This is a genomic window from Chlorobium ferrooxidans DSM 13031, from assembly GCF_000168715.1.
In the GTDB taxonomy this organism is placed as follows: domain Bacteria; phylum Bacteroidota; class Chlorobiia; order Chlorobiales; family Chlorobiaceae; genus Chlorobium; species Chlorobium ferrooxidans.
On the sequence record NZ_AASE01000016.1, the window covers coordinates 1 to 57,671 of the forward strand.

At 50.9% G+C, this 57,671-nt stretch carries 50 protein-coding genes, 2 tRNA genes and 2 pseudogenes (1 of these 54 running past the window's edge); 31 read left to right on the forward strand and 23 right to left on the reverse strand.

Going from position 1 to position 57,671, the window contains the following annotated elements:
- The 4 genes from CFERDRAFT_RS08110 to pyrF all read right to left on the reverse strand — a co-directional run.
- Window positions 1-465: ferritin-like domain-containing protein (locus tag CFERDRAFT_RS08110; RefSeq protein WP_006366734.1), on the reverse strand; the 465-nt coding region annotated here is incomplete at its 3' end.
- Between the two features lie 43 nt (window positions 466-508).
- Window positions 509-1,450 (reverse strand): TIGR01777 family oxidoreductase, encoded by a 942-nt coding sequence (locus CFERDRAFT_RS08115; protein WP_006366735.1) that lies wholly within the window; start codon window positions 1,448-1,450, stop codon window positions 509-511.
- 176 nt (window positions 1,451-1,626) lie between these two features.
- Window positions 1,627-3,471 (reverse strand): glutamine--fructose-6-phosphate transaminase (isomerizing), encoded by a 1,845-nt coding sequence (gene glmS, locus CFERDRAFT_RS08120; RefSeq protein WP_006366736.1) that lies wholly within the window; start codon window positions 3,469-3,471, stop codon window positions 1,627-1,629.
- A gap of 120 nt (window positions 3,472-3,591) precedes the next feature.
- Window positions 3,592-4,428, reverse strand: a complete 837-nt coding sequence (gene pyrF, locus CFERDRAFT_RS08125; RefSeq protein ID WP_006366737.1) for an orotidine-5'-phosphate decarboxylase — start codon at window positions 4,426-4,428, stop codon at window positions 3,592-3,594.
- Window positions 4,429-4,683: 255 nt separating this feature from the next.
- Here pyrF and ftsH point away from each other — a divergent pair, with 255 nt between their 5' ends.
- Window positions 4,684-6,789 carry an ATP-dependent zinc metalloprotease FtsH gene (gene ftsH / locus CFERDRAFT_RS08130; RefSeq protein WP_006366738.1) on the forward strand — a complete coding sequence of 702 codons (2,106 nt, stop codon included), beginning with the start codon at window positions 4,684-4,686 and terminating at the stop codon, window positions 6,787-6,789.
- 24 nt (window positions 6,790-6,813) lie between these two features.
- Entirely contained in the window at window positions 6,814-7,077 is a 264-nt protein-coding gene (locus tag CFERDRAFT_RS08135; protein WP_232209786.1) for an acylphosphatase, read from the forward strand.
- A 69-nt stretch (window positions 7,078-7,146) separates the two neighbouring features.
- On the opposite strand, the gene CFERDRAFT_RS08140 is transcribed toward CFERDRAFT_RS08135, so the two are convergent.
- Window positions 7,147-7,220 (reverse strand) — tRNA-Val (locus CFERDRAFT_RS08140).
- Between the two features lie 253 nt (window positions 7,221-7,473).
- On the opposite strand from CFERDRAFT_RS08140, the gene CFERDRAFT_RS08145 reads away from it, so the two are divergent.
- From CFERDRAFT_RS08145 to CFERDRAFT_RS08165, 5 genes are all read left to right on the forward strand, one after another.
- Window positions 7,474-8,622, forward strand: a complete 1,149-nt coding sequence (locus CFERDRAFT_RS08145) for a 1-deoxy-D-xylulose-5-phosphate reductoisomerase (protein ID WP_006366739.1) — start codon at window positions 7,474-7,476, stop codon at window positions 8,620-8,622.
- A gap of 80 nt (window positions 8,623-8,702) precedes the next feature.
- The gene (rseP, locus tag CFERDRAFT_RS08150; protein ID WP_006366740.1) at window positions 8,703-10,064 is read left to right on the forward strand and encodes an RIP metalloprotease RseP; all 1,362 of its coding nucleotides are present in this window, start codon (window positions 8,703-8,705) and stop codon (window positions 10,062-10,064) included.
- 18 nt (window positions 10,065-10,082) lie between these two features.
- A complete protein-coding gene (gene prfA / locus CFERDRAFT_RS08155; RefSeq protein WP_006366741.1) occupies window positions 10,083-11,156 on the forward strand; it encodes a peptide chain release factor 1 in 1,074 nt (357 codons plus the stop codon).
- A gap of 118 nt (window positions 11,157-11,274) precedes the next feature.
- A complete protein-coding gene (locus CFERDRAFT_RS08160; RefSeq protein ID WP_006366742.1) occupies window positions 11,275-11,886 on the forward strand; it encodes a DUF1997 domain-containing protein in 612 nt (203 codons plus the stop codon).
- Window positions 11,887-11,901: 15 nt separating this feature from the next.
- Complete coding sequence (locus tag CFERDRAFT_RS08165; protein ID WP_006366743.1) at window positions 11,902-12,417, forward strand: nitroreductase family protein; 516 nt, start codon at window positions 11,902-11,904, stop codon at window positions 12,415-12,417.
- 85 nt (window positions 12,418-12,502) lie between these two features.
- Here CFERDRAFT_RS08165 and CFERDRAFT_RS08170 read toward each other — a convergent pair whose 3' ends face one another.
- From CFERDRAFT_RS08170 to CFERDRAFT_RS08195, 6 genes are all read right to left on the reverse strand, one after another.
- On the reverse strand, window positions 12,503-13,366 hold the full coding sequence (locus CFERDRAFT_RS08170) for a CPBP family intramembrane glutamic endopeptidase (RefSeq protein WP_006366745.1): 864 nt from the start codon (window positions 13,364-13,366) through the stop codon (window positions 12,503-12,505).
- A 25-nt stretch (window positions 13,367-13,391) separates the two neighbouring features.
- Window positions 13,392-13,877, reverse strand: a complete 486-nt coding sequence (locus CFERDRAFT_RS08175; protein ID WP_006366746.1) for a GyrI-like domain-containing protein — start codon at window positions 13,875-13,877, stop codon at window positions 13,392-13,394.
- 54 nt (window positions 13,878-13,931) lie between these two features.
- Window positions 13,932-14,378 (reverse strand): phage tail protein, encoded by a 447-nt coding sequence (locus CFERDRAFT_RS08180; protein WP_006366747.1) that lies wholly within the window; start codon window positions 14,376-14,378, stop codon window positions 13,932-13,934.
- A gap of 82 nt (window positions 14,379-14,460) precedes the next feature.
- The gene (locus tag CFERDRAFT_RS08185; protein ID WP_006366785.1) at window positions 14,461-15,546 is read right to left on the reverse strand and encodes an SIR2 family protein; all 1,086 of its coding nucleotides are present in this window, start codon (window positions 15,544-15,546) and stop codon (window positions 14,461-14,463) included.
- A gap of 344 nt (window positions 15,547-15,890) precedes the next feature.
- The gene (locus tag CFERDRAFT_RS11750) at window positions 15,891-17,093 is read right to left on the reverse strand and encodes a radical SAM protein (protein ID WP_006366748.1); all 1,203 of its coding nucleotides are present in this window, start codon (window positions 17,091-17,093) and stop codon (window positions 15,891-15,893) included.
- 40 nt (window positions 17,094-17,133) lie between these two features.
- Window positions 17,134-17,367 carry a hypothetical protein gene (locus tag CFERDRAFT_RS08195; RefSeq protein ID WP_040433524.1) on the reverse strand — a complete coding sequence of 78 codons (234 nt, stop codon included), beginning with the start codon at window positions 17,365-17,367 and terminating at the stop codon, window positions 17,134-17,136.
- A gap of 326 nt (window positions 17,368-17,693) precedes the next feature.
- Between CFERDRAFT_RS08195 and CFERDRAFT_RS08200 the strand changes: the two genes are divergently transcribed.
- The 5 genes and pseudogenes from CFERDRAFT_RS08200 (at window position 17,694) to CFERDRAFT_RS08220 (ending at window position 22,955) form a co-directional block, all read left to right on the forward strand.
- The gene (locus tag CFERDRAFT_RS08200; protein WP_006366749.1) at window positions 17,694-19,295 is read left to right on the forward strand and encodes a thiamine pyrophosphate-dependent enzyme; all 1,602 of its coding nucleotides are present in this window, start codon (window positions 17,694-17,696) and stop codon (window positions 19,293-19,295) included.
- Window positions 19,296-19,302: 7 nt separating this feature from the next.
- Window positions 19,303-19,885, forward strand: a pseudogene (locus tag CFERDRAFT_RS08205) (indolepyruvate oxidoreductase subunit beta).
- Window positions 19,886-19,890: 5 nt separating this feature from the next.
- Window positions 19,891-21,192, forward strand: a pseudogene (locus CFERDRAFT_RS08210) (phenylacetate--CoA ligase family protein).
- A 15-nt stretch (window positions 21,193-21,207) separates the two neighbouring features.
- Window positions 21,208-21,636, forward strand: a complete 429-nt coding sequence (locus tag CFERDRAFT_RS08215; RefSeq protein ID WP_006366752.1) for an ACT domain-containing protein — start codon at window positions 21,208-21,210, stop codon at window positions 21,634-21,636.
- Between the two features lie 119 nt (window positions 21,637-21,755).
- Window positions 21,756-22,955 (forward strand): aminotransferase-like domain-containing protein, encoded by a 1,200-nt coding sequence (locus CFERDRAFT_RS08220; RefSeq protein ID WP_006366753.1) that lies wholly within the window; start codon window positions 21,756-21,758, stop codon window positions 22,953-22,955.
- 161 nt (window positions 22,956-23,116) lie between these two features.
- Here the strand turns inward: CFERDRAFT_RS08220 and CFERDRAFT_RS08225 are convergent, their stop codons facing one another.
- Window positions 23,117-25,219: a sigma-54-dependent Fis family transcriptional regulator gene (locus CFERDRAFT_RS08225; RefSeq protein WP_006366754.1), complete on the reverse strand. Its 2,103-nt coding sequence runs from the start codon at window positions 25,217-25,219 to the stop codon at window positions 23,117-23,119.
- Between the two features lie 295 nt (window positions 25,220-25,514).
- On the opposite strand from CFERDRAFT_RS08225, the gene CFERDRAFT_RS08230 reads away from it, so the two are divergent.
- From CFERDRAFT_RS08230 to CFERDRAFT_RS08245, 4 genes are read left to right on the forward strand one after another with little or no spacing between them, the layout of a single operon-like run.
- Window positions 25,515-26,840, forward strand: a complete 1,326-nt coding sequence (locus CFERDRAFT_RS08230) for a TolC family protein (protein WP_006366755.1) — start codon at window positions 25,515-25,517, stop codon at window positions 26,838-26,840.
- A gap of 1 nt (window position 26,841) precedes the next feature.
- Complete coding sequence (locus tag CFERDRAFT_RS08235) at window positions 26,842-27,273, forward strand: universal stress protein (protein ID WP_006366756.1); 432 nt, start codon at window positions 26,842-26,844, stop codon at window positions 27,271-27,273.
- A complete protein-coding gene (locus CFERDRAFT_RS08240; RefSeq protein WP_006366757.1) occupies window positions 27,260-28,258 on the forward strand; it encodes an HlyD family secretion protein in 999 nt (332 codons plus the stop codon). Before CFERDRAFT_RS08235 ends, CFERDRAFT_RS08240 begins: the two co-directional genes overlap by 14 nt.
- Window positions 28,255-29,850, forward strand: a complete 1,596-nt coding sequence (locus CFERDRAFT_RS08245; protein WP_006366758.1) for a DHA2 family efflux MFS transporter permease subunit — start codon at window positions 28,255-28,257, stop codon at window positions 29,848-29,850. The genes CFERDRAFT_RS08240 and CFERDRAFT_RS08245 overlap by 4 nt, the downstream gene beginning before the upstream one ends.
- A gap of 17 nt (window positions 29,851-29,867) precedes the next feature.
- Here CFERDRAFT_RS08245 and CFERDRAFT_RS08250 read toward each other — a convergent pair whose 3' ends face one another.
- Window positions 29,868-31,190, reverse strand: a complete 1,323-nt coding sequence (locus CFERDRAFT_RS08250) for an MFS transporter (protein ID WP_006366759.1) — start codon at window positions 31,188-31,190, stop codon at window positions 29,868-29,870.
- Window positions 31,191-31,531: 341 nt separating this feature from the next.
- Between CFERDRAFT_RS08250 and CFERDRAFT_RS08260 the strand changes: the two genes are divergently transcribed.
- The gene (locus CFERDRAFT_RS08260) at window positions 31,532-32,077 is read left to right on the forward strand and encodes an acetate uptake transporter family protein (protein ID WP_006366760.1); all 546 of its coding nucleotides are present in this window, start codon (window positions 31,532-31,534) and stop codon (window positions 32,075-32,077) included.
- A 321-nt stretch (window positions 32,078-32,398) separates the two neighbouring features.
- The gene (locus CFERDRAFT_RS08265; protein ID WP_006366761.1) at window positions 32,399-32,611 is read left to right on the forward strand and encodes a dodecin; all 213 of its coding nucleotides are present in this window, start codon (window positions 32,399-32,401) and stop codon (window positions 32,609-32,611) included.
- A 79-nt stretch (window positions 32,612-32,690) separates the two neighbouring features.
- Here the strand turns inward: CFERDRAFT_RS08265 and CFERDRAFT_RS08270 are convergent, their stop codons facing one another.
- Window positions 32,691-34,553, reverse strand: a complete 1,863-nt coding sequence (locus tag CFERDRAFT_RS08270) for a phosphoenolpyruvate carboxykinase (GTP) (protein ID WP_040433527.1) — start codon at window positions 34,551-34,553, stop codon at window positions 32,691-32,693.
- Window positions 34,554-34,694: 141 nt separating this feature from the next.
- Complete coding sequence (locus tag CFERDRAFT_RS08275) at window positions 34,695-35,258, reverse strand: TlpA family protein disulfide reductase (RefSeq protein ID WP_156778041.1); 564 nt, start codon at window positions 35,256-35,258, stop codon at window positions 34,695-34,697.
- 155 nt (window positions 35,259-35,413) lie between these two features.
- On the opposite strand from CFERDRAFT_RS08275, the gene CFERDRAFT_RS08280 reads away from it, so the two are divergent.
- From CFERDRAFT_RS08280 to CFERDRAFT_RS08320, 9 genes are all read left to right on the forward strand, one after another.
- Window positions 35,414-35,486: transfer RNA gene (locus tag CFERDRAFT_RS08280), tRNA-Thr, on the forward strand.
- 122 nt (window positions 35,487-35,608) lie between these two features.
- Window positions 35,609-36,997, forward strand: coding sequence for a F0F1 ATP synthase subunit beta (atpD, locus tag CFERDRAFT_RS08285; RefSeq protein WP_006366764.1), 1,389 nt, complete (start codon window positions 35,609-35,611; stop codon window positions 36,995-36,997).
- A gap of 14 nt (window positions 36,998-37,011) precedes the next feature.
- A complete protein-coding gene (atpC, locus tag CFERDRAFT_RS08290; protein ID WP_006366765.1) occupies window positions 37,012-37,278 on the forward strand; it encodes an ATP synthase F1 subunit epsilon in 267 nt (88 codons plus the stop codon).
- 131 nt (window positions 37,279-37,409) lie between these two features.
- Window positions 37,410-38,357, forward strand: a complete 948-nt coding sequence (locus CFERDRAFT_RS08295; RefSeq protein WP_006366766.1) for a S66 peptidase family protein — start codon at window positions 37,410-37,412, stop codon at window positions 38,355-38,357.
- Between the two features lie 78 nt (window positions 38,358-38,435).
- Entirely contained in the window at window positions 38,436-38,741 is a 306-nt protein-coding gene (locus tag CFERDRAFT_RS08300; protein WP_408605309.1) for an ATP-dependent Clp protease adaptor ClpS, read from the forward strand.
- A 303-nt stretch (window positions 38,742-39,044) separates the two neighbouring features.
- On the forward strand, window positions 39,045-39,674 hold the full coding sequence (locus tag CFERDRAFT_RS08305) for a four helix bundle suffix domain-containing protein (protein ID WP_006366787.1): 630 nt from the start codon (window positions 39,045-39,047) through the stop codon (window positions 39,672-39,674).
- Window positions 39,675-39,942: 268 nt separating this feature from the next.
- Window positions 39,943-41,412 carry a glycine--tRNA ligase gene (locus tag CFERDRAFT_RS08310; protein WP_006366768.1) on the forward strand — a complete coding sequence of 490 codons (1,470 nt, stop codon included), beginning with the start codon at window positions 39,943-39,945 and terminating at the stop codon, window positions 41,410-41,412.
- 26 nt (window positions 41,413-41,438) lie between these two features.
- Window positions 41,439-42,581, forward strand: a complete 1,143-nt coding sequence (locus CFERDRAFT_RS08315) for a geranylgeranyl diphosphate reductase (RefSeq protein WP_006366769.1) — start codon at window positions 41,439-41,441, stop codon at window positions 42,579-42,581.
- Window positions 42,581-43,267 (forward strand): DUF3593 domain-containing protein, encoded by a 687-nt coding sequence (locus tag CFERDRAFT_RS08320; RefSeq protein ID WP_006366771.1) that lies wholly within the window; start codon window positions 42,581-42,583, stop codon window positions 43,265-43,267. Before CFERDRAFT_RS08315 ends, CFERDRAFT_RS08320 begins: the two co-directional genes overlap by 1 nt.
- On the opposite strand, the gene CFERDRAFT_RS08325 is transcribed toward CFERDRAFT_RS08320, so the two are convergent.
- Genes CFERDRAFT_RS08325 through CFERDRAFT_RS08335 form a run of 4 tightly spaced genes read right to left on the reverse strand, consistent with a single transcriptional unit; the run spans window position 43,258 to window position 47,472 of the window.
- Complete coding sequence (locus tag CFERDRAFT_RS08325; protein ID WP_006366770.1) at window positions 43,258-44,637, reverse strand: S41 family peptidase; 1,380 nt, start codon at window positions 44,635-44,637, stop codon at window positions 43,258-43,260. The two genes, CFERDRAFT_RS08320 and CFERDRAFT_RS08325, sit on opposite strands and share 10 nt — an antisense overlap.
- Window positions 44,638-44,649: 12 nt before the next feature.
- Window positions 44,650-44,982 (reverse strand): S41 family peptidase, encoded by a 333-nt coding sequence (locus CFERDRAFT_RS11755; protein ID WP_006366772.1) that lies wholly within the window; start codon window positions 44,980-44,982, stop codon window positions 44,650-44,652.
- A 3-nt stretch (window positions 44,983-44,985) separates the two neighbouring features.
- Complete coding sequence (locus CFERDRAFT_RS08330) at window positions 44,986-45,849, reverse strand: 2,3,4,5-tetrahydropyridine-2,6-dicarboxylate N-succinyltransferase (protein WP_006366773.1); 864 nt, start codon at window positions 45,847-45,849, stop codon at window positions 44,986-44,988.
- 15 nt (window positions 45,850-45,864) lie between these two features.
- The gene (locus CFERDRAFT_RS08335) at window positions 45,865-47,472 is read right to left on the reverse strand and encodes an Rne/Rng family ribonuclease (RefSeq protein WP_006366774.1); all 1,608 of its coding nucleotides are present in this window, start codon (window positions 47,470-47,472) and stop codon (window positions 45,865-45,867) included.
- A gap of 542 nt (window positions 47,473-48,014) precedes the next feature.
- Here CFERDRAFT_RS08335 and CFERDRAFT_RS08345 point away from each other — a divergent pair.
- The 3 genes from CFERDRAFT_RS08345 (at window position 48,015) to gyrB (ending at window position 51,113) form a co-directional block, all read left to right on the forward strand.
- Entirely contained in the window at window positions 48,015-48,635 is a 621-nt protein-coding gene (locus CFERDRAFT_RS08345) for a ribonuclease HII (RefSeq protein WP_040433532.1), read from the forward strand.
- An 8-nt stretch (window positions 48,636-48,643) separates the two neighbouring features.
- Window positions 48,644-49,024: a YraN family protein gene (locus CFERDRAFT_RS08350; RefSeq protein WP_040433533.1), complete on the forward strand. Its 381-nt coding sequence runs from the start codon at window positions 48,644-48,646 to the stop codon at window positions 49,022-49,024.
- A 139-nt stretch (window positions 49,025-49,163) separates the two neighbouring features.
- A complete protein-coding gene (gene gyrB / locus CFERDRAFT_RS08355; RefSeq protein WP_006366778.1) occupies window positions 49,164-51,113 on the forward strand; it encodes a DNA topoisomerase (ATP-hydrolyzing) subunit B in 1,950 nt (649 codons plus the stop codon).
- On the opposite strand, the gene CFERDRAFT_RS08360 is transcribed toward gyrB, so the two are convergent.
- The 4 genes from CFERDRAFT_RS08360 to CFERDRAFT_RS08375 all read right to left on the reverse strand — a co-directional run bounded on the left by CFERDRAFT_RS08360 (window position 51,102) and on the right by CFERDRAFT_RS08375 (window position 55,748).
- Window positions 51,102-52,418, reverse strand: coding sequence for a peptidylprolyl isomerase (locus CFERDRAFT_RS08360; RefSeq protein ID WP_006366777.1), 1,317 nt, complete (start codon window positions 52,416-52,418; stop codon window positions 51,102-51,104). The two genes, gyrB and CFERDRAFT_RS08360, sit on opposite strands and share 12 nt — an antisense overlap.
- Window positions 52,419-52,511: 93 nt before the next feature.
- Complete coding sequence (gene secF / locus CFERDRAFT_RS08365; RefSeq protein ID WP_006366779.1) at window positions 52,512-53,447, reverse strand: protein translocase subunit SecF; 936 nt, start codon at window positions 53,445-53,447, stop codon at window positions 52,512-52,514.
- A 19-nt stretch (window positions 53,448-53,466) separates the two neighbouring features.
- On the reverse strand, window positions 53,467-55,380 hold the full coding sequence (gene secD, locus CFERDRAFT_RS08370; RefSeq protein WP_006366780.1) for a protein translocase subunit SecD: 1,914 nt from the start codon (window positions 55,378-55,380) through the stop codon (window positions 53,467-53,469).
- Between the two features lie 146 nt (window positions 55,381-55,526).
- A complete protein-coding gene (locus CFERDRAFT_RS08375; protein ID WP_040433537.1) occupies window positions 55,527-55,748 on the reverse strand; it encodes a hypothetical protein in 222 nt (73 codons plus the stop codon).
- Window positions 55,749-56,067: 319 nt separating this feature from the next.
- On the opposite strand from CFERDRAFT_RS08375, the gene mnmG reads away from it, so the two are divergent.
- Window positions 56,068-57,671, forward strand: the 5' portion of a protein-coding gene (gene mnmG / locus CFERDRAFT_RS08380; RefSeq protein ID WP_006366781.1) for a tRNA uridine-5-carboxymethylaminomethyl(34) synthesis enzyme MnmG. It continues 262 nt past the right edge of the window; only the first 1,604 of its 1,866 coding nucleotides appear in the window; its start codon is at window positions 56,068-56,070; the stop codon falls past the right edge of the window.

Here is a 57,671-nt window from a genome sequence, read left to right on the forward strand (position 1 = left end):
AAGAAGCGCCTGTAAATCCTCTTCATGCTCCACCTCATCCTGGAGAATCTGTACGGCAAGGTTATAGGTAACGGGATCCTTGAGCCCTATTTCACTGATAATGCTGTTATAGACATTGATGGCACACTGCTCTCCCGAAATATTCTGTTCAAGAATCTTTTTTACAAAGGGATCATCCGGCACGGCATATCCACAGTTTGCAAAGGTAAACCAATCGCGCGGCGAGGCAATGGGTGTTCCTCCAAGCTGAATAATCCTTGCTGTAATCATATCGGCATGCCGGAGTTCATCGGCAGCATGCAGAACCAGCTCGGAAATCACGGCATCTTTCATCGGCCCCTGCACTATCTTGGATCCAACCCAGTACTGGTAATAGGCCAGCCACTCATCAGCAAATGCCTTGTTAAGCAGCTCAAGAACACGGGGAAGATGCTCCCCTACAATTTCCCGTCCTCTGGTCCCCATGGCATACTCCTGTTTTTTTGTTTAGAACCATATCCTGATACCACTATTTCTGATTGTCAATCAGCTCTCTCAGCGCGGCGGAGAGGCTGGTATAGCTGAAAGCAAAACCATGGTCCAGCAGAAAACCGGGTTTGACTTTCTGGCCTTTTACGGCGTACTCAGCCCCCTCTCCAAGAAGAAGCTGGACCGCAAACTTCGGTACAGGGAAAAGGGATGGCTTGCCGAGAACCGCTCCGAGCTGAGCAGCAAACTCTTTCATGGTAACAGGTTCAGGGTTGACTGCGTTAATCGCTCCCCTGTATGCAGGGTTATCAAGTGCTTCAATAATGCAATTGATCTCATCATCAATGTGAATCCAGGAAATGCACTGGAGGCCGGAACCTACAGGCCCGCCAAGAAACCAGGAGAACGGGGTTATCATCTTCTGCAGCATCCCCCCTTTTGTCGAAAGGACTATTCCGGTTCTCAACAGCACAAGACGCACTCCTGTTTTTTCAGCAGCGAGCGCCTCCTTTTCCCAGTCAATACAGATTTTAGCAAGAAAATCACTGCCCTGGGGAGCAGATTCAAACAAATCGGAAGAATCGGCGCATCGCTCAAATGAACCATAGTAACCAATAGCCGTTGCGGAAATAAAAACCCCCGGTTTTTCCTCAGCACCGGCAATCGCCGAAACAATGTGGCGGGTACCTGAAATTCTGGAATTATAACACTCCTTCTTGTGCTCGTCACTCCAGCGGCTTTCAAGAAGCGGCTTTCCTGCAAGATGAATCACACCTTTGGCGCCGCTGATAAAGCCGGTCCACGCACCATCCGCCATATCCGAGTCCCACCTTACATATCCGGCAGCACCGGGAATTTTTTGTTCAGCAGTGTCAGGCGAGCGGACAAACAGAACAACCTTCTCTCCCCGCTCAATCAACTTCCGAGCAAGTTCAACACCGATCACTCCGGTAGCTCCGGTAATAACAATATGACCCTGCATACCTCCGTCCAGTTAAATGATTAGAATTGCACTCCCTTAGCAGTATTGGAACGGGCAACGACCGATAATAATTCCCGAACAGGGATCGGATAAAAACAAGAAAGCCGGGAGCAGGGGGCCACCCTTCCCGGCTTTCTACCGTTAACCACCTGCTCTCCTGTTATAAAGGAGCATTCTTACTCCACGGTAACCGATTTGGCGAGGTTTCTCGGTCGGTCAACATTGCAGCCGCGAAGTGTAGCGATATGATAGGCAAGCAGCTGCAGAGGAATCACCGTCAGGAGCGGCGTAATCGGGCCTGAGGCCTGGGGAATATAGATAACATGCTCGGCCAGACGGGCAACCTCCTTGTCCCCCTCGCTGGCAATAGCGATGACCCTTCCTTTACGGCTGCGGACCTCTTCGATATTGCTCAAAATTTTTGCATAGGTACTGTCGCGGGTGGCAATGAAAATTACCGGCATATCCTCGTCAATCAGGGCGATCGGCCCGTGTTTCATCTCTGCGGCAGGGTAGCCTTCCGCATGGATATACGAAATCTCCTTGAGTTTGAGTGCCCCTTCAAGAGCAACAGGGAAGTTATAGCCGCGCCCGAGATAGAGAAAGTTCTTTGCATCCTTGAACCGTTCAGCGATATCCCTGATCTGACCGTCAAGATTGAGAATTCTGTCTGCCTTTGCCGGCAGGTCGGCCAACTCTGTGAGGTTAAGAATAATCTCATCGTGGGAGATGGTCCGTCCTTTGCTGAGCGCCATGGCAAGCATATAGAGCATGATAACCTGGGCAGTAAACGCTTTGGTCGAGGCGACACCGACCTCCGGGCCGGCATGTGTGTACATACCGCAAAGGGTTTCACGGGCAATGGTGGAGCCGACAACGTTGCATATTCCCATAACGAGAGCACCTTTCTCCTTTGCCGTACGCAAAGCCGCCAGCGTATCGGCAGTTTCACCCGACTGGGAGATAACGATCACAACATCATCTTTACCGACAATAGGATTACGGTACCTGAACTCCGAGGCATAATCCACCTCAACAGGAATCCGGGCAAACTCCTCAATAAGGTACTCACCGATCAGACCTGCATGCCAGCTCGTACCGCAGGCGCATATTACAATACGTTTGGCCTGTTTGAGGCGGTCGAGATAATCCTCAATTCCGCCAAGACAGACTCGTCCCTCCTCAAGACGAACACGCCCTCTCATCACATCATGCATGACGCTCGGCTGCTCAAAGATCTCCTTGAGCATGAAATGTTCGAAACCGCCTTTCTCTATCTTTTCCAGGGAAAAATCAAGTTCGGTAACCAGCTTTTCCTGTTCGACATTCTCGATGGTCTTGACCGAATAACCCTCCTTGGTCACCACGGCAAGCTCGCCGTCAGAGAGGTAAACGACCTTATTGGTATGCTCGACGATAGGTGCCGCATCGGAAGCAATAAAAAACTCCCCTTCGCCGATACCGATCACCAGAGGACTTCCCTTGCGTGCAACAACAATTCTGTCGGGCTCACGCGATGAGATCACACAGAGACCGTAGGCTCCGTCAACATGACGAAGCGCCGTGCGGGTCGCTGACTCAAGATCAAGGGATGCATCTTTTTTCCACAACCAGTCGATAAGATGAACAAGCACCTCTGAATCCGTATCGCTGATAAACAGATAACCCTCGGAGATGAGCTCCTGCTTGAGGGCTGAGTAATTTTCGATAATACCGTTATGAATAACGGCAATATCCCCGGCAGCATTCAAATGGGGATGTGCATTGCGATCACTCGGATCACCATGGGTCGCCCAACGGGTATGGCCTATACCAATCGTCGCGCCCGGCATCTTTTCCCTGAGCTTGGCAGTATCTGTTTCCAGACCGCTGACGTTGCCCTTCTGCTTCATAACTGAAATGGTGCCGTTCAGGAGGGCGATTCCCGCCGAATCATAACCACGATATTCAAGTCTTTTCAAGCCCTTCAAAAGTACAGGCGCAGCTTCCTGCCAGCCTATATAACCAACAATTCCACACATAATACTCTGTTTTTAACTCTCTTTTGTACCCGCAATAAGAATCGGAGATGAACGTTGCGGCCTTTTCTCCTAATTAGAACAAAACAATATAAAATGATTCCGGTTCAAACGCATCGCCGCCTATAAAACACGCCGCATCCCATCGTAAATCTTCTTCGCTTCTTCAGCGACAGCGAGTTCATAGTCGTCAATGGATAAAAACAACCCCGATCCTGAAACTTCGGGATAGATGAGCGCACGGCTGACGTTGATAAGCGCACTTTGGCGATCGGCATCAACACCAAGATCCACCGCTTCTTCAAGAGATCCACCCTGGGCTCCAACTCCGGGAATAAGAAAAAAAAGACCCGGTGCTTCACGGCGAATCTCTCCAAGCTGCGAGCTTTTTGTCGCCCCCACAACAACACCGGCATTTGCATTTCTGCTCCAGGAGGCAACTTTACCAAGAACAGACCGGTAGAGCGGAGTGCCATCCTGCATCAACTTCTCTTCAAAATCAGCAGACCCCTCATTTGAGGTAAGGCAAAGAACAAAAACCAGCTTCTCCTCATAGGAAAAAAAAGGCTCAAGGGAGTCAAACCCCATGTACGGGGCTACCGTGACCGCATCAAAAGGCCAGTGTTCAAAAAATGCCCGGGCGTACTTTCTGCTGGTATTGCCGATATCAGCACGCTTGGCATCGGCAATAGTCATAATGGCATCAGGAATAGAGCCGAGCGTGTTTTCCATATCCTGCAAGCCTGCAATACCCCTTGCTTCGTAAAAAGCGGTATTGATCTTGTAGGCGACGGCTACATCACTGGTTGCCCTTATAATAGCACGATTAAACTCAAGAACCGGATTTGCGTAGGCCGAAAAAAGTTCGGGGATTTTATCAGGATCGCTGTCCAGCCCGACACACAGAAGAGATTTCAACGATGATATCCTGCGGTTTGCCTTATCCCGAACTGAACTCATAAACTCCCTCTCTCACGTTTTGTAATAATCCGGAACGCTCCTTCCTCGGCAGAAAAAACTGCATGGAATGAAGATATCCGGGTATGAAACCCGCGCCTGTAATGAAACTTATAGCCGCAGGAATACATTTTATGAGTTGTAATATATAATATGTTTTCTTGCGATATGCTTCATTAAATGAAAGAATCCCGTAAATTAAAGGCCATTAATACCCTGAGAAGCAAGGCCTGTCATTATAACCATGATTGTTGATTGATGTCAAAAAAAACGAGTAGACCTTCAAATCCCTATAAAAACGAACCGGAAAGCAACCTGCCGCGGCCGAAATTCTCGATAATGTACTATGTGGTTGTTATTGTTCTTCTCATCGGAATTCAGCTTGCCTTTTTCTGGTCAGGCTCCACACAGGAAATACCTTACAGCACGTTCCGCAAACTTATCGCTGAAAACAAGATTGAATCGGTCAAGATAGCGCCGGAAAGAATATATGTCAAGCTCAAACCGGGTTCGGTTACCGGTGTTGCAGTCAAGGAGCCGAAAAAAGAGGGGCCGGGGATCCTGCCCCAGTCATCTTCAAAGCCGGATGAGATTTTCGTTAATCCGGTACGCGATGACGGCCTGATTGAGCTGCTCGAAAGCAAGGGAATCAAATACCAGGGTTTGCCAAGCAGCACATGGATCAGCGAACTGCTGCAATGGATTCTCCCATTCGCCCTGCTTCTCGGCATCTACTTTTTTGTATTCCGTCGTATGGGCGGGCCGGGCTCACAGTTCATGAATATCAGCAAAAACAAGGCTGCACTTTATGAAAACCTGGATGAGCATACCCGCATAACATTCAAGGATGTAGCCGGACTTGATGAGGCAAAAGCCGAAGTCATGGAGGTAGTCGATTTCCTCAAGGATCCGAAAAAGTATACCACGCTCGGCGGCAAGCTGCCGAAAGGGGTGCTGCTTGTGGGCCCTCCCGGTACCGGAAAAACACTTCTTGCCAAGGCTGTAGCCGGAGAGGCCGATGTACCGTTTTTCAGCATCAGCGGCTCGGATTTTGTTGAGATGTTTGTCGGTGTCGGTGCCGCAAGAGTCCGCGATCTTTTCAAGCAGGCCAAGGAGAAAGCCCCCTGTATCATCTTTATTGATGAAATTGACGCTGTGGGCCGCAGCCGGGGCAAAGGTGCCATGATGGGTGCCAATGACGAGAGGGAGAACACCCTCAACCAGCTTCTGGTCGAAATGGACGGATTTGCAACCGACAAGGGGGTAATCCTGATGGCTGCAACCAACCGGCCTGACGTGCTCGATTCCGCCCTGCTCCGGCCCGGCCGTTTTGACCGTCAGATCATGGTCGATAAACCGGATCTGAAAGGACGTATCGATATTTTCAAGGTGCACACCAAAAAGCTTTCACTCTCTGCAGATGTCAATCTGAAGGCACTCGCCTCGCAGACTCCGGGATTTGCCGGTGCGGAAATTGCCAATGCTGCAAACGAAGCTGCCCTGCTTGCCTCACGCCGAAACAAGCAGAGCATTGAAATGAAAGATTTTGAAGATGCCATCGAACGGGTTGTCGCCGGACTTGAGAAAAAGAACAAGGTGATCAACCCGCGTGAAAAGCAGATCGTAGCCTATCATGAAGCGGGCCATGCCATTGTCGGCTGGATGATGCCGGAAAACGATCCGGTGCAGAAAATATCCATCGTTCCGCGAGGAATGAGCGCACTCGGCTATACCATGAATATCCCGCTTGAAGATCGTTATCTCATGACGAAAAACGAGCTTCTTGCTCGAATATGCAGTCTTCTCGGAGGGCGCATTGCCGAACAGATCATTTTCAATGAAATCTCGACCGGAGCGCAGAATGACCTTGAAAAAGTCACCAGTATAGCCTACAACATGGTGATGGTTTACGGTATGAGTGACAAGCTCGGCAACCTCTCCTTCTTTGAGAGCAACAACCCCTACTACGGCAGCCCCGGCATCGACAAAAAGTACGGTGAAGAGACCGCACGGCTTATCGACAGGGAGGTCATGGCTATCGTCGAAGAGTCCCGTATCAAAGTCACCGAACTCCTGACCCGGAACCGCGAAAAACTTGAAAAGCTCGCTTCTGAACTGCTGCTTAAGGAGATGCTGCAGTACAGTCAGATTGAGGAGATTCTCGGGAAACGACCGGAGGGACTTTTTCCTGTTCATCTCGAAGAGGAGCCACTCCCGGACATTGATGAAGAGAGCGCTGAAACAGCAACCGATCCGAAAGAATCGCCTGCAAATGGTTCTGCGCCTCTCAGCGATACCGAGCAGGCTGAACTTGAAGCCGCTGTTGCACGACTCAAAGAGGCTCGAAACATACCTGAAAACTGAGCATTCGGGTTTATGCAGAAAAGGATGCATTTGACCGTGTCCGGTCTTGTACAGGGTGTAGGGTTCCGAATGTTCATTGACCGGGTTGCCAATGAGCTGCATCTGGATGGGTGGGTAAAAAACAGGCCCGACGGCACCGTTGAAATCGAGGCTCAGGGAGCAGAGGAAACGCTTGATGAGCTGTTCAGAAGGGCAGAAAAAGGGCCATCCCGAGCCCGGGTCACGGGAATAAAACGAATGGAGATGGCGCCGGACCACTCGTTTTGCGGCTTTACCGTTTTAATGTAACCGATCTGAATAAATGGCAATAAAAAAGGCAGGGGATCTCCTGCCTTTTTTATCATGTAGTGATGTGTGTGGGTCCCGAGGGATTCGAACCCCCGACCTACTGGGTGTAAACCAGCCGCTCTAACCAACTGAGCTAGGAACCCGTGAAAGGCCATAAGTATAGTATAAATTCCCCGGAAGAACAAATAGAAAAATCACTCAAAGCAAGCTCTCCATTCCGGCAATTTGTATGCCTTCACGAAAAAGCATAAATTCAGGCCAACCAAGTTATTACTCAAGGGTCCCCCTGTTTATTATCATGCATCCTGACATGCTCGGGAGCATGAAGCAATCGACGTGCAGAACAAATAAATTGCAGGACCAGCATAAAGCGGCAACCTTTTTTTCTACATCATTATGCGATCAATAGCCATTCTCGGCTCTACCGGCTCCATCGGTGTCAGTACCCTTGATGTTGTAAGGCAGCACCCGGATAAATTCAACGTAACCGGCCTTGCTGCTGGCCGGGATATCACTCTGCTTGCTGAACAGATCAGGGAGTTCAGACCTGAAGCGGTTTCCGTCAGGGATGAAGAGTCCATAGCAAAACTGCATGCCCTTCTGGGGGAGTACAAGCCGGCTATTTTGTCAGGAAGTGAAGGGGCTTCAGCCATTGCCTCCGCAGACGGACCGGATATGGTAGTCTCGGCTATTGTCGGTGCAGCAGGCCTGCTGCCTACGGTAAGCGCCATAAAGGCCGGAAAACATATCGCTCTGGCCAACAAGGAGACGCTCGTGGTTGCAGGGCAGCTGGTATCTGATCTTGTAAAAAAACATAAGGTACAGCTTCTGCCCGTCGACAGTGAGCACTCAGCCATTTTCCAGTCGCTTGAAGGTCACCGCACCGAGGATGTCGAACGCATCATTCTGACCGCTTCAGGGGGACCGTTCCGGAATACATCAGCTGAAGAGCTGAAAAACGTCGGCCTCGAACAGGCCCTGAAACATCCCCAGTGGAGCATGGGAGCAAAGATCACCATTGACTCCGCAACCATGATGAACAAAGGCCTTGAGGTGATTGAAGCTCACTGGCTCTTTAACATGCCTGCGGAAAAGATCGGTGTTGTGGTTCATCCCCAGAGTATCATTCACTCTATGGTTGAATATATAGATGGTTGCGTCATTGCCCAGTTGGGGGCACCCGATATGCGCGCTCCGATTGCCTATGCCCTGTCATACCCGGAAAGGTGCATAAGCGGCATCCAGAAACTGGACCTGATAAAAATCGGAACCCTGACGTTTGAGGAGCCCGATATGGTTCGATTCCCGGCTCTTCGACTCGCATTTGACGCACTGAAAGCCGGCCGGACCTACCCGGCAGTGCTGAATGCAGCGAATGAGATTGCCGTAGCCGCATTTCTTGACAAGAAAATCGCTTTTGTCGATATTGCCGCCACGGTCGAAAAAACCATGCAGGCCCACGATGCATTCACTCCGGTCGAACTTGACGAGTACCTGATGGCTGACCGCTGGGCCAGGGATACGGCAACCAAATTTATCTCATAACCGAGCAAACCAACAAGAGCTCCGGATTTCGCCCATAAACGATGGGCAGATGGTGCGCGCTCTTGAAACGAAGGATACCTATGGACATTCTGAGTACGGCATTTTTTTTCATTCTCGCCATCTTCATTCTGGTAACGGCCCATGAACTCGGCCATTTTCTGACGGCGAAACTCTTCGGCATGCGGGTCGACAAATTCTACATCGGATTCGATTTTTTCGATATGCGGCTCTGGAAAAAGAAGATCGGTGAGACCGAATACGGAGTAGGCGTGTTCCCTCTCGGCGGCTATGTCAAGATTGCCGGTATGGTCGATGAAAGCCTCGATACAAACTTTCAGAACACAAAGCCGGAACCATGGGAGTTCCGTGCCAAACCGGCCTGGCAGCGTCTGATTGTGCTTGCAGGCGGAGTAGCCATGAACATGATTCTTGCTACCCTCATCTTTATCGGCCTTACCCTTGTTCTCGGTGAATCAAGAACAAGCATCAAGAGCCCGGCTTTCGTTGAGAAGGGCTCGGTTTTTGAAACGATGGGGATGAAAACCGGCGACCGGTTTGTTCTTGTGAACGGCAAATCCCTGCCAAGCTGGGAGGAGGTGCTTGATCCTGAACTGCTGACCGCCCGAACACTCGCCTATACGATTGATCGCGACGGGAAAAACATCACGATCAATGCGCCGTCGAACATCATGTCGCGCATCAACGATCAGCAGGGGCTCGGCATACGACCAACCATCCCGCCGGTCATTGATGAAGCGCTGGCGCAGCAGCCTGCCAGTCTGGCAGGAATAAAATCCGGAGGACTCATTACCGCCATCAATGGATTACCGGTAACAGACTGGACCGAAGTTGTCGGAATCATCTCCGCAAATGCCTCCAAACCTATCAGCATTACCTGGTACTATATGGCGTCTGTGCAGGGCAGAGAGATCAGTGCTGAAAAACTCCGCACTGAAGGCCGCGCATTTGTAACCACTGTTGTACCGAGCAAAGCCGGAAAAATAGGTATTTCACTCAAACAGACAATTGCCGGCGAACGGAGAAAACTCGGTGTCGGGGGCTCGATACTCAGCGGTATCAACCAGAGCTGGAAAATGAGCGTCATGACCGTCCAGGGATTTGCAAAAATTTTCTCCGGAGAGGAGGATTTCCGCAAATCTGTAGGAGGCCCCATCAAGATTGCCAAAATCGCCAGCAGAAGCGCTGAACAGGGCCCGGTCAGCTTCCTCTATTTTCTCTCAATGCTCTCGATCTCGCTTGCAATCATCAACATTCTGCCGGTTCCTGCGCTTGACGGCGGCCAGTTTGTGCTCAATGCCGTGGAAGGGATTATTGGACGGGAATTACCTTTCGAGGCAAAGATGCGTATCCAGCAGATCGGCATGGCACTTTTGCTGGCACTCTTTGCATTCATTCTCATCAACGATATTTTCAATCCCTGAGCCTGACAGCCCGACCCGATGCTTGATAAACTGCAATCCATAAAAGAAAAACATCTCGATCTTGAACAGTTGCTGGCTGATCCGAATGCTGCAACTGATCAGGCCCGATTCAGAAAACTCAACAAGGAGTACAGCGACCTCCGGGAGATCGTGCAGGCCTATGATGCCTACGGCCAGGCAAAAACAGAGCTTGATCAATCGAAAAAGCTGCTCGACAGCGAAAGCGATCCGGAGATGCGGGAGCTTGTCCAGGCGGAAATCAGCGAACTCCAGAAAAAACTGCCGGAACTTGAGCAGCATCTGAAGGTTCTGCTTCTGCCGAAGGATGAAGCAGATTCACGTAACGTTATCGTCGAAATCAGGGCCGGTACCGGTGGTGAGGAGGCTGCACTGTTTGCGGCTGATATCCTGAGAATGTATCAGCGCTATGCCGAAAAACAGGGTTGGAAATGTGAGGTGCTGCACTACAATGAAAGCTCCATGCCGGGAGGATTCCGCGAAATCACGCTCGAAGTGAGCGGCCACGATGTCTACGGCACCATGAAATACGAAAGCGGAGTGCACCGGGTGCAGCGCGTCCCCGACACGGAGACGCAGGGGCGTATCCATACCTCGGCCGTTAGCGTTGCTGTACTGCCGGAGGCCGAAGAGGTCGATGTAGAGATCCGAAGGGAGGATCTCCGTTTCGATACCTACAGAAGCGGGGGGAAAGGAGGTCAGAACGTCAACAAGGTGGAGACCGCAGTCCGGATCACGCATATGCCGACCGGTATTGTCTCTGCCTGCCAGGAGGAGCGCTCCCAGCTCCAGAACAAGGAGCGGGCCATGAAAATGCTCCGCACGAAACTCTACGACATCCTGCTTGCCGAGCAGGTACAGCAACGGGCCGACCTTCGCCGCTCAATGGTCACAACCGGTGACCGAAGCGCCAAGATCCGCACCTACAACTATCCTCAATCACGTGTAACCGATCACCGGATAGGATTTACCAGCCATGCGCTTCCGCAGATTCTGCAGGGTGAAATTCAGGACATTATCGATGCCCTCAAAATGCATGACCAGGCCGAACGACTGAAAGCTGAACTCCTCTGAGCAATCAGCAATGCAGCGAATATAGATTTTCATCTCAACTGTTTGTATTTTTCCGGATGCTTCCCGGCAGCAACAGCAGCAGCACTCTGAACCAAACAAAACCTGTGGGACTCTGACAATGGAAATGGATGCAACTGGAATCAGCAAAGGCAACTGGATTTTTTACGGGGATTTTGACCGGACAGCCACCTATCTTTCCGACCAGAAAAAAATACTCGGCTTCAACCCTTTCTGCCACAGCGTTGAGCATACCGATATTGAAAATGTCTACCGATGGCATTTCCGTGTTACCGACCCCCAGAACAACCCCTTCGATGTCATCTTTTATGTCGAACAGACCGATGAACTGCTCGTAGAGCTTCCGGACAATATGGAGTGCACTGACCCGGACAATCTGACCGATGAAGTGATCTCGCGCTATACGGTCGGAAGAAAGGTCCGCTGGAAGCACTACCCTATGCCGAAGCAGGCTGATGATCCCGAGAACTACCTCTTCGTGGGCAAAGCTTCCGGAATGCTTGATATGCATCGCCAGGAGGGCAATAAAACCAGAGTTCACTTTGAATTGAAGATTGATGTCCGCTTTCTGCTCTACCCTGCATTCCGGATCATCCCGAAAAAAATCACCCGCTCCATGATCAACGCAGGAATGTCCATGATTATGCAGACCTCCACAAACCGGATATTCAGCGCCATATCAAAAGACTTTGTAAAAATCGTGCATCTATAAGGAGGAGAACGGCCAATGGACTTTTATGACCTCGTTACCCGGCGCAGCAGTATCCGAAGCTTTGACGGCAATAAAGCCATTCCCGAAGAGGTACTCCGCAGAATTCTCAACGCCGGAAGAGTGGCTCCCTCGGCTAAAAACCTTCAGCCTTGGCGCTTTCTTGTGGTAAGATCACCGGAACTGCTTAAAAAAATCTACCCGGCCTATCCCCGCGACTGGATCCAGAGCGCCCCCGCACTGCTCATTGTTACCGGCAGGCGCGATCAGGCATGGGTGCGCAGCAGGGACGGTTACAACTCCCTCGAAACCGATCTCACCATTGCGATGGATCACCTGATCCTTGCCGCCGCATGGGAAGGTATCGGCACCTGCTGGATTGCCGCCTTTGACCCCGAAATCCTTCATGACGCGCTCCAGCTGGATGCAAGTGACGAGATCTTTGCCTTCACCCCACTCGGCTACCCCGCACCGGATACGGCACCCATGCCGAAAAACCGCAAAGCGCTGGACGAGATTGTTGAGTTTCTTTGAAAAATTGCCTGAAACTATCAGCACAACTCTTCAATCGACTCTTCATCTTCCATAACGCCTATAGGTACTATAAGTCCCATAAGACCTATAGACGCTCTCCCTTTCCCTTTCTGAACCGGTACAGACCAAACCCTACAGCGCAGTTCAGCACAATGCTGACAATGGAGCCCGGAGCCGGCGATACAACAATATCCGCACCGGGAGCTATACGGATAAAGTCATGAAGCAGCAGCGGGTTTCCGACCGCGTTGCTGACCGTATGCAGAAGCAGCAAAGGCCATACTGAGCCGGTCAAGAGCCTGATCTCCCCGTAAACCAGTGACATGGCGATAACCCCGGCAAAGAGCATGAAAAAAAAGAGCATTGGCCCCTGTGAGCTATAGGCCGTAAAGGAGGCCCGGTCCAGAAAGAAGAGGTAGTAGGGAATATGCCATGCCGCCCAGACCACGCCCACCAGAAGATGCCCGGCCAGATCATGCACTCCCAGCGAAGAGAGCCTCGGAGCGAGATAGCCGCGCCAGGCAAACTCCTCAAAAATATTCTTGACAAATGAAGGGGCGAGAGTAACCAGAAAAAGATGCAGGAAAACAGCTGCTCCGGCTGAAGAAAGATCCGGTAACGTGGTCAGCCCGGTAACCATACCGATACAGAGAATAAGTGCAGCAGAAAGGGGAAACAGCACAAGAGCCAGAAAATACCATACAGCTCGCTGCTTCAGCTCCGGCCAGAAACCGAAATCCTTCCAGCCGTCACCGCCAAACCTTCGCAGAAGCAGTGCGGTCAAAAGCGGAGCAGCAATCCAGAGGAGCTGGCCCACCCCTTCCGACCCTACGGGAGTTCCCGATACCACATTCAGCCCCCGGCCGATCCACCCGATTGATAGTGCGATAAATGCAAAAATCCACAGATTGCGGATTGTGGATCTCTTGCTTTGCCTGCCGGTATTCATGTTTCAGATTTTGAAGGCAAAAAGGTTAAGCGTCCGGAGCTCCTGCGTTCGAAATGGCTATCCATATCTCGACATCTCCCGAACCGGTGCGGGTATCGAATCGCTGATCATAAACCTCAAAATCGGGCTTATTCGCCGACCGGTAACCACCGTTCGGAAACCATTCGTGCAGGATGCGCTCCCAGGTTGTCCTGATGGTCGAAATTTGACCGCTATGGCCGAAAACAGCATACTCCTCTTCCAGAATGCGCATTCTGCCAAGTTCAGAAGGAAGTCCGGCAAACGAGTCAACCTCGACACCGCACAGATATTCGATGCCGCCGGCATCATGACCGCACATCACCCCGTAAAATGCTGAACCGGTTTGACCGGGTATCCGCCCAAGAGCGCGGAACGCCTCCCACTGTTCAGGGATGCTCCGTGAAGATTCCGTGTAAAGGTGATAGCACCTCAACCCGCCAAGAAGCATCGGGCGACCATGCGCAAAACGGATGGGCTTAATCTTCGGCATCACCAATATCCTGTGGCGCGTTTATTAGTGATGCCGATACATGTATTAACATAATCATTCAATGATTACTCCCTCATGGGCCAGCTCGATACTCTCGATCGCAACTTCGTTTCCTGTGGCCTTAAGGCCGGGGGATGAGATCTTCACCGGCCATGCGTTGCTCATCTTCCAGACCATAACCGGCTCTCCCTGCTCATCAAGCAAGGTGATGGTGACTGCTTTACGCTTGATCGTGTTCGTTTTGCTATCATCAAACCAGCTCAAAAGGCTGCGCTTACCCCTGAATACCCCGTTTTTCAGGATCACATGACCTCGACGGATACCGGGCATCTTGATCGTGGCAAAGGTGGATGTGATGGGAGGTTTTTCGCCCTGCCTGTATGCGATGGGCTCTGCCTCCATGTCAAGGCCGGTGACCTCCTGAAAGGAAAGATTTACAGCATCAAACGTCACCAGAAAGTTAAATCCATTGTACGAATGCCTTGAACTGTCATCTGCCATAGTGTTGCTAAATCAATACTTTAAATATCTACCAACTTATTCAGGCGTGTTTCAAATTCTAATTCGTTGACCATTGATAGAATTAATAAGGCGGAAACATACTGTTAACTGCATCTAATACTCTAAGCGAACTATTCTGATCAAATCCTGAATTGATATGTATAGTATTATGTGTAGGATGAGAAAAACCGAGTTTAATTTTCTCTATTGGATCAATAACAATAACGGGTGCATCATCTCTAATATATCTGTCACATAAATCGTTGATATACTCATCTCGAAATGCAAACCCTATGAAAACAATTGCAATACTCCGTTCAAGTGACTTTGCGAAATGTGCGTGAAATGCCTGAAACAATGCTTCATCAGGTCGTCCTTTGAAGCCCGGATAAATAATAGCGTGCTTATTGTGACTACCCTTATAGAAAGGATCACCAATATGAATTTTCTTCCCATTTCGGGACCAGTTTACCGATCCATGCAGTTTAGTTAATAGATTATTATTTGATTCTTTAGCCCATAGATCTGTGTCCAGCGTTCTATTGATTTTACCTCGCCATCCCGTATCAATATTTCTTAAATCGCTCTTATTCAGCTTTGAAAGAGCAGTCTCAATTATCAAATCATAATTAGTCGTAACAATCTCTATATTTTCTATATTTTCATCAAATGTCAGAAGTCGCTCAAGAAATGGTATCCACGTTTTTTCAAGTCGGATACTATTTGGTTCTTCTGAATAAAATCTATAAACTTGTTCATTAATGCTATCCATAAGCTCACGGATCATGCTTAAAGCCGCGTTAGATTGGCTTTTAAATAACTGCAGATTATGATTTTCCATCTTGGTTATTTTGGATAACCTATGGTCGGTTAACATCCATCCTGGCAATTTTCCTTGGTCACATGCCACAGAACAAAACTTATCGAACTCTTGAAGATGCCAAAGGACCTGTTCAATGTCAATACTCACTGTTTCGTTCTGATTTTTCAGGAAATTGAGCAATTCATTAAACAATAAGTTCTCCTTGATCTCTATTGGCAACTGCTCAAAGAACTCAACCGTTGTCGGATATATTTTTGGATCAACCGCTTTTGAAGCACCTGCACCGGCAAAAACAACTACAGTTCTATCATTCATATCATCTGAAGTAAATTCATTTTTTTTCATAACATTATTATTTCTTTTAGAAGTCAGAAGCGAATAAACGCATCACAATTAAATGTAATAAAAAGCAAAGGAAGCTGTGTTATATCGCAAGTAAACCTTAGCGTATTTCTTGGGGAATTTATTGGATTTTTGTAACCCGTCCTAAGCAGGACCGCTTCTCGTAGAAAAAATTATCAGCCGCTATGAACTGTTACGATGGTTAGGCATATAATAGAAACGAATACACCCTTAACGATCAGGAGACATGCTGGTAGCGGAGACTGTACTCATAACGGTTTATCTGAAGATGGATTTCAGAAAAAAGGATCTCTCTGCCCCGCATGGCCAAAACCTGGATGCATCCGTCACCTGCCAAAAAGCCGGTCATGGAGCGGGCGGGTAAACTGTTCAATAAATAGGGCGGTATCGATCTGCCGCTGAAGCAGCGCGATCTCCTCTTCACCAAGAGAGAGCATCTCACCTGTTTTTTTTATCCGGCACACATCATTAAAAAGCAGCAACGCTGACGCCCGGAGCTGAAGCTGAAGAAATTCGCAGTGATAGGTGGTTTTATGGTTTGCGTCGCCATAGTGCTCAAAATTATAGGCGCGGCATTCAGGACAAAGCGGCAGAAGCGGACAGGCTGCGCATGTTTCGGGCTTCAGTTTCTTGCGTGAAAGATCAAAAAAAGCCTCCGATCCGTCCCGGGAAAAAGGGATTGCCCGTTCACAGGTGTATTGCTTGCCATCGGTACCGATGGTTGCCATATTTTTACCGATACCGCACAGATAGGATTCAAGGAAGTGGTAGTTTTCAGGAAGCGGCAGGCTTGCCTCAAGCGGAATAAGAAGTGTTGTTCGTGGAATGGCCGGATTGTCGGAATAGTAACGCACCAGCGTGTCAAGCTCCCTGCCGAAGGATTGCAGATATGCGTGACGGCTTGCCTCACCACCCCATACATCCTCAAAAACCAGGTTCGCCTGGCAAGTGAATCCCAGATTATCAAGAAACATGATCCCTTCTGCACAATGCCGAATAGAGGCGGGTCCGATGGTCATTTTCACAGGAACCCCGTAACGCTTTATAAACTCAAGATGCGGTTCAAGCAGAGCATAGGAATCAGAACGGTTGGCGTTATGCATCTCCGGTGTGCCGTCAAGACTTACAGCAAGCGAGACATCGGGGTTTTCAAGCAGCCAGTTCCTGATATCCTCATTCAGGAGGGTCCCGTTGGTTGTAATACCGAAAACAAGCTTTGAGGGATCCCGTGCTGTTTTGAGCCAGTAGGCACGGGCGGTCTTGGTGAGTTGTTTGATCTTCTCAAACTCAAGCAGCGGTTCTCCACCGAAAAACCGTATCGACGTATCGGTCGAAGGATCGATGCCGTCAATGATGGCAAAAAGAGTCTCCAATGCCCTTTCGACATCAAGATCACCGCCCTCACGACCCTTCTTCTGATAGCAATAGGCGCACTTGAGGTTGCAGCGCTCTGTCATGATAATGTGAACAAGAAAACGGCGTTCCTCTTGCTGCACTTTAAGCCATGTAGAATTACTCAGTGCGGCCATCAGCTGTCCCGGTGATCGGAATCTATGGGAAACAGCAAACCTATCGCCCGCTACCCGCGGTGCACCATCCACATGAAGCACTCCCCGGACCCTGAATCGGCCATGTTGGAACCTTTTGCAGACCAAGCTCTGCTTTTATACCCCTCACCCTATCAAGTACATCCTGATCAGCGGAAAGTGTCGATTCAAGTTCAAGCGATTCGGCATGAATTTCCTTAAGTTCGGCAAATACCTTTTCTGCTTTCGCCTGCAGTTCTTCTGCACGTTTATTCATACAGCACCTCCTGCGGTTATAAGAAGTTTGATTGCGGTACAGAACACCTATGCGCCGAAGCTGCGCATAGCTTAAGTATACCATATCCGGCACTTATGAACAAATACGGCCCATTCAAAACCGGGAGGACACGTCATAAGACCAGGCAATATCCCGGAGAAGGTCTTCGGCATGCTCCGCCATAAATGAAAAGCGCTTTTTCAGGATTTGACACCAGAAGAACATCTCCACATTGCTGCATTTCAGAAGCCATCATGATTTTCTCTTTTCCATCTCTTCAGAACGAAAAATTTCTGATCTTCGATGATAATCCGTAAGTTTGCTGCATGAAAAAAGAACTCTTACTGGGTGCTGAAGCTATTGCTCTCGGTGCTCTTGACGGCGGAATATCCGGCGTCTACGCCTACCCCGGAACCCCTTCGACCGAAATCACCGAATACATCCAGAAGAACAGCCATCAAAGGAAAGAGCCGGTGCGCTCTGCCTGGTCTGCGAACGAAAAAACCGCCTATGAAGCGGCTCTCGGTATGTCCTATGCAGGCAAACGGAGTCTGGTCTGCATGAAGCATGTCGGCCTTAATGTTGCCGCCGATGCCTTTATCAACTCGGCCATTACCGGGGTAAATGGCGGACTCGTTGTTGCCGTAGCTGACGACCCGTCGATGCACTCCTCGCAAAACGAGCAGGACAGCCGGGTTTATGGAAAATTCGCCATGCTGCCGGTGCTTGAACCGGCCTCTCAGCAGGAACTTTACGATGCTACACGAGAGGCTTTTGATCTTTCGGAGTCCTTCAGACTTCCGGTACTGCTCCGGCTTACGACAAGGCTTGCGCATTCACGCGCAGGAGTCGAAGAGCGGGAGGTGCGCCCGCAGAACAGACTCAACGCCATCCATGCTCCTGAACGCTTTGTCCTGATGCCGCATAATGCCCGCCGTCAGTATAACCACCTGCTCGGCATGCAGAACAAGCTTGACGCCTATTCAGAGCAGTCATGGCTGAACCGCCTGATTCCCGGAACGGGCTCAACAGGCGTTCTTGCCTTCGGTATTGCATTCAACTATGTCATGGAGGTTCGGCAGGCTTACGGTATGGAGTTCCCTGTTCTCAAAACCGGCTGCTATCCGATGCCGAGAAAAGCGATCGAGGATCTCTTCTGCCGCTGCGAAACAGTGCTTGTTGCCGAGGAGGGTTACCCGGTCTACGAAGAGCTGCTGAGAGGCTATTTCGGCGGCAGGAATATCAGGGGACGCCTCGACGGAACACTCCCGAGGGCGGGAGAGCTCAACGCCGACAGCGTAGCCAAAGCTCTCGGAATTGCTCCGAAAAAGCTCATACCGGTGCCTGAGATTGTGGCAAACCGTCCCCCGGCACTCTGCAAGGGGTGCGGGCACCGTGACCTTTATGAAGCACTCAACACGGTGATGAGCACCTGTAGTGAGCGCCATGTATTTTCAGATATCGGCTGCTATACACTCGGAGCGCTCCCGCCTTTCAATTCGATCAGCACCTGTGTCGATATGGGCGCATCGATCACCATGGCCAAGGGTGCGGCAGACGCAGGGCTCCGACCGGCGGTAGCGGTAATCGGTGACTCCACCTTCACGCACTCCGGCATGACCGGACTGCTCGACGCGGTCAACGACCAGGCACCGATCACGGTTATCATCGCTGATAACGACACTACGGCCATGACCGGCGGCCAGAACTCGTCAGCAACAGGCTCGAAACTGCATGCAATCTGCCGGGGAATCGGCGTTGATGAACAGCATATCAGAACCATTATTCCGCTGAAATCCCAACTTGAAGAGAACATCGCCATCCTCAGGGAGGAGATTGCATGGGATGGCGTGTCGGTCGTGCTGGCATACAGGGAGTGTATTGAAGCAGCTGCCCGAAAAAAACGTAACCGGAAAGGAACGCCTTAACAAAACCATGCAGATCAACATTATTCTTGCCGGAGTCGGAGGTCAGGGAATACTGAGCATCGCTGCCGTAATCGATCACGCGGCCCTGCGGGGCGGTCTCACGGTCCGGCAGGCTGAGGTGCACGGTATGAGCCAGCGAGGAGGTGCGGTGCAGTCACATCTCCGCATTTCCGATACGGAGATCTACTCCGATCTTATTGCCGGGGGGAACCGCCGACCTGATCCTTTCGGTAGAGCCGCTTGAGGCGCTCCGCTACCTCCCCTGGCTTGCCCCGCACGGGCGGGTGGTAACCGCGACAGAACCCTTTGTCAATATGGCAGCCTATCCGGCTATGGATGAGATTCTCGCCGAGCTTGACCGGACTAACCGACCGGTGCTGATCAACGCCGCAGAACTTGCCCGCCAGATAGGCAACACAAGAGTATCCAACATGGTCATGCTTGGAGCGGCATCACCGTTTATCGGCATTGCTTCAGAAGAGATAGAGAGCTCCATAGAGCGGCTCTTTCAGGCAAAAGGAGCTGATATTGTAGCCATGAATATCAGGGCATTCAGAAAAGGAGAGGAAGTATCACAAACTCAAGCATGAGCGACATGATCTGGAACAAGCAGTATGAGTGCATGGAGCGCGAAGCGCTTCTGAAACTTCAGGGAGAGCGGGTAAAATTGATGGTTAACGGGTCTACGACACCGTCCCTTTCTACCGAAAAAAACTTCAGGAAGAGGGAATCCAACCCGCGTGACATCAACACCATTGATGATCTGAAAAAACTCCCCTTTACCACCAAGCAGGACCTGCGTGACAACTACCCCTTCGGTCTTTTTACCCTGCCCCAGACCGACATCGTCCGGCTGCACGCATCAAGCGGTACTACCGGCAAATCAACCGTTGTCGGATACTCCCAAAACGACATTCAGATGTGGAGTGAAGTGGTTGCCCGCTCACTCACCATGGCAGGCGTAACCAACTCCGACATCATTCAGATTGCCTACGGGTACGGGCTCTTTACCGGTGGACTCGGCCTCCATTACGGCGCAGAGAAGGTTGGAGCCTCGGTCATTCCGATCTCCGGCGGTAACACAAAAAAACAGCTTCAGCTCATGGAGGACTTCGGCTCTACGGTCCTCGCCTGTACGCCATCCTACGCCGCATACCTCGGCGAAGCCCTTGCTGAAGAGAAAATTGACCGCCGCAACATCAAGCTCAAAGCTGGAGTTTTCGGCGCCGAGCCATGGACCGAAGGGATGCGCTCACAAATCGAGCAGCTTCTCGGCATCAAGGCCTATGATATTTACGGGTTGAGTGAAATTATCGGCCCCGGCGTCTCGATGGAGTGCCACTGCCAGAAGGGCATGCATGTATTTGAAGATCACTTCATTCCGGAAATCATCAATCCTGATACCTGTGAAGTGCTCCCCTACGGAGAGCTTGGTGAACTGGTCTTCACCCCGGCAACCAAGGAGGCGATGCCGCTGATCCGCTACCGGACCCGCGACCTTACCCGGCTGCATGCCGAAAAATGCGACTGCGGCCGCACTCTGGTTCGAATGGAAAAGTGCGTCGGACGCTCGGACGATATGCTGATTATCCGCGGGGTTAATGTCTTCCCGTCACAGGTAGAGGCGGTGCTGCTTGAGATGAGCGAAACCAAACCCCACTACCTGCTTGTTGTAGACCGTGAAAACAACCTCGACACGGTTGAGATTCAGGTAGAGATCAATGAGCAGTTCTTCTCTGATGAAGTGAAGGAGCTTGAAGCGCTCCGCCAACGGATCAGGGCAAATATAGCAAGCACACTCGGCATCAGTGCAACTATCCGCCTTGTTGAACACGGCACAATTGAGCGAAGCATGGGCAAAGCGCAGCGGGTGGTTGACAAACGCAAACTTCAATAACGAACAGGAGTGGCCATGATCATCAAACAACTGTCAGTCTTTCTTGAAAACAGGACCGGACGGCTGACCGAACTGACCGGCATCCTCGCAGAAAATGACATCAACATCTCGGCATTCAGTATTGCCGATACCGCCGACTACGGCATTCTTCGCATGATTGTCGGGCGTCCCGAACCGGCGGCCGAGATTCTCCGGAAACAGGGCTTTGCCGTCAAAATCACCGATGTCATCGGCATGATCATCCCGCACAGTCCCGGCAGTCTGCATAAGGCGCTTGAGCTGCTGTCGAGCAACAACGTTGCCATTGACTATATGTACGCCTTCGCTTCCGGAGAGTGCAAGGCAACCGTTGTGATCAGGGCTGAATCACTCCAAAAAATTATCGATGTCCTGATGGAGCATAAGATGGAGTTGTTGCAGGAGGGGGATGTTTATCAGGTTTGATAGTGAAGAAAAGGACTTAAAGGACAACAGAGACGACAAGGACGACAAGGACGAATGTAAGATAGAAGAGATGCTGTTCGAGCGCTGATATACCAATTATTTTTTATCAATAGCAAGCAATGCCAAGATTCTCCAAATCTGTTTCATCACTCCGCTCTTCCGAGATCAGGGATCTTATGACGCTCGCTTCACGACCGGACATCATCTCTTTTGCTGGGGGGATGCCCGGTAATGACCTCTTTCCCGTCAGGGAGATCGAAGAGCTCTTCTCACAGCTCAGTGAAAAAACCAAGCAGTCCGCGTTTCAGTACGGCCCTACACCGGGGCTGCCAACCCTCCTTGAATCGCTCGGAGACTTCCTTGAAAAGAAGGGGCTGCCGGTAAAGGAGAACCGGCTGCTCATCACTACCGGCTCGCAGCAGGCACTCAACCTGCTTGCCAAGGCATTTATAGATCCGGGGGACCCCGTGCTGGTTGAAAACCCCTGTTTTATCGGTGCGCTCTCCGCATTCCGCGCCCATGAAGCCGCGCTCAAAGGATTGCCGGTTGATCGCGAGGGTATTTCGATAGCGGCGCTGCAAGAGGAAATCGCACACAGCGTAAAACCAAAATTTCTCTACATCACGCCATATTTCCACAACCCCGCAGGGCTGCTCTACACTCAGGATCGCAAGGAGGCGCTTGTTGCTGCACTCCAGGGAGAGGAGATTCCGCTCATTGAGGATGATGCATACGGGGATCTCTATTTTTTTGAAGAGGACCGTCTGCGCCTCCAGCCGATGAAGTCGATCAATCCCGGCGGAATCGATATCTGCTACACCGGATCGTTCTCCAAAATTCTCGGGCCGGGACTTCGACTCGGCTGGATGCTTGCACCTGAAGAGATTTACAATAAATGTGAACTGATCAAGCAGTCTGCCGATGCCTGTTCACCGAGCTTCACCCAGGTGATCGCCGACACCTTCATCCGCTCCGGCCAGATTGACAGCTATATCGCCAGCGTCCGCCAGGAGTATAAGAGGAGGGCCGCCGCCATGGTTGCCGCTCTCCGGGAGCACCTGCCCGACTATGTAGAGTGGAACGAGCCCAGGGGCGGATTCTATATCTGGCTTACCCTTCCGGAAGGGTGTGATGCCTCCCGGATTTTGCAGATTGCCATTGAAGGCGGAGCAGTATTCGTCATAGGCCGCACCTTTGACCCGACGCCTTCGGTTGTGCGCAACAATACACTGCGGCTCTCCTACTGTAACAACACCCCTGATCAGATTGCCGAAGGGATCCCGATTGTCGCCCGCGCCATCCGCCAGATTTGCGGATAAAAGCGGAAGAAAGTGGAGAAGAGGGGGAAAAGAGAGTTGAGTGATGTGCCGTATTTTCTCTCTGTCTTTGATGTCCTTGATGTCCTTGATGTCTTTTCATTCCTTTGTTAAAGGCCTTAAGCGATTCCATTGAATCACGTAAAAGGGTTTATAGCGTTTCCCTACTGATACCGTTTTTTGATACACAGCTTGTCGATTCGGGAGTAGAGCGTTTTAGGGTGCATTGCAAGCAGTTCGGCGGCACCGCCGATGCCGCTCACCCTGCCCTTTGAACGATCAAGGGCCTCAAGTATCAGTTCCCGCTCCAGCACGGCAATATCAAGTTCAAAATCCTGCATGGTTTTAACCGCTCCCCCGGAAGGTCGCCCCGCGACAGGCTGCGCCGGAGATAAAATCGAGGAGAAATCCAGTGATGCTCCGTCAGAAACGATAACCGCCTGCTCAATGAGATGAGCCAGTTCACGGATATTGCCCTTCCACTCCCGCTCAACAAGACGCTTCATATCACTCTCTTTAAACAGACGAAGCGGTTTGCCGAACTCCCTTGCATATTTGGCGGCGAAATGGGCAGCAAGCATCGCAATATCATCCCTTCGTTCACTGAGTGGAGGAATAACAAGCGGAAAAACATTGAGGCGGAAAAAGAGATCCTCGCGAAAGCGCCCCTCGGCTACCTCTTTTGCGAGATCACGATTGGTAGCGGCAAGAACACGCACATCAACCTTGATAATCTGCCTTCCGCCAAGACGCTCAAACTCACGCTCCTGAAGCACACGAAGCAGTTTGGCCTGCAGCTCAAGCGGCAGCTCCCCTATCTCATCAAGAAAAATCGTCCCCCCCTCTGCCAGTTCGAATTTACCGATCCTCCGCTCTGTGGCACCGGTAAAACTCCCTTTTTCATGGCCGAACAGCTCTGATTCAATCAGCGGCGCCGGCAGTGCTGCACAGTTTATCTTGATCAGTGTGCGCTGCTTTCGGGAAGAGAGATTATGCAACGCCCTGGCAAACAGCTCCTTGCCGGTACCTGTTTCTCCCTGAATAAGTACGGTGGCATCAGTCGGCGCGACCTGGCTTACCCGCCGGAGTACTGCGCCAAGTGAGGCGCTCCTGCCGATAATCTCTTCAAAGTTATGCTCCGCCTTGATCTCGTCAAGAAGGCAGGTCCGCTCCCCCTCAAGCTTCCGGCGGAGCTCATCAATCTCCTCGAACGCAAGATAGTTCTGCAGGGCAAGGGAGAGCTGGGGAACAATCAACCGGACCATTGCCTGATCCTGCTCATCAAAAACACGTGAGGTATCGGAGATAATCAATCCTGCCCGGCTTCCCGGCATATCCCAGAGCGGAACGGTAAGCAGGGAGCAGATGCCGAATTTTTCACGGACAAGCGCAAGAATACGGTATGAAGAACAGAGCTGAAGAAAACTTTCCCCGCTGTAGCATCCAGGAGTAGTGATAAGCGAAAAACTCTCCCGTGCTATCGCTTCGGAATCGACAACCCCAAGCAGCTCATTCGAAGTGACCTGCAAAAAGCCGCTATTGTTCTCGTGCATAAAATTGTCATAAACACGAAACGAGCCATCCTCACCCATAACCCTTATGCCAAGAAAGGTGCAGGGCATGAGCTTGTCGATCTGCTCGCAGACTGAAAGCAGCATCCGGTTGCGATCCTTGATGGTAAGCAGGGCATTGTTGACGGCAAGCTGCATGGCGGTCTGCGCTTCGCGCTGCCGGAGCTCCTCGTAGGCCAGCGCATTGCTGACGGCAACCGCTATCGGGGAAGAAAGGGTTACAAGAAGCCCCTTCTCGCTCTCCAGCCACTTTTTTTTGTCATCCTTTGAAACAAAACAGAGAAAGCCGATAACCTTTCCCCCGGTTCGCAGCGGAGCAAGTACAACCTGGCGCATACCGAGTTCATAGAGCACCTGGGGAACAGGAAAATCCGCAGGAAAACTGCCGATCGACTCTCCGATATTCAGCACGGATACCGTCACATCTCCCAGATGGGGTTCAATCCAGGAGCCGGCTATCGGCCGCTTTTTACGCTCGACACCATCAGGAAGCTGAAAACGAAGCATTTCAAAAAAAACACTGCTGTAGCGCCGGTCCTTGTCAAAGGTGATAATAACGACGGAATCAAACTCAAATACCAGACGGAGTTTGTCTGTTACTGTCCGGAACAGCTCCTGGGGATCGCGAATGGAACCGACGGCATCGCTTATATACTGCATAAGCATATGCGCCTCATGGGATGAAGAGATACTCATAGGATCGCAAGAAAGATGATATTCCTAAATAATAGGAAGACAAAATAGAGAATATTCTCATTATTTCAGAACAAGCGAAAAGAGAAAAGATACTAAACCCTATTTTAATAACATGTTAACTCTATTTTTCTTCCCTTTTCTTTCTGGCATACGAATTGCCTTAATAAGTAATAACAGGAAAGAACACCTTGGGTAAAAGAATAAAGGGCTTCACTATACATTGTTGCGCACGGTTTGAGTCCCGAACGTGTCGGGAGAATACATTTATAGCGCAGCCCGAAATCACCGGGAAATAATGAAGAGAATACTGATAAGAGTTGCCGTGTGGACAGGCGCAGCAATGATGCTTGCAATGCCATGCCGGAGTGCTCTCGGAGGAGAATCCCCCGAAGGGGTACTGACACTTGAAAAAACAATCGGGCTTGTTCGTGAAAACCACCCGGCCCTGAAAGCCGCAGCCGAAGAAATCACTGCTGCCGATGCCCGGGTTACCAAAAGCAGAAGCACCTGGTTCCCTCAGATAACGGCAAGTGCAGGGTACACCTATATTGATCCGGTCTCGGAAATGAGTTTTGGCGGCAGCGCTCCGATCAAATTCATGCCCAACAACAACTACGACGCCAAAGTCACCGCAAGGGCCACAATATTTGATTTCGGAAAACGGGGAAACGGTGTCGAGCTTGCACTCTCAGGGAAAAGATCGGCCGAACACGCACTCGAAATTTCCCGCCGGGAGCTCTCCTGGCAGAGTATCCAGCTCTTTTACGGAAATCTTTTGCTGCACGAAAGCATAAGGGTAGAACAGAAGGAGATTGCGGCGCTGAACAAGGCTCTCGACTTCTCGACAAAACGATACCAGGCAGGATCAGCAACCCGGTTTGATCTCCTCTCCACCGAAGTGCGTATCGCTGCCGCCCGGAGCAGAGCGCTTGATCTGGCTCATGCCCTGCGCCGGAACGAACTGGCCCTGCGGCGCCTGACGGGCATCGCTGATAACGGACCGTTAACCCTCAATGGCTCATTTTCCGTCACGCCATCCGCAGCAAGAGAAACCGGAATGGTGGCTCAGGCGTTACAGCAGCGGCTGGAGGTGAAACTTTCAATTGAGAACGAAAAGAGTGCCAGCCAAAAGCGATCCATCGCCATAAAAGAGGGGATGCCGGTCATTACCGGAAGTGCCTCCTACGGCAGGAGCAATGGCTACCAGCCCGATATTGAGGCGATGCGTAATAACATTGCCGCCGGGCTTCATCTTGAAATCCCCATCTTTTCAGGCTTCCGTAACCGTGCTGAACGACAGGAAGCCACGGCGCTCATGCATGCCGCCACGTTGCGCAGGCTTGATACCGAGCAGCAGGTAAAAAACGAAGTCGAAGAGATGCTTGACGGAGTTCAGACCTCATCGAAAAAGCTCCTGACTACCGATGCCCAGGTAAATCAGGCGAAACTCGCTGCCGAACATGCCCGGGCACGATTCGAAAACGGTATGGCAACCACGCTTGACCTTCTCGACACGGAAGCTTCACTTTCCCAGGCAGAACTTGCCCGGTTGCAGGCGACCTATGAATACGTAATGAGCAGCTATGCACTGAAACGGGCAACCGGGGAGGTTTTCTGGTAATATGACACGCACACTGAAAAAAATTATCTGTGCCGTTGATTTTTCGGCCTGTTCGGATGCCATGATCAGTTATGCCGCAGAGATGGGGTGTAAAGAGACGGAACTCATTATCCTCCATATTGCTTCTGAAAATGAGCAAAACAAAGGAATTCACGGTATGCACCTGCATGAGTTTTCCCGTTACAGCAATATCCTTGAACCGCACGGCTCAAACATCCGCTTTGCCTTGCAGCACGGTGATCCGGCAGCAGGCATTCTTGGCTATGCTGCCGAGCAGCAGGCGGATATGATCATGCTCGGCTCTCACGGCTCCACAGCCCTCACCCGGCTTCTTGTAGGAAGCACTGCAGAAATGGTCATGCGCCAGGCTGAGTGCCCTGTTATGGTAATGAAAACACCTGACAACCAGACAAAAAAACATGGAACAACCTGAATCGAAAACAATGCCAGAGAACATCACAAAGGAAAAAACACCATTGAAAGCATCGAAGCCGGTGCGCATCATTATTGTCGTGATTGCCATTGCCACAGCCGTAATCTGGGGCGGCGGCCGACTCTACCACTCATTCCTCTATGTTGAAACTGATAACGCCCAGATTGAGGGCGATGTCTATCCGGTCATATCGCGCATTCCGGGAAAGGTTCAGGATGTTCTCGTCGATGATAACCGGATAGTAAAACAAGGGGAAACAGTTATCCGGCTTGAAGCTGCGGATTATGAAGTGCGCCGTGACATTGCATCGGCTGCGCTGCAGAGTGCCCGCGCCTCCGTTTTGGCGGCAGAAGCAAATGCAAATGCCGCTGCAGCAACCGAGCGCAAGCTCAATGCCGATCTCGGGCGCAACAACAACCTTCGGCGGCAGGACGTTGTGTCACAGGCGGAATTCGATGCGGTCCGTGCCGGTGCTGACGCAGCGAAAGCCCAGTATGCTTCAGCGACAAGCCAGCGGGGTGCTGCCGCTGCACAGGTTAAAATGCGTGAGGCGGAACTGCGCAATGCCGAACTCCAGTTGTCCTACACCACCATAACCGCTCCGGCTTCAGGGCATATATCCAGAAAGAGTGTTCAACCGGGGCAGTACGTAGCCCCCGGCCAGCAGCTTATAGCAATTGTGGGCAGCAATAAATTATGGGTTGTGGCAAATTTCAAGGAGACCCAACTTGATAAAATCACTCCCGGGCTTCCGGTCATCATCCATGTTGATGCCTACCCTGGCAAGGAGTTCAAAGGAAAAATCGAGTCCATCTCATCAGGTACCGGGGCAAAGTTCTCTCTGCTGCCGCCCGACAATGCAAGCGGAAACTTCATCAAGGTAGCGCAACGGGTTCCGGTGAAAATTGTATTTACCGAAACCCCGGACAAAGCGCAGCAGTTGGCGGCCGGGATGAACGTGGTGGTTGAGGTGAGGGTAAAATGACCTCCATTGCCCCAATGCTGCCGAATCCGGCCCACGCCTATGAGACCGGGTTGAAGAAAGTGATCATCACGTTGACGGTTATCGTCTCGGCAATGCTTGAGCTGATCGACACAACCATCGTCAACGTAGCGCTCACACAGATCAGCGGCAACCTCGGCGCAAGTATTGAGGATGTGGCATGGGTCATCACCAGCTACGCCATCGCCAACGTTATCGTCATTCCGCTTTCCGGCTTTCTCGGCAACCTGCTCGGGCGTCGGAACTACTACATCGGTTCCATACTGCTTTTTACCGCAGCTTCGCTGCTTTGCGGCATGGCGCCGAACATCTGGACGCTGGTCTTTTTCCGCTTTCTGCAGGGCCTTGGCGGCGGAGCACTTCTGCCTACATCCCAGGCCATTCTCTACGAAACCTACCGTCCTGAAGAGCGGGGCAAGGCAACCGGTATTTTTTCGATGGGGCTGGTTCTCGGCCCGACTTTCGGCCCTCTGCTTGGCGGTTTTCTGGTTGACTACATGACGTGGGAGTGGTGCTTTTTTGTCAACATCCCGGTCGGTCTGCTTGCCGCATGGTCGGCATTCACCTTTATCAAGGAGCCAAAGGTACAGCATGCTGTATCGAAAATCGACTGGACCGGCATCGGACTTCTCGCTGTCGGTATCGGCTCGTTGCAGTTCATTCTTGAACGGGGAGAGTCAAAAGACTGGTTTGAAACACCCTATATCACCTGGTTCACTATCATTGCTGTAGTATCCCTGATAGCATTTGTCTGGTGGGAGCTGCACACCGAAGAGCCGGCTGTTGACCTGCGGGTGCTTGCCCGAAGCAACAACCTTGCTATTGCGGCAGTTCTTACCTTTATCGTCGGATACGGCCTCTACGGCTCTCTCTTTGTCTTCCCCGTCTTTGTTCAGCGGCTTCTCGGCTTTACGGCTCTCCTTACGGGAACCGTGCTCTTTCCAAGTGCACTCGTAACCGGAATCATTGCGCTGCCGCTTGGCATCGCCCTTCAGAGGGGTGCATCACCAAAACTGCTTATGAGTTTCGGGATGAGCGCATTTGTCTTTTTCTGCTGGAACCTCGGCCAGCAAACCATGCAGTCGGGCTCTGAAAACTTCTTCTGGGTACTGCTCCTGCGTGGTGTAGCCCTTGGCTTCATCTTTATTCCGGTCACCATGCTCGCGGTGGCAGGGCTGCACGGCAGGGATATCGGGCAGGCAACCGGGCTCAACAACATGGTGCGTCAGCTTGGCGGCTCTTTCGGCATCGCAATCACCAACACCTATATCGCCAAACGGGTTGCCGCTCACCGGGTAGAACTGCTGAGCCATCTCTCCCCCTACGACCCAGCCGCAGTGGCAAGAATTGATGCCATTAAGCAGGCCGCAACCATGAGGGCCGGTGTTTCACCCTCCGAATCGGAGCTTGTAGCCCTGAAGGCGCTGGAAGGCACGGTTACCATACAAAGCCACCATCTCGCCTATATGGATGCATTCATGCTGATCGCCCTGCTCTTTGCGCTTGCACTGCCGCTGCTTTTTTTCATTAAAATCAACAAAAGCGAAAAAGCAGACCTCTCCTCCGCCCACTGAATATGAAGGGTCCGTTATTACTGCGCCCCTTCCGATGAGTTGTAACGGCTGTAAGCGTTGCGGACACTGCGATTGGTGTAGATGAGAACTATCGCAGCAAGAATGGTTACCATGCACCCTGCCCGGATGGCAATGCCGGTACCGAAATGCTCCGAAATATAGCCGATCTCCAGGTTGCCGATCGGCATAAAACCCATAAAGACCATCATGTAGAGGCTCATCACCCGGCCACGAAAACGGTCATCAACCGTGCTCTGGATGGTAGCGCTCAGGGTGGATACGGCTGCCACAAGACCGAACCCGCCAAGGAAAAGGAAAAAAAGCGCCACCGGCAGTGAAACAGAGAAGGTAAACCCGATTAGTGCCAGAGCGAACAGAATGGTACCACCGGCAATGAAAACAAGCCGGTCAACTCTTCCGGAGAAGATGGAGACAAGCACGGTCCCGATAACCGAACCAAGACCAGACACCCCGTAGAGATAGCCAAGACCTGTTGCTCCCATGCCGAATGTTTGTTTGGCAATAACCGGAAGCATGGTAACATAGGACCATGCAAAAATGGCGATTACGGCAATAAAAAAAATAGCGGTGCGGATCACCGGATGCTGCCAGGAGTAGCTCAGCCCCTCCCTGATCGCCAGCACAGGATTGCCTGAAATGGTCGCGCCTCCCTTTTTAGGCGATGCTTTCATGGAGATGAGTGAGAGAATAACCGCAAGAAAGCTCACACCATTAAGCAGAAAGGCGCCGCCCGTTCCGGTTGCCGATATCAGAAAACCCGCAATAGCCGGACCGATCACCCGCGAACCGTTGTAGATCGCAGAATTCATCGCAATGGCCGACGCAAGATGCTCCCGCTCTACAATTTCACTCAGAAAAGCCTGGAGAGCCGGAACATTCAGGGCATTGACGCATCCGAGCAGAAAAGAGAGCAGAAGGATGATGCCGATGGTGACGGTGCCGGTCAAGGCAAAATATCCAAGTACAAAAGCCAGCAGCATAGCCGATGACTGCGTCCAGAGCAGAATGGTTCTGCGCGGATAGCGATCAACAAGCACACCGCCGAAGAGGGAGAGAAAAAGAGTAGGCAGGGTTGAGGCTGCGGCTGCAAGACCCACGTCAAACGCTGAACCGGTAATTTCAAGCACCAGCCACCCCTGGGCCACCATCTGGATCCAGGTGCCGATCATGGAGATTACCTGTCCGGGAAAGTAGCGGCGGAAATCAGGACTCTGAAACGCCGGAAACGCCGAAAGAAGGCGTCCCGATAGTGAACGCTCTCTTTGAGGCCCGGAACGTGTCGTATTGTTTGATGTTGCGTCTTCAGCAGGCAGCGTCATTACAGCAGGTCGTCTTCAGTTATTCTTCTTCTGACAGCTCCAAGGTATTAAAATCAAGCGGGAATTCCCGCATGGAGTTATGCGCATCTTCATAAGCACACAATCATCGTCCTCGCGGCAGATCAAACCATACCACCCCAGGATTTGCGACATAATAGCGCACAAAACTCCTTTGTTTTTCGCCCGGAATACAGAGATGGTTACAGATACAAAAAGGGAGGAAAAGGTGCCACTCATTGATATAAATAAGCCGTACATTCAGCCAGCTCATGCAGGCTGAATTCGCCTGAAGGAGCTTGAATGTAAACTTCATCAACAACAAAAAGCAAGGAGTTCTTCCGATGAATGCAGTAAATCCGGAAGCTATCGGTCTGTTCGGGCTCATCGTCACCGTCTGGGTGTTCGGTCTCGAACAGTTGGGGTTCGGACTGGACAAGGAGACCGATCATGCAAAGCTGGGGCGAAGTCTTGCCCATGTCGCCCTCTGGTTCGGAGGGGTCGCACAGATTTTCACTGCCCTGTGCATGTTTCTCTTCGACATGGGGTTGCCTGCTGACCTGAGAATCTATCTGGGCACCATCTTTGCCACCTACGGGCTTTTCTGGGTTGTTGTCGCCATGCATTTCTACAATCCCGGCGACAAAAAGGTCTATGCGCACATGTTTCTCGGGATCTTTTTCATTACGGCACTCTTCAGCTTCAAAGCCGTCCTGCTCGGCAAAATCTGGCCACTGGCCACCGTGCTGCTGCTTATTAATGTGCTGACGATTCTGCTTCCGTTTGCCTGGTACAAACAGAACGCCATCATCACCAAAATCTGCGGAGCAACAAACGTGGCCATCGGCCTCTGTGCCGTGCCGCTCCTCATGCACTCCCTCGGCATGTGACATCTCCTCCCTTTTGCCCTGAACATTCCCGGATATTACGGAATGTTCAGGGCCGACATGATCGGGCATCCAGCAGCAGAGTGACCTCCATTACGTCAGCAACAACCAATCGCACCTTCCCCCGGCTCCTGAAACTCCGCTTCTGTAACGGTTAAACGAATAAAAACACAGCTATTTACTCAATAACTGCAAGCCGGAAAAGGAAGTACTGAACAGTTGTTTTGCAGATTTCGCCTGATTTGCTAATATGAGTGCTGGCCTGACGTAAATTCAGCCTGTACAGTATCTGATTTTTTTTCAAGGATTAAACCATTTCACGCCATGAGCGATCACATCTATAAGAAAATTGAACTTGTCGGCTCTTCGCAGACGAGCATTGAAGAGGCCGTAAAAAATGCTGTCGCAAAAGCAGCCGAGACCATCAGAAACATCCGCTGGGTTGAGATTATTGAAACCCGCTGTCATGTTACTGACCAGCAGGTCGCCTACTGGCAGGTTACCGTGAAAATCGGCTTCACCCTTGACGAGGAGTGATTCACCTTTTTTTTAACGCAGAAAGGCGCCGGAACCGGCGCCTTTCTGCGTTAATCGATCAAGGAATCCTCTCCGGAAGTTATTCCGCTTCATAGATTTCCGGCGCCAGCGACCAATGCCTTGGAGAGAGCCAGAGCGTTGAGAGCATCAGTTCACGGATGTGAGGAAACTCTTTTGGCAAACGGTCGTAAATCATTTCAAAAAGCTGCTCATGGGAAAGGAGCTCGGTCTTCCATGCTTCACGGTCTACCGACATCAGCTTGATGAACTTCTCTTCCGTCATATCCTCAAGACCTGTCCAGTCAATCATATCGTACTTCGGCATCCATCCCAGCGGACTTTCAACGGCAGCAACATCACCGTGCACACGATCAACAATCCACTTCAGTACCCGCATGTTTTCACCGAAACCGGGCCAGAGGAATTTGCCGTTTTCGTCCTTGCGGAACCAGTTGACACCGAAAATTCTCGGCAGCTCGGTGAGCGTGCGTCCTACATGCAGCCAATGGTTGAAATAGTCGCCCATATGGTAACCGCAGAAAGGAATCATGGCGTAGGGATCGCGACGCACATCACCAACGGTTCCGGCTGCCGCAGCAGTTTTTTCCGAACCCATTGTTGCTGCAAGGTAGACTCCGAAATTCCAGTTTGCTGACTGGTAAACAAGAGGAACGGTATCGCCCCGGCGTCCGCCGAAAATAAAGGCACTGATAAGCACGCCTTTCGGATTTTCCCAATCGGGATCAAGGGAGGGGCACTGACTTGCCGGAGAGGTAAACCGTGCATTCGGATGTGACGAGAGCCTTCCGCAGTCGGGGGTCCAGGCTTTTCCCTGCCAGTCAATAAGCTCTGCAGGAGGAGTGTCGGTCATTCCCTCCCACCAGACATCACCATCAGGAGTCATGGCTACATTGGTAAAAATACAGTTCTTAGACAGCGTGGCCATGGCGTTCGGATTTGATTTCTCCGAAGTACCGGGAGCTACGCCGAAAAATCCGTATTCCGGGTTGATGGCATAGAGGCGGCCATCCGGACCGGGCTTGATCCATGCAATATCGTCACCAACAGTAGTCACTTTCCACCCTTTGAACGATTCCGGAGGAATAAGCATGGCAAAGTTGGTCTTTCCGCATGCACTCGGGAAGGCTCCGCCGACATAGGTTTTTTCGCCTTCCGGAGATTCAACACCCAGAATAAGCATGTGTTCGGCAAGCCACCCTTCATCACGAGCCATTGAGGATGCGATACGAAGTGCGAAACATTTTTTACCGAGAAGGGCATTGCCGCCATAGCCACTGCCGAAAGAGACAATAGAGCGCTCTTCAGGGAAATGGACAATATATTTGGTGTCACTGCATGGCCAGGCAACATCCTTCACTCCCGGCTGAAGCGGAGCTCCGACGGAGTGAAGACAGGGAACAAAGTCACTGTGCTCATCAAGAAGATCCATAACCTGGCGGCCCATACGCGTCATGATGCGCATATTGGTGACCACATACGGGGAGTCGGATATTTCAACGCCGATATGGGCAATAGGTGATCCGAGCGGTCCCATGCTGAAAGGAATGACATACATGGTCCTGCCGGTCATGCAGCCGCTGAATAGCCCGTTTAGAGTCGCCTTCATCTCTTTTGGCGCAACCCAGTTGTTGGTTGGGCCTGCGTCCTGTCGGCGAATGCTGCATATATAGGTTCTGTCCTCAACTCTGGCGACATCGCTCGGGTCTGAACGACAGAGATAACTGTTCGGACGCTTCTCTTCTGAGAGCTTGATAAAGGTGCCGCTCTCAACCATCTGTGTACAGAGGCGGTCATACTCTTCCTGGGAGCCATCGCACCAGGATATGGAACTCGGACGACACAGTTCAGCGGTTTCCTTAACCCACTGGAGCAGTTTTTTGTTTTTCACATAGTCCGGAGCATTGATCTGCATAAAAGTCATTGTTTGTTTCTTTTGGAGACTAATCGTTATAAAAAAAGACGTCCGCATTCAACACTGAATGCGGACGTGGAGAGGAGAAACTGAATATGTCCGGATAGAGAGAGAGTCGGACACCAAAACCCTTGTTCATAAAGTCAGGTATTATTTTACTTTTACCGGCTTTTTGAGTGCGGCAAGAATGATCTTCTCAAATTCCGCTTTACTTTTACCCCCGGTAATGACCTGGGTCACCCGTCCTGATGCGTTCACAACAAAGGAGGTCGGAATAGCCTTGATCTGGCCATCCGGAACAAATCTGCCAAACGAGCCAAGAAGCTGGTCATCAGACATGACAACAGGGTAACTGATCCTGTTCCCAGTTATGAATGACTTGATGGTCGGGGCGGTTTCATTGACTGCGATACCAATAAAAGTAAATCCATTACGACTGTATTGATTCTGCAGGGCAACCATATCGGGAATCTCTGCTCTGCATGGGGGGCACCACGATGCAAAAAAATTCACAATATAGGCCTTGCCTGCCAGTTGCGCTGATCCAATCGCCTTGCCATCAAGCGTAACTGCTGAAAATGCAGGTGCCGGGGTATTAAGAGCCGCAACAGGAGCGACAGCAAACGCATCGCCGTCGGTTCCGGCAAGAAGCAGAAGACAAAACAGTGCTGTATTAAAAAATTTGCTGATCCCGCTCTTCAATCTTGTATTCATAACCATCCGGATTTAACTGATAATTGAGCTTTTTGTCCAATGCGCTCTAATATAGCAATTCTTCTTTTTTTTTATGACATAAATGGTATGGTAATTATCTTTGTGTTTCTTTGCCAAATAAATTATATTTAGGCTTGTCTTTTTTATATGCTTAAGCCACCTTAGCTCAGTTGGTAGAGCAACTGTTTCGTAAATAGTAGGTCGTGGGTTCGACTCCCTCAGGTGGCTCTTAGCCGGGGCAGCCTCAACAGCGGGATATTATGGCTCATGATGCCCGATGAAAAAAGACAGACAAGCCCCGAGAACTAAACGTTTGATTTCCCTATTAAAATCCTATCAAAACTGTCGCTATGCAAGAAGGTAAGATTTCCCAGATCATCGGCCCTGTTGTTGATGTTGATTTTCCCGAAGGACGACTCCCGTCTATTCTGGATGCACTGACCATTACTCGACCTGACGGAACAAAGCTTGTTCTTGAAACCCAGCAGCATCTCGGCGAAGAGCGTGTGCGTACCGTATCAATGGAGAGCACGGACGGTCTGGTCAGAGGAACGAGCGTCGCCAATACAGGAATGCCTATCCAGGTTCCTGTCGGACCGGAAGTTTTAAGCCGGATGATGAACGTTGTCGGCGAACCCATTGATGGTCGCGGTCCGGTCCATACCGCAAAAACCTATTCGATCCATCGTTCAGCTCCGAAATTTGACGAGATCTCCACAAAAGCGGAGATGTTTGAAACCGGTATCAAGGTTATCGATCTTCTCGAGCCGTACTCACGCGGCGGCAAAACAGGTCTTTTCGGTGGCGCCGGTGTAGGTAAAACCGTTCTGATCATGGAACTCATCAACAACATTGCCAAACAGCAGTCGGGCTTCAGCGTATTTGCCGGTGTAGGCGAACGTACCCGTGAAGGAAACGATTTGTGGCATGAAATGATGGAGTCGGGCGTTATCGATAAAACAGCTCTTGTTTTCGGACAGATGAATGAGCCTCCCGGTGCCCGTCAGCGGGTTGCTCTGACAGGACTCAGCATTGCAGAGTATTTCCGTGATGAGGAAGGCCGCGATGTGCTTCTCTTTATTGACAATATCTTCCGCTTTACCCAGGCAGGTTCCGAGGTTTCCGCACTTCTCGGTCGTATGCCGAGTGCTGTAGGATACCAGCCAACCCTCGCCACTGAGATGGGTCAGCTTCAGGACAGAATCGTTTCTACCAAGAAGGGTTCGGTTACGTCGGTTCAGGCTATCTATGTTCCTGCGGATGACCTTACCGATCCGGCACCTGCTACGGCATTTGCCCACCTTGATGCAACAACCGTGCTTTCACGTCAGATCGCCGAGCTTGGTATCTACCCAGCTGTTGATCCTCTTGACTCCACGTCGCGTATTCTTGATCCGAACATTGTCGGTGACGATCATTACGACACTGCCCAGGCTGTCAAACAGCTTCTCCAGCGCTACAAGGATCTCCAGGACATCATCGCCATTCTCGGTATGGACGAGCTGAGCGACGAGGACAAGCTTGTCGTTTCAAGAGCCAGAAAAGTACAGCGCTTCCTTTCACAGCCATTCTTCGTTGCCGAGGCATTTACCGGTCTTGCCGGAAAATATGTCAAGCTTGAAGAGACCATCAAAGGCTTCAAGGAGATCATCGCAGGAAAGCATGACAATCTGCCGGAAAGCGCATTCTACCTTGTTGGAACCATTGAGGAAGCCATCGAGAAAGCAAAAACGCTCTAAACACAACACGAACCATGGCGAATTCCGATAAAGGTTTCCAGATAGAGATCGTCACTCCCCAGAAACTTTACTTTTCAGGGGAGATCGAAAGTGTAACCGCACCGGGTGAGGATGGCCTCTTTCAGGTATTGAAGAACCATGCCCCCCTGCTCTCTGCGCTGAAAGCCGGCAAGGTCAAACTTGCAATGGCAGACCGCAGTGAGCAGACATTTACGATCTCTGATGGTTTTTTTGAAGTCAGCAGCAACAAAGCGATCCTGCTGACCGAAAACATTGCCTGATTTCATGCAAATGAGTTAAAAAAAACATCAGTATCCCAATCGATCGGGGTACTGATGTTTTTTTCTTTGTAAGGGCACCTCACCGCCCAACGAAGCAATCGAATCGCGGAATAAATTAGTAGGGGTGCCTCATGAAAAACCTCATCCCCAAAGCTCTGCGCAAGGGTGAGACCATCGGTCTCATCTCCCCTTCATCCCATTGCGCTTATCCTGTAAAGATCGGCCAGGCGATCAGCTATCTGGAAGCAAACGGATACCGGGTTAAACTCTCCAGTCACCTCAACCGTATAGATACCGATCCGGCAGTCGCCGACCGGGAAAAGCTGCACGATATCCATGAAATGTTCAGTGACCCAGATGTCCGGGCAATATTCTGTCTGCGCGGTGGTGCCGGTTCAGCCCGGCTCCTGAACCAGCTCGACTACACGCTTATCGCCGCCAATCCGAAAATTCTTGCCGGCTATTCGGACATCACCGCCCTCTCGCTTGCGCTCTACGCAAAAACCGGTCTCATCAGCTTTTCCGGTCCAATGGCCGCAACCGAGCTCTATGCTCCGACCCCCTACACCGAAGAGCATTTCTGGGGAATGCTCACCTCCCCTTCATATGCCCGTTCGATTACCAATCATTCCGCTCACCCGATCTCGGCAATAAAGGATGGCTCTGCTGAGGGTCAGTTAATCGGTGGTAATCTCTCGGTGCTCTCGGCAATGATAGGCACCCCGTTTCTTCCCCTCTTCAACGATACCCTTCTCTTTCTGGAGGATATCAATGAACCGGCCTACCGGATTGACCGGATGCTCTCACATCTTTCCAACGCAGGGCTTCTTGCCCGATGCGGCGCCCTGCTGTTCGGACAGTTCTCCAGTGAGCCACTCGAACCGGGCGAGGCGGAACGGGTAAAAAACATTTTTGACTACTACAGCACCCTCAATCCGAATGCAACGGTACTCTCGGGTCTCTCCTACGGCCATATCCGGGAGCTGATGACTATCCCCATCGGCGCCCGTTTCAGGGTCAGCGTGACCGCTTCCGGAAGCTTTACTCTTGGAGCACTTGAACCGGTTATTGCAGCGTAGCCGTTCGCTTGCGCCTGAGTAAAGCAATATTTATTTTATCATGTTACAGCCCGCTCGCAACTGCCTATGCACTCTCAGATGATGACTATGTGGACGGCCTCAGATAGTACTCCCGAAACAAAACAGCGAGAACAGCTCACGGGAACTGATCAGCTTGATGCCTATCGGGTTGTTCTCTTCAATGATGAGGAACACTCCTTTGATGAGGTTATCGATCAGATCATCAAAGCTATACGATGCTCCCGCTCCAAAGCCGAGCGCCATACCTGGGAGGTCCACACCAGAGGCCGCAGCATTGTCTTTGCCGGCACTATGGCCGAGTGCATCAGGGTCAGCTCAATCCTCGAAGAGATCGCCCTCAAAACCGAAATCCAGACCAGCTGAAGTACTTGTAGCTACGGCGAATAAACTGCACGCGACAACCTCAATGCAACGGCTGGCCATTGCCCGACTCGCAAAGGGAGTTATAACAGCTCCCGATTCAGCGCTATTTTACGTATATTTTTCTTTATACATAAAAACAAGAGACGGGTTCATTTATCCAGTGTCATGATCAGAAACCCCGATGCAAGCTTTACGCCTGACAATAGTCCCATAAACCAATACAAGCCTCAACAATAAAACAGCTCTGCACTATTCATCATTTTATACAGGTCACATGATCTTCAATCAGTTTTCGCTCTAACTATGAGCAATGAACAACTCATACCGAAACACGGTGGATACAGAAGCCTCAAAAGCTTTCAGATCGGGCAGTTAATCTATGATCTGACTGTTCGCTTTTGTGACAAATACATCGATAAACGCAGTCGAACCCATGACCAGATGGTTCAGGCTGCACGTTCCGGAGTGCAAAACATCGCCGAAGGGAGTCATGCGTCAGGAACTTCAAAAAAGACCGAACTCAAACTGACAAGTGTCGCACGAGCCAGCCTTGAAGAGCTTCGACTCGATTATGAAGACTATCTTCGGCAGCGCAATCTGCCCGAATGGCCGCCAGACCATCCTGCTTTACGGCGCTTCAAGGCTCTTCGGTGCAGTAGCATTATTGAGCTGCGCAAGTGGATCGCAGAAGAACAAAAGTGCCACAAAGAGCCGCAAAACAGCACAGAGAGCACTCTCACTGTGCCCGTCCCTGTCAGTCCGTGTCCGTCCTTCTCAACCCCTGTGCTTGTAGCCAATGCCGCTCTTTCACTGATAAACCTCTGCTGTTACCTTCTTGACCGCCAGATTGAAGCGCTGGCAAAATCATTTGAAACAGAGGGTGGATTTACCGAGCGGCTCTACCGGGTACGCTCGGCTCATCGCCGGAAGTGAGGGAACACTGACTTTCACGGACGGGCACCGACCGGCACCGGGGCTGGCTTGACAACTCCCCTGAAAAGGATCAGCCATCCACAAGCCTTGACGAGGTTATAAACGCCCTTGAAAAAGGCTCCTGACAGCGTTCCGGCTGCAACACGTCATCTCCGATTGAACGCTCTCCCTCCACTGATTATCCCCCCTGGTTTGTTATATTCCATGTTTTATCGTGTTGAACCGGGAGTACCCGGAAATTTTTTTACCACACTATTTTGAACGAACGATGAGCAATTCTGATCAAGCGAGGGTGCAGAGCGTGAATCTGCCGCCCGATAAAGTGATGCACAAGCTGGTGTCGCTGGCCAAACGCCGGGGGTTTATCTACCCGTCGTCCGAGATCTATGAGGGGCTCTCCTCCTGCTTTGACTACGGGCCGCTCGGCAGTGAGCTGAAAAAGAATATCAAGGAACTCTGGTGGAACACCATGACCCGCCGCCACCAGAATATTGTAGGCATTGATGCCTCCATACTTATGAATCCAAGGGTGTGGGAGGCTTCAGGCCATGTAGCGAGCTTCAATGATCCGATGATTGATGACCGCACAACAAAGCGGCGCTACCGGGCAGACCACCTGATCGAAAACCATATCGAAAAACTGCGCCGGGATGGAAAGGATGAGGAGCTGCAGAAGGTGCAGAGTGCATACGAAAACGTTGCCAGTGCCGAAGACTCCAACCGTGCGCTTTACGAGCTGATCATTGCTGAAAAGATCAAGGCGCCGGATACCGGCTCTGGCGATTGGACGGAGGTTCGTCAGTTCAATCTGATGTTCCAGTGCAATATGGGTGCTGTGGCCGATAAATCAAGCATCGTCTACCTGCGGCCTGAAACCGCGCAGGGCATTTTTGTCAACTTCCATAACGTCCGGGAGTCGTCGCGCATGAGGGTACCGTTCGGTATTGCGCAGATCGGCAAGGCATTTCGCAACGAGATTGTTAAAGGGAACTTCATCTTCCGGATGGTGGAGTTTGAACAGATGGAGATGCAGTACTTTGTAAAACCCGGCACCCAGAAGGGGGCTTTTGAAGCATGGCGTGAGGAGCGGTTTGCCTGGTACAGCACCGCACTCGGACTGCGAGCGGAAAAACTGCACTGGTACAAGCATGACAAGCTGGCTCACTACGCTGATCTTGCCTATGATATCAAGTATGAGTTCCCCTTCGGCATTGAGGAGATTGAGGGCATTCACTCCAGAACCGATTTTGACCTCAAACAGCATCAGGAGTACTCCGGCAAGAACATGGAGTATATCGACCAGCTCACCAATGAGCGCTTTATCCCCTATGTGGTTGAAACATCCGCCGGATGCGACAGGCTCTTTTTGGCGCTCCTGGCAGATGCATACCGTGAAGATGTTGTGGACGGTGAAGAGCGCGTTATGCTGAAGCTCGCTCCAAAAGTAGCCCCGGTCAAGGCCGCTGTACTTCCTCTGATGAAAAAAGGGGGCATGGGCGAAAAGGCCGCTCAGCTGCGTGACGAGCTTTCCGAATCGTTCCTTGTCCAGTACGATGACGCCGGCTCTATCGGCAAGCGCTACCGCCGTCAGGATGAGATCGGCACACCATTCTGCATCACGGTTGACCATCAGTCGCTTGAAGAGGGTACGGTTACCGTGCGCTTCCGTGACAGTGCCGCACAGGAGCGGATTGACCTTTCACGGGTCAGGGAGTTTATATGCGAAAAGCTGGTTTAATTTTTTGGTAACTCATCTATTTTCCAATGCGTTATGATGTTGCTGTATTAGGCGGCGGCCCTTCAGGATCGGTTGCCGCGGCCGAGCTTGCCAGGGCTGGACTCTCAACGATTCTCATTGAACGCAACTTTGAGAATGTCAAACCATGCGGCGGAGCAATACCGCTCGGACTGATTGAGGAGTTCCGCATTCCTTCAGAGCTGGTGGAAAAAAAACTCTCCCGCATGAAGGCCCGCTCCCCGAAAGGGCGGGTGATCGAGATGAACATGCCGAACGGATATGTCGGGATGGTCAGGCGCGAAAAATTTGACCGATGGTTGCGCACTGAAGCTGAAAAAGCCGGCGCAACCGTTGCCGAAGGGCTGGTAAACACCATCACCCCCTCTGCTGACGGCTTTGTCATCAAAACCCTCAATGACAAAATAGCACCGCTCAAGGCTGCACGGATTATCGGGGCTGACGGGGCGAACTCTAAAACCGCCGACGAGCTGCACTTTCCGCCAAACGAGCTGAAGGTGATCGCCATGCAGCAGCGCTTCCACTACTCACCCGCAATCGAAAAGTTCAGCAATATTGTTGAGATCTGGTTTGACGGAGAGGTCTCTCCCGACTTTTACGGATGGATCTTCCCGAAGGCGGATCATCTTGCCATCGGCACCGGCACTGAGGATCACCGGCACAACATCAAGGCGCTGCAGCGGCGTTTTATCGAAAAAATCGGGATTACCGACAAACCCTACCTTGATGAGGCGGCCAAAATACCGATGAAGCCCCGCAAATCCTTTACCCAGGAGAAGGCCATTCTGGTCGGGGATGCCGCCGGACTGGTAACACCGGCAAACGGTGAGGGGATATTCTTTGCCATGCGATCAGGAAAACTCGGCGCACAGGCAATGATTGAACACCTGAAAAACGGCGCTCCGCTTGCAAACTATGAAAAAGAGTTCCGCAGGCTCTACGCTCCGATCTTTTTCGGTCTGGAAGTCCTGCAGGCGATTTATTACAAAACGGACCGGCTGCGGGAGAGTTTTGTCGCCATATGCGCCGATGATGATGTGCAGCAAATCACCTTTGACTCCTATCTTTATAAGAAAATGGTGCCTGCCCCCTGGCCGGTGCAGATGAAAATCTTTTCAAAAAACATCTACCACCTGATCAAGGGCTCTTGATGCTGCTCTCTTTTCCAAACTGGATTATTCATCTCTCTTCCGCTCTTGAATGGGGGCTCGGGGCAGCACTGCTCTTCCGTTACGGCAGGCTTTGCAACCGGCGCGACATCAGGATTTTTGCCCTCTCCATGCTGCCGCACTGGTCAGGAAGCTTTTTTGTGCTTGGTTACCATGTTTCAGGGGACTCGATTCCACTGCTTCTTGATCTGTCGGAGATCATCAATCTCTTCGGCAGCATCTCACTGCTCCTGGCAACACTGAACCTGCTGAAATCCACAAAAAAAGCTCCCTCAGTCGGCTTTGCAGCCGCACTCGGAGCCATCATAATTTCCGGCAAACCGCAATCATACCTGGGAGAAGATATCTTTGACACAATACTGCAGCTCTCCAGCGTAGTCTATATCTCTTTTCTGGTGCTGCTCTTTCTGGTCTACCGGCGTGATCGGACAATTTTTTCCGGGCTCACCGTTGCGGGGTTCTGGTTTGTGCTGGTATTTATTTCAGTCACCATTTTCTGCATGTATCTGGCAACAGTGGTTCGGGGATTTCCGACGCTCTCACATGACGACCTGCTTCACGGGATGGCCGAAAGCCTGCTGACCATAAGCAATCTTATGATCGCCATCGGCGCACACCGTAAAATCCGGGAGTATGAAACAAACCTGGCAGGATCCGCTCAGGGGTGAAGCGTCCTGGAGTATTGACGGGAATCGGCAAGCACCTCAAGCGCTCTCTTCACGACAGGATCATGGCTGAGCTCTCCTGTTCGGGCAAGAGGCTTGTCATAGTGCCGCAGGATCTCAAGCTCAAGCGCTTCGGCAACAGCTTCCGATTCCTTTGCAATCTCCTGCGCTTTCAGAAGCGCAACACCCTTCAGAAGCTCATCAGGAATCTTCACCGGATTAATTGCGTTGACCGCATCCTCGCCCTTCAGCGCAGCCTTTAGTTCATCGAGCTGTCGTTCAGCCTGTGATGTATAGGTGAATTTTCTGCTCTGCAGAAAGTCATTGAATGAGCGCATAAGCCCCTTGCGCTCAATTGCCTGAACCGGCTTGAGCGGTGTCCGGGAACGATAGTTCGAAGAGAAAAGAAAAAGCATCCCTTTATTTCGCAGCTCTGTCAGGTATGGTGAATCCTTCCTGTCGGAGAGCTCAATATCGGGCTTGATACCTCCTCCTCCATAGACCTTCCGCCTCCCTTTGGTGAAGAAGAGTGTAGAGCGCTTGTCCACCTGAACCTCAGGCAGCACATTTCGCTGCTCCGGCTCCGGAGGAACCTCTTTCTGTATCAGACGACCGGATGGGGTGTAATATTTTGCTGTGGTAAGCTTCAGCGTATTGTCATAGGAGAGATTTAAAACCGACTGCACCCGCCCTTTACCATATGAACGTTCACCGATAATCACCCCGCGATCAAGGTCCTGGATCGCGCCGGCTACAATTTCAGCCGCAGAGGCACTCTGGCTGTTGATCAGAACAACAAGCGGCACGGTTTCATGCACAGGATCGGTAACGGTGACGTAGACTTTAGGTTCATGTACCCGACCCCGAATGGATACCACATTACTGCCCTTCCTGACAAAAAGTGAAGCAACATCAACCGATGCATTGAGAAGTCCGCCCGGATTGTTTCTCAGGTCAAGTATGACTCCTCTCAGTGGAATGTGCTTTGCTGCGGCCTGACGCTGGAGATCCTGAAGAGCCTCTCTCAGTTCATCAGCCGAGCGGGCGCCGAAGCTTTTCATTTCGATATAGCCGGTATCACCAAAAAAGCAGGAGTGACTCACTGTGTTTACCCTGATCTCCTCCCGTTTTATGCTGACCGTGAAAAATGGCTCACTCTCCCGCTCTATGCCGAGCGTCAGGGTTGCTCCGAGGGGCCCCTTGAGCAGCTCCTTCACCTCATTGAGCGGTTTATTCTTTATCCCGGTACCGTTAACAGCGGCAATAATGTCCCCCATCCTGACTCCCGCCCTCGATGCCCCATATCCCTCCACAACTGAAGCGATATAAATGGATCCATCAATCGAGGCTATCGTAACTCCCGATACCGGCATACTGACCACTGGTCAATTCATCAAGCTCCTGAGAGTCACTCTTGTCAAGAACACCGTGTAGGGATCAAGGGTATGCAGCATTCGGTCAATTCCGGCATACATCAGTTCTCTGACATCGGGCTTGTCAACGTAGTTGAGTGACAACTGACGGTAGACCTCCCCAAGAAGATCAATACTCGTTATAATACCGAAATCCTCCTGTTCATCAGCCGGCATGGAGTAGAGCGACCGGGCAGAAAAGGAGGAGCAAAGGCAGAGAACAATCATGAAGCCTGACACTCTGCGCCGAAGAGTGGTCAGCGCCGCGCCGCCATAGGCTCCCCTATATTGCCTGTTAAGCTGCATCACTCACCTGAGTGCCTCTTCAAGTGCCGTTGCGCTGTCCGTGCGGGCATCGCGGTACTTGATGATAACCGGAGTATAGATAGCAAGACCATGTTCAGCTGCAAACTCTCCCTTGATGGTGCGGGATCCGGCAACAACCACCGCGCCGGCAGGAATCTCCAGCGGATGATCTGCCGTTTTTCTGTAAACCCTGTTCAGGGCAATATCATAAACCGGTGTTGAACCGTTAAGAATAACGCCTGTCCCGATCACTGCACGCTCCCTTACGATCGTACCTTCATAGATGCCGCAGTTGCCGCCAACCATCACCTCATCCTCAATAATGACGGGCATGGCTCCAACCGGTTCCAGCACACCACCTACCTGAACGCCGGCAGAGAGATGGACCTTTTTTCCAACCTGGGCGCAACTCCCCACAAGAGCATGGGAATCAATCATGGTTCCTTCATCGACGTAGGCTCCAACGTTGACATAGGCAGGAGGCATCATGACCACCGATGGGGCCAGATAGGAGCCGTCTCGTACCGCCGATCCGCCGGGAACTATGCGGACATTGTTCTCCAGTGTAAACTGTTTAAGCGGGTAGGTATCCTTGTCAATAAAGGTAAAACCGGCTCCATGCTCATCAAGCGGTACCATTGCTGCCTGAAGCCTGCCAAGACGCATGCCGAGCAGAATACCCTGCTTGACCCATGTGTTTACAATCCAGTCACTGCCGGATTTTTCTGCCGCCCGTATAGTTCCGTCGTTGAGCAGCTGCTTGAACTGCAAAAAAACCGTGCGCGCTTCAGGACTCTCCTGAAGTGCAGCCGCACCGAATGATGAAAATCCAAGTATCTGCTCTTGCAATGTATCGTACTGTCCCATAATCCCGTCTGATGTTTAGATATCGCCGTATTCGGCGGTAATGTCCTTGTTGTTCTTTCTGCTGTAAAACCGGAAATCGTCACTTCTCAGGCTCTCATCCGGCTTGACCTGAACAAAGAGCAGGTGCTGGAGAAACCATTTCAGCTCGGTTTTCAGGTCACTGTTCTGCAACGGCTCGACAACCGTAGGGCTGACGTAGAGATCAAGCTGCTGAAAATTCAAGGGGTGTTGCAGCGCATACTTTCTCAGCCATCGCTCAATCTGGTTGATGGTGGTGAAGCGAGCCTGAACCACACCGGTTCCTCCGCATGCGGGGCACTGGTCACCCATACGCTGCATCAGACTCGGTCGTATTCTCTCGCGGGTAATCTGCATGATGCCGAAATCCGACATGGGCAGAATATTTGATTTCGCCCGATCGTTACGCAGCTCGGTCTTCATCGAGTCATAAACCTTTTTGGCATTCTTCTGATCGAGCATGTCGATAAAATCAACAACAATAATACCGCCGATATCCCGAAGCCGAAGCTGCCGGACAATTTCGCGTGCCGCCTCAAGGTTGGTTTTCAGCGAGTTCTCCTCCTGCTCCCGCTTTGCGGCATACCGGCCGCTGTTGACATCAACAACAACCATGGCTTCGGTATGCTCGATAATGATATAACCGCCCGACTTAAGCCAGACCTTGCGGGAAAAGATCGATTCAACATCCTTGGCAATCCCGTACCCTTCAAAAAGGGGCAGTTTGCCCTGGTAGAGGCTGACGTTTTTAACCATCTCAGGAGCCGCCCACTGTATATAGTTCAGCGTCTCCTTGTGAATCACCGATGAATTGGCCACAATTTCCGTAACGTCGGAGGTCAGGGAGTCCCGCAGAACACTGGAGATGATGGTATCCTCCTTGAATATCAGTTGCGGAGGAGCGGCATCCTGAAGTTTTTCCTCAATCTGGGTCCATTTGGCCAGAAGCTTTTCAAGATCCTGCTTCAGAAGGGTCTCCTCCTGGTCTTCGGCAACCGTGCGGATAATCGCACCGAATCCTTCCGGCAGCATGGAGCGCACCAGTTTTTTCAGCCTTGACCGCTCCTTGCGCACAACAACACGACGGGAAACGGCAACCTGCCCGCCACCAAAGGGCAGGAGCACCATGAAACGACCGGCAATGGTAATATCCGAGGTAAGTCGTGATCCCTTGCTGCTGATAGGCTCCTTGATAACCTGAACAAGAATGGAGTCATTCGGTTTGAGTTTTCCGGCGATCATCTGGGTATAGGACTGCCGCTTCTCAGCCTTCTCCTGCTCGTCGCCTGAGGGGCGCTTGCCGCCGCTTCTGGCAGAGGCTTTTACACTCTGATCAGCCGCAGGCTGTACCTGTACCGGAGCGGCGTTTAATGAATCATCACCATCGGCATCCTCTGCGCCGACAACAGCATCATCATCATCATCATCCTCAATCAGCGCACGATAATCCTCACTCGTTGTGCCTACATCGGAAAAGTGCAGAAATCCGTCGGACTTCTGTCCGATATCGACAAACGCGGCTTTCAGGCCCTCAACAACCTTGTGAACCCGTCCGAGATAGATATCACCGATACTTCTCCGGCTTTCGGGGCGCTCAATAATCAACTCCGCCAGACGGCCCTCTTCACAAGAGCGACCTGTATCTCATCGCCGGTCTTGTTCATCAACAACTGCTTATTCAAACTCTTCTTCATTCGTTAACTCTTTTTATAATGGTAAGAACCAGAGGCGGAACACCTTCTGTAACGCTGTATAAATATTTTTTTATATCCTCGCCCGGCTATCCCTGAATCTCCGCCTGATAGCCTTGGGCTTTCAATTAAATCCAGCTCTCCGGAGCTGTACAATAGACGATATTGCGGAATAAACAGATACCCTGAAGCTATCCATCAGGAACGCAGAAAACCCTGCAGGGAACGGGAACTGCAAGCCAGTTGTCAAGATAATAAATTATATAAGGAAACAGCAATACCGGCCCGGACAACTCCGGGAGGGAAACCGGTGGCGACAAATAACAGCTGAAATTTCCGTCCTCTTCTTTCAGGGCAAGATCCTGTTGTATAACTTCATGATACCCGTTTTTTGAGCATCCGGAAGATGTTGCCACATATCGTTGTCGACTTATCCGATCATGGTAAAGAATATGCCTGATGAACACCTCCTATGAATGGCCGCTATGGCAAACCTCCGAATTTGTCTGCGGTATTGATGAAGCGGGACGGGGGCCGCTGGCCGGGCCGGTAGTTGCCGCGGCGGTAGTATTTTCCCGATGGTTCAGTCCGGAAGGGAGCATCCTCGAGAAGCTCAATGATTCCAAAAAACTCTCTTCCAGAGTGAGAGAAGAGCTTGCTCCGGCAATCAAGGCCGCCGCCCTTTACTGGGCTGTTACGGAGATCGAGCCGGAGATTATTGACCGGATCAATATCTTTCAGGCAACCATGCTTGCCATGAACCGTTCGATTGAAGCCCTCGGCATGCTGCCGGAACTGCTGCTCGTGGATGGCAACCGTTTCAGGCCTCATCTGCCGATACCGTACGAAACCATTGTCAAGGGTGATGCAAAGGTCTTCTCTATTGCGGCAGCATCCGTGCTTGCCAAAACCCGAAGGGATGAGATCATGACAGCGTGCAGCAGAAGCTGGCCCGAATATGGCTTTGATCGCCACTTCGGCTATGCAACCGCCGAACATGTTCGGGCAATCCGGCAGTACGGAAGATGCCCTCTGCACAGAGTAAGCTTCAGGCTGAAAGAACTGGGAGAAAAATAGCGACAGCCATGCACGATCCGCACCAGCTCGGACATCAGGGCGAGCAGCTCGCCGCCGACTTCCTTGAAAAAAAAGGGTACCGGATCATTTTGCGAAATTACCGCTATCACCGCAATGAGATTGATATCATTGCCCGATATAAAGGAACGCTCTGTTTTATTGAGGTAAAAACCCGCTCCTCAACCGAAAAAGGTCATCCGGCAGAAGCCGTAACACCCGAAAAACAGAAGGAGATCATCAAGGCTGCCCGCGCATACCTTGCTTTCTGCGTTCATGAAGAGTGTGACTGCCGGTTCGATGTTATCGCAATTCTGATAGAGAGCATGATTGAAAACAGAATCGGCCGGTTTACTGTCGAGCATTTTGAGGATGCATTCTGGGCCGATTGATCAACACGAAAGGGCAACGCTGGTTATTTGTTCCGAAACCCGATTACTACGGTTGGCGGTGCTCGAAAGACAAGCATAATGACCGCATTTTTATTATCTTGAAACTCAATTTTCATCTCATCAGTTAGAGCAGATAATTATGCAGGAAGACGATATTCTGAGCACAGTAGCCCCTACCGCTCCATCAACCTACGGAGCAAACAACATCCAGGTTCTTGACGGCATAGAGCATGTCCGCATGCGTCCGGCCATGTATATCGGCGATATTCACAGCCGGGGTCTTCACCATCTTGTTTATGAAATTGTCGATAACTCCATCGATGAAACACTCGGCGGATTCAATGACTACATCTTTGTTGCTCTGAATCCGGAAGGCTCGGTAACAGTAATCGACCGCGGCCGGGGTATTCCTGTAGACATTCATCCCGAAAAGCAGAAATCGGCTCTTGAACTGGTCATGACCGTGATCGGTGCAGGCGGAAAGTTCGACAAGGGGGCCTACAAGGTATCCGGCGGACTGCACGGCGTTGGCGCCTCGGTGGTAAACGCCCTCTCTGAATGGTGTGAGGTTGAGGTATACCGTGACGGGAACGTCTATTTTCAGCGCTTTGAACGCGGCATTCCCCAGGGAGATGTCAGGGTTATCGGAAAAACCGATAAAAAAGGCACGAAAACCACCTTCATGCCCGACCATCAGATATTCAAGACAACCGAGTTCCGCAAGGATATTATTATCGACCGTATGCGTGAGCTGGCCTTCCTCAACAAGGAGCTGAGCATCACGGTTCAGGATACTGAAGGTATTGACGAGATCTTTCACTATGTAGGAGGCATCAAGGAGTTTGTCCAGTTTACCGATCAGAACCGGATCAACCTGCTCAAGGAGCCGATCTATCTCTATGGCGAAAGGGATTCAACCATTGTTGAAATCGCCCTGCAGTACAACGATTCCTACCAGGAGAACGTCTTCAGCTATGTCAACAACATCAATACTCATGAAGGTGGTACCCATGTCACCGGATTCCGCAAGGCACTGACAAGAACACTCAATGCCTACGCCCAGAAAAATGATCTTCTGAAAAACCTCAAGCTCTCCCTGACCGGTGACGATTTCAAGGAGGGCCTGACTGCCGTTATCTCGGTAAAGGTTGCTGAGCCCCAGTTTGAAGGCCAGACCAAGACGAAACTTGGTAACTCGGAAACACAGAGTATCGTCGAAACCATAGTCAATGAGCAGCTTGCGGAGTTTGCCGAAAGCAACCCGAATGTACTCAAGATGATCATTGAAAAGGTGAAGGGTGCGGCCATGTCGAGAGAGGCTGCACGCAAGGCAAAGGAGCTTACCCGCAGAAAATCGGTACTGGAGAGTTCGGGTCTTCCGGGAAAACTTGCGGACTGCTCCATCAATGATCCTGAACACTGTGAACTCTATATCGTCGAGGGTGACTCTGCAGGCGGCAGTGCCAAGCAGGGACGGGACAGAAGCTTTCAGGCTATCCTGCCCTTGAAGGGGAAAATCCTTAATGTCGAAAAGGCCCGACTGCACAAGATGCTTGAAAACGAGGAGATCAAGACCATCATTCTCGCCCTTGGAACAAGCTTTGGCGAAGAGGAGTTCTCAACCGAAAAGCTGCGCTATGGAAAAATCATCATCATGACCGATGCTGATGTTGACGGCGCGCATATCAGAACCCTGCTTCTGACCTTTTTCTTCCGCCATATGCGCTCACTTATTGAAGCCGGCCGTGTCTTTATTGCCCAGCCTCCTCTTTATCTGGTAAAATCAGGCAAGGAGCAGCAGTATGCGTGGGATGATGACGAGCGCAACAGCATTACGGAGTCCATGAAAAAAATGCAGAAAGGCAAGGCCAATATCCATATCCAGCGCTACAAGGGTCTTGGAGAGATGAACCCTGAGCAGCTCTGGAGTACAACCATGGACCCTGCTCACCGGTCGCTGCTGCTGGTAAATGTCGAAAATGCCATGGAAGCCGATCAGGTATTCTCGACGCTCATGGGTGACAAGGTTGAGCCTCGCAGGGAGTTTATCGAGAAAAACGCAAGATATGTCCGCCGCTTAGATGTCTGAGGTGCGGACATAGACCTCCTTGCGGAGTTGCTGTACCCATTCTGAAAATAACCTGCGGTTTTTGTTGTCAAGAGCCTCCTCTTCAAGAAAGGAGTAATCCTTCTCGGGATTCACCGTATGGGCAGCAACCCGCTCGTTCAGCTTGATGATGGTGTAGAAGGACTCCCCCTGCGGAGGATCGATCTTCGAAGGAGGACTGATATCTCCCGGATTTTTGAGGGCCGTGATAATTGCCCTCAGCTCCGGACGCAGGGAGGGAAGGGAGATATACTCACCCACACCACCGATTGAAGAGATAACGCCGCCAAGTTTTGCTGTGGATGGATCGTCAGAATATTTGGATGCCATCTCGGAAAACGATGACTTGCCGCTGAGTATATCGGCCCGAATTGAATTCAGGAGCTGGTCCACTCCGCTAAAATCATCTTTCGAATGGTCGAAGGCGACCAGAATATGGCGGACGTGAATGGCATTCGGCTCCTTGTTCAGCAGCTGAATGATATGATAGCCGTAGCGGGTTTCAATAATACCGGAAACCTCACCCTCCTTGAGCGAAAAAGCTGCCGTTTCAAAACTTGGAATAAGCGCCCCTTTCTGAACATATCCGAGATCACCACCAAGCCTGGCCGAACCGGGATCCTGTGAGTATTTCCTTGCCAGCAAAGCAAAATCCGCGCCGCCCTGAAGCTCCTTGCGAACCGCCTGGATCTTGGTAAGCGCCTGAAGTTGTGCGTCAGCAGACACGGCGGGATATTTCATGATCTGGGAAACTTTAACCCCTTCCGGAATCAATGAAAATTTCTCCCTGTTGGCGTTATAATAGTCCATCACTTCACCTGAAGTAACCTTAACTCCGGCCGAGCGTTTCCGCCGAAGGGTCTGTATCAACTCCTGATTGCGAATCTCCGTGCGAATCTCGTCGCGGATAGCGGGGAGCGTTTTACCGAAACGGGTTTCCATCTCCTCTTTAGAGGCAAATCTTGCTCTCAACTGCTTGAAACGGTCACCGGCTGTAGCAGAAATAGCGTTTTCATCAACTTTAACGCTGTCAATTTTTGCTTTTGAAAGAATAATCTGCTGCTCTATCAGACCGTCAAGTATCCTGCGGGATAAGCCGGTATCCTTAGCCAGTTCAGGGGACTGAAGTCGAGCCATAAGTGCCCGGGAGTCAATTTCCGATTTCAGGATGACCTCGCGACCAACCACAGCGACAATCCGGTCGGCGACTTCGGCATAAGATGGGGTGGTGATTGATGCCAAACCGGCAAGAAAGAGCAGTACTGCTTTCCCTGATATTTTTTTCATTACAATGATCCTGACTTATAAATATTGTTCAGACACCAAAACAGTAACAGCAACATAACGAGCGTATCCGTAAATCGGAAAAGGCAAACAGACTCAGGAAACCTTGCTGCCTCTCAGATGCACCGGGGTTTTAGATAATCTGAGCCAGTCAAAAACAAGCGGTGCAGCAACAAAGATCGAAGAGTAGGTTCCGATAAGAATGCCGCAAAAAACAGCAAAAGCAAAGCCTCTGATGGCCGGACCGGCAAAGATAAAGAGAACAAAAACAGAGAGCAGAACGGTTCCTGAGGTAATAATCGTGCGGCTCAGCGTCTGGTTCATGCTTTCATTGAATATTCTCTCATAGTCCGCCGGTTTCTGACCGCGAATCCGTTCCCGGATACGATCATAGACAACGACGGTATCGGTAATCGAGTAACCGGCAATGGTAAGAAAAGCAGCAATGATGCTCTGGTCCATCTCAAGCGGCATAAAATCAAACAGCCCGCCCAAGAGACTGAAGAGACCGAGAACTGAAAGAATGTCATGGAATATGGCAATTACCCCGGCGGTTGCAAATTTTATCTCAAAACGGATACCGACATAGAGCAAAATCGCAACGAGCGAAGCCAGCAGTGCTTTCAATGCTGACCATTTCAGATCGGAGGCAATACTTGGGCCAACGGCATCAATACGGACAATTTCATGCGGATTATTCTTGAGCCGGGCATCAAACGCGCCTGAAACAAGGGATTTCAGTTCATTGGTCTCTCCGCTGAACACGGTACTGAACAGAAACGAGCGATCAAGACCATACTGCTTGAGCGATCCGGAAATACCCGCCTCATCAAGCACAGCACGAACCGCACTGACATCAATATTTTTATCAAAACGGATCAGTACCTCCGATCCGCCCCGGAAGTCAATACCGTAATTCAGCCCTTTTACCGCAAGGGAGATCAGGCCGGACGCAAGCAGAATCAGTGAAAAACCGTAGGCAATTTTACGGAATCCTATAAAATCAAAGTTTGTCTTGTGAAAAATCCTCATTGGTCATACATCTTGAAAATTAACCGAAACTTTTTTCAGACAAAAGGTTCTTGCCCATGAGAAACGAAAAGATCTCTTTTGTCACAACTATCGAGGTAAACAGGCTCGCTGCCGTACCGATCATAAGTGTAAGGGCAAAACCCTGTATAGGCCCGATACCATAGGTATAGAGCAGAAATGCTGCAACCATTGTGGTAACATGCGAGTCAAGAATCGAGGAGAATGCCCGATCATAACCCAACTCTATGGAGGAGGTCAACCCCTTGGAGGCATCAAGTTCCTCTCTGATTCGCTCATAGATCAGAACATTGGCATCCACCGCCATCCCGATGGTCAGAACTATACCTGCGATACCCGGCAGCGAGAGCGAGGCACTGAAACCTGCCAGAACCGAAAGCACGATGAGAATATTAAGGATAAGCGCTATATCGGCGGCAATGCCTGCTTTTTTATAGTAGAGCAGCATAAATACGGATACTGCCAGAAATGACCAGGAGAGGGAGAGCATCCCTGCTCGAATGTAATCAGCACCCAGAGACGGTCCTACGGTACGCTCCTCAATAATTCTGACCGGGGCGGGAAGAGCGCCGGCCTTCAGCACAATTTCCAGATCCTTTGCCTCCTCCAGACTCTCAATACCGTTAATGACGGAGTTCCCTCCGGGAATCTTTGACTGCACAACGGGAGCGCTGTAAACCGCACCATCAAGCACTATAGCAATACGCTTTCCGATATTTGCGCCGGTAATGCGTGCCCATTTCGACGTCCCCTCAGAGTTCATCGACATCGTCACCTCCGGCTGTACACCCTCTGAGCCGAATGTTGCCTTGGCTTCGGTTATGACCCCGCCGGTAAGTTCAGGGCTCTTTTTGACAAGGTAGACCGAGTAGAGCTTCTCTCCGCTCGGACCGACATCAGGCTTGGCGGCCAGAAGCAGCTCGGTATCCAGAGGAAGCAGGGCCTGGATATCGCTTCGCTTGAGCAGCGAAAGCACGAACTCTTTTGACTGTTCCGAGGTATAAGCGTTACCGTTTTCAGAAACGCCGACTACATTATAAAGCGGTTTCGCTGTGTTTTGAGTTGCCGCAGTCGCAGGAGCCGCCGGCGCTGAAGGCGCAACCGATGACACCGCAGGTGCCGCTCCGGCAGGAGCTCCAGGGAGCGGCGATGATGCTGATACCGGCTTTGATGCCGAGGAGTCAGAAACGGCTGCCGGTGGTGCGGTACCGTTCTGGACAAGATAGGTATTGATCCGGTCAAGCGTTCTGACAAGAACCTCAGGATCCCTCAAAAGCCTGAACTCAAGCTTCGCCGTACCTTTAAGCAGGTTTCTCACCCTGTTTTGATCAGAAATACCCGGAAGCTCTATGATGATTTTTCTGCTCCCCTGGGTGGTAATGACCGGTTCGGCTACACCATACTGGTCAATACGGTTCCTGATGATCTCCTTGGCCCGACTCAGGGCATCATCGGACTCCTTTTCAAGCTTCGAAATAATCTCTCGGTCACTGTTGCGTATATCATAAAAATAGCGGCTCAGTCGAATGTTCTCGATTTTGAACTCGGCTACGATCAGTTCAAGCACACTCGCATCGCTTTTCGCGGCCTTTGCTCTTACCGAATTCATGATCTCGGTAAACTTTGCATCCTTGTTCCACGCTTTCTGCTCAAAGAGATCAATCTGGTCAACTTCCATAACCAGATGCATTCCCCCTCTGAGATCGAGACCAAGTTTAAGACTCTTTTTCCGCGCATTTTCAAGCTCTTCACGGTGACTCAGCGCATATTTGAGACTATCCTGAGCCGATCTATAACTGTTAAGCTGCCGGGAAAGGGAGTAGTCACTCCAGGTAGGCCATAATGACCAAACCGCAACAAGAGTGACCAGAGCAATCAGAAGAAGATTAAAACGTTTATTTTTCATTGATGACATCGCTTTGCGCTCAGAAGAAATAATTCAGCCAATATATAAAATGGGGTATTGATTAGCTAACAATCTGCTCGGGGCCCATAACAGGTCCCTATCGGCGTTTCCCCCGGTTGTTACTGACGCTATGGTTCTTGTTTGTTAATCATCTATTACCCGCCATCCCACCCGCCTGCCGCATCTTCAGAATGCCCATCCATATCATCAGCGGAATACATGGCTGTTATTTTTTTTGCCCCTTTTGTAATCCTGGCTGAAGGTCTTCCCTGGCCCTTCATAATCACACCCGGCTGTTTGATAAGACTTTTTATCACCCTGAATGCAAAAAGCCAACCCCTTACGTATACATAACCCTCCTCCAGGATTGGATCCATGAATAAACAGCGTGATGGCATGCTTTCCAACTGATAAGCTGTAATCATTCGATTGTTTTTATTACCATAAGAGTACAATTTTGTCTCTATAGCCCTTGCGATGACCGTGATAACAGCTATAATCGAACAGCGCTTGTTGAAAAACCGCTATTACTTAATTATTACTCCTTTCTTCGAGAATCTTCGGTCAATCGGCAGCAGGGGCGCAGGACGCGCCTGTAGCCATTCCCGTACGACAGATACCTGTAAATATGCGTATCTTGAGCAAGGAATAAACAAACGGTAACCAAAATGTTTCACGTGAAACAATCCTCAAAACATGTATGATATTATCGTTGCGGGGGCCGGCCACGCAGGCTGCGAAGCTGCGCTTGCTGCGGCGAGGTCCGGATGCTCCTGCCTGCTTATAACGACAGACCTCTCGTCGATTGCAAGAATGTCCTGCAATCCCGCCATAGGCGGTGTAGCCAAAGGTCAGATCACAAGAGAAATTGACGCCCTTGGCGGAGAGATGGCCAGAGCTATAGACGCTAACGGGATCCAGTTCAGAATGCTTAACCGCAGCAAAGGGCCTGCCATGCACTCGCCAAGAGCGCAGGCAGACAAAGCGATGTACTCCCTCTATATGCGCAAAGTTATTGAGCGCGAGACCAATATCGACCTGCTGCAGGACACCGTAGTAGGAATCGAATCACATGAAGGCGTCTTTCAAGGGGCAAGAATCTCGTCGGGGAGAGTCATTGCCGGGGGAGCCGCAATTCTCTGCTGCGGAACATTTCTTAATGGCCTCATCCATATAGGAATGAACCATTATGACGGAGGGAGAACAACGGCGGAGCCTCCGGTCCGCGGATTAACCGAGGATCTTTTGCGACTCGGCTTTGTAGCCGGCCGACTGAAAACCGGAACACCCCCAAGAATTGACGCGCGCAGCGTGGATTACTCCCGGGTGGAGAGCCAGCAGGGGGATGCGGAGCCCTCGGCATTTTCGTTCAGCAAATCACTTGACCGCAATCGACGACAGGTAAGCTGTTACATCACAAAAACAACGCCTCAAACTCATGATATTCTGAAAAAAGGGTTCAGCCGCTCCCCGCTCTTCACCGGAAAAGTACAGGGCATCGGCCCGAGATACTGCCCGTCTGTTGAAGACAAGATTTGCCGCTTCCCTGACAAAGAGAGCCATCATATATTTCTTGAGCCCGAAGGGATTGATACCAATGAGATGTACGTGAATGGATTCTCGACATCACTGCCGGAGGATATTCAGGAAGAGGGGTTGCGATCCATCCCCGGCCTGAGCAATGCAAAAATTATCCGGCCGGGATATGCAATTGAATATGACTACTTCTTTCCGTACCAGATAAAAGGCACGCTGGAAACGAAACTCATAGAAAACCTCTACTTTGCCGGGCAGATCAACGGGACATCAGGATACGAGGAGGCTGCCGCCCAGGGATTAATGGCCGGCATAAACGCATCACTGAAAGCAAGATCACGACCCCCTATCAATCTCAGGCGCTCAGAGGCCTATATCGGCGTCCTGATTGATGATATCATCACAAAAGAGACGCTCGAGCCCTACAGAATGTTTACCTCTTCTGCTGAACATCGTCTCCACCTTCGCCATGATAATGCGGATGTGCGCCTTGTGACCTTTGGATATGAAGCGGGGCTTGTTCAACATGAAACCTATCATCTGTGCCTTTCTAAAATAGAGAAGATTAATCATCTTAAGGCATTATGTGCCAACACAAGACTGCAACCCGAAGAGATAAACCGCATGCTGGCAAAATCAGGCTACGCCCATGTAGATGTCAGCCATCATGTGGCGGCATTACTGAAAAGGCCGGGAATCACTCTTGAGCTGATTCTTGCTGAATCAGAAGCATTTCGAAACAGTGTTCATCAGATAACCATTGA

What these genes read in the sequence shown, in the direction of transcription:
- CFERDRAFT_RS08115 (WP_006366735.1), bottom strand. Translation starts at nt 1,450, where the DNA reads ATGCAGGGTCATATTGTTATTACCGGAGCTACCGGAGTGATCGGTGTT.
- glmS (WP_006366736.1), bottom strand. Translation starts at nt 3,471, where the DNA reads ATGTGTGGAATTGTTGGTTATATAGGCTGGCAGGAAGCTGCGCCTGTA.
- pyrF (WP_006366737.1), bottom strand. Translation starts at nt 4,428, where the DNA reads ATGAGTTCAGTTCGGGATAAGGCAAACCGCAGGATATCATCGTTGAAA.
- ftsH (WP_006366738.1), top strand. Translation starts at nt 4,684, where the DNA reads ATGTCAAAAAAAACGAGTAGACCTTCAAATCCCTATAAAAACGAACCG.
- CFERDRAFT_RS08135 (WP_232209786.1), top strand. Translation starts at nt 6,814, where the DNA reads ATGCATTTGACCGTGTCCGGTCTTGTACAGGGTGTAGGGTTCCGAATG.
- CFERDRAFT_RS08145 (WP_006366739.1), top strand. Translation starts at nt 7,474, where the DNA reads ATGCGATCAATAGCCATTCTCGGCTCTACCGGCTCCATCGGTGTCAGT.
- rseP (WP_006366740.1), top strand. Translation starts at nt 8,703, where the DNA reads ATGGACATTCTGAGTACGGCATTTTTTTTCATTCTCGCCATCTTCATT.
- prfA (WP_006366741.1), top strand. Translation starts at nt 10,083, where the DNA reads ATGCTTGATAAACTGCAATCCATAAAAGAAAAACATCTCGATCTTGAA.
- CFERDRAFT_RS08160 (WP_006366742.1), top strand. Translation starts at nt 11,275, where the DNA reads ATGGAAATGGATGCAACTGGAATCAGCAAAGGCAACTGGATTTTTTAC.
- CFERDRAFT_RS08165 (WP_006366743.1), top strand. Translation starts at nt 11,902, where the DNA reads ATGGACTTTTATGACCTCGTTACCCGGCGCAGCAGTATCCGAAGCTTT.
- CFERDRAFT_RS08170 (WP_006366745.1), bottom strand. Translation starts at nt 13,366, where the DNA reads ATGAATACCGGCAGGCAAAGCAAGAGATCCACAATCCGCAATCTGTGG.
- CFERDRAFT_RS08175 (WP_006366746.1), bottom strand. Translation starts at nt 13,877, where the DNA reads ATGCCGAAGATTAAGCCCATCCGTTTTGCGCATGGTCGCCCGATGCTT.
- CFERDRAFT_RS08180 (WP_006366747.1), bottom strand. Translation starts at nt 14,378, where the DNA reads ATGGCAGATGACAGTTCAAGGCATTCGTACAATGGATTTAACTTTCTG.
- CFERDRAFT_RS08185 (WP_006366785.1), bottom strand. Translation starts at nt 15,546, where the DNA reads ATGAAAAAAAATGAATTTACTTCAGATGATATGAATGATAGAACTGTA.
- CFERDRAFT_RS11750 (WP_006366748.1), bottom strand. Translation starts at nt 17,093, where the DNA reads ATGGCCGCACTGAGTAATTCTACATGGCTTAAAGTGCAGCAAGAGGAA.
- CFERDRAFT_RS08195 (WP_040433524.1), bottom strand. Translation starts at nt 17,367, where the DNA reads ATGAATAAACGTGCAGAAGAACTGCAGGCGAAAGCAGAAAAGGTATTT.
- CFERDRAFT_RS08200 (WP_006366749.1), top strand. Translation starts at nt 17,694, where the DNA reads ATGAAAAAAGAACTCTTACTGGGTGCTGAAGCTATTGCTCTCGGTGCT.
- CFERDRAFT_RS08215 (WP_006366752.1), top strand. Translation starts at nt 21,208, where the DNA reads ATGATCATCAAACAACTGTCAGTCTTTCTTGAAAACAGGACCGGACGG.
- CFERDRAFT_RS08220 (WP_006366753.1), top strand. Translation starts at nt 21,756, where the DNA reads ATGCCAAGATTCTCCAAATCTGTTTCATCACTCCGCTCTTCCGAGATC.
- CFERDRAFT_RS08225 (WP_006366754.1), bottom strand. Translation starts at nt 25,219, where the DNA reads ATGAGTATCTCTTCATCCCATGAGGCGCATATGCTTATGCAGTATATA.
- CFERDRAFT_RS08230 (WP_006366755.1), top strand. Translation starts at nt 25,515, where the DNA reads ATGAAGAGAATACTGATAAGAGTTGCCGTGTGGACAGGCGCAGCAATG.
- CFERDRAFT_RS08235 (WP_006366756.1), top strand. Translation starts at nt 26,842, where the DNA reads ATGACACGCACACTGAAAAAAATTATCTGTGCCGTTGATTTTTCGGCC.
- CFERDRAFT_RS08240 (WP_006366757.1), top strand. Translation starts at nt 27,260, where the DNA reads ATGGAACAACCTGAATCGAAAACAATGCCAGAGAACATCACAAAGGAA.
- CFERDRAFT_RS08245 (WP_006366758.1), top strand. Translation starts at nt 28,255, where the DNA reads ATGACCTCCATTGCCCCAATGCTGCCGAATCCGGCCCACGCCTATGAG.
- CFERDRAFT_RS08250 (WP_006366759.1), bottom strand. Translation starts at nt 31,190, where the DNA reads ATGACGCTGCCTGCTGAAGACGCAACATCAAACAATACGACACGTTCC.
- CFERDRAFT_RS08260 (WP_006366760.1), top strand. Translation starts at nt 31,532, where the DNA reads ATGAATGCAGTAAATCCGGAAGCTATCGGTCTGTTCGGGCTCATCGTC.
- CFERDRAFT_RS08265 (WP_006366761.1), top strand. Translation starts at nt 32,399, where the DNA reads ATGAGCGATCACATCTATAAGAAAATTGAACTTGTCGGCTCTTCGCAG.
- CFERDRAFT_RS08270 (WP_040433527.1), bottom strand. Translation starts at nt 34,553, where the DNA reads ATGACTTTTATGCAGATCAATGCTCCGGACTATGTGAAAAACAAAAAA.
- CFERDRAFT_RS08275 (WP_156778041.1), bottom strand. Translation starts at nt 35,258, where the DNA reads ATGAATACAAGATTGAAGAGCGGGATCAGCAAATTTTTTAATACAGCA.
- atpD (WP_006366764.1), top strand. Translation starts at nt 35,609, where the DNA reads ATGCAAGAAGGTAAGATTTCCCAGATCATCGGCCCTGTTGTTGATGTT.
- atpC (WP_006366765.1), top strand. Translation starts at nt 37,012, where the DNA reads ATGGCGAATTCCGATAAAGGTTTCCAGATAGAGATCGTCACTCCCCAG.
- CFERDRAFT_RS08295 (WP_006366766.1), top strand. Translation starts at nt 37,410, where the DNA reads ATGAAAAACCTCATCCCCAAAGCTCTGCGCAAGGGTGAGACCATCGGT.
- CFERDRAFT_RS08300 (WP_408605309.1), top strand. Translation starts at nt 38,436, where the DNA reads ATGATGACTATGTGGACGGCCTCAGATAGTACTCCCGAAACAAAACAG.
- CFERDRAFT_RS08305 (WP_006366787.1), top strand. Translation starts at nt 39,045, where the DNA reads ATGAGCAATGAACAACTCATACCGAAACACGGTGGATACAGAAGCCTC.
- CFERDRAFT_RS08310 (WP_006366768.1), top strand. Translation starts at nt 39,943, where the DNA reads ATGAGCAATTCTGATCAAGCGAGGGTGCAGAGCGTGAATCTGCCGCCC.
- CFERDRAFT_RS08315 (WP_006366769.1), top strand. Translation starts at nt 41,439, where the DNA reads ATGCGTTATGATGTTGCTGTATTAGGCGGCGGCCCTTCAGGATCGGTT.
- CFERDRAFT_RS08320 (WP_006366771.1), top strand. Translation starts at nt 42,581, where the DNA reads ATGCTGCTCTCTTTTCCAAACTGGATTATTCATCTCTCTTCCGCTCTT.
- CFERDRAFT_RS08325 (WP_006366770.1), bottom strand. Translation starts at nt 44,637, where the DNA reads ATGCCGGTATCGGGAGTTACGATAGCCTCGATTGATGGATCCATTTAT.
- CFERDRAFT_RS11755 (WP_006366772.1), bottom strand. Translation starts at nt 44,982, where the DNA reads ATGCAGCTTAACAGGCAATATAGGGGAGCCTATGGCGGCGCGGCGCTG.
- CFERDRAFT_RS08330 (WP_006366773.1), bottom strand. Translation starts at nt 45,849, where the DNA reads ATGGGACAGTACGATACATTGCAAGAGCAGATACTTGGATTTTCATCA.
- CFERDRAFT_RS08350 (WP_040433533.1), top strand. Translation starts at nt 48,644, where the DNA reads ATGCACGATCCGCACCAGCTCGGACATCAGGGCGAGCAGCTCGCCGCC.
- gyrB (WP_006366778.1), top strand. Translation starts at nt 49,164, where the DNA reads ATGCAGGAAGACGATATTCTGAGCACAGTAGCCCCTACCGCTCCATCA.
- CFERDRAFT_RS08360 (WP_006366777.1), bottom strand. Translation starts at nt 52,418, where the DNA reads ATGAAAAAAATATCAGGGAAAGCAGTACTGCTCTTTCTTGCCGGTTTG.
- secF (WP_006366779.1), bottom strand. Translation starts at nt 53,447, where the DNA reads ATGAGGATTTTTCACAAGACAAACTTTGATTTTATAGGATTCCGTAAA.
- secD (WP_006366780.1), bottom strand. Translation starts at nt 55,380, where the DNA reads ATGTCATCAATGAAAAATAAACGTTTTAATCTTCTTCTGATTGCTCTG.
- CFERDRAFT_RS08375 (WP_040433537.1), bottom strand. Translation starts at nt 55,748, where the DNA reads ATGGATCCAATCCTGGAGGAGGGTTATGTATACGTAAGGGGTTGGCTT.